At 63.9% G+C, this 57671-nt stretch carries 51 protein-coding genes and 1 riboswitch (2 of these 52 only partly in view); of the genes, 14 read left to right on the top strand and 37 right to left on the bottom strand.

The window, feature by feature from the left end:
• A protein-coding gene (rpiA, locus tag VE26_RS03375; protein ID WP_084619913.1) for a ribose-5-phosphate isomerase RpiA crosses the window boundary here: on the bottom strand, positions 1–331 show its beginning. Its footprint begins 371 nt before the window's first position; only the first 331 of its 702 coding nucleotides appear in the window; the start codon lies at positions 329–331; the stop codon falls past the left edge of the window.
• Positions 332–578: 247 nt separating this feature from the next.
• Here rpiA and VE26_RS03370 point away from each other — a divergent pair, with 247 nt between their 5' ends.
• Positions 579–1166, top strand: a complete 588-nt coding sequence (locus VE26_RS03370) for a L,D-transpeptidase (protein ID WP_046103764.1) — start codon at positions 579–581, stop codon at positions 1164–1166.
• A 93-nt stretch (positions 1167–1259) separates the two neighbouring features.
• Complete coding sequence (gene moaA / locus VE26_RS03365) at positions 1260–2270, top strand: GTP 3',8-cyclase MoaA (RefSeq protein ID WP_046103763.1); 1011 nt, start codon at positions 1260–1262, stop codon at positions 2268–2270.
• Here moaA and VE26_RS03360 read toward each other — a convergent pair.
• Positions 2267–2668, bottom strand: a complete 402-nt coding sequence (locus VE26_RS03360) for a VOC family protein (RefSeq protein ID WP_046103762.1) — start codon at positions 2666–2668, stop codon at positions 2267–2269. The genes moaA and VE26_RS03360 overlap by 4 nt on opposite strands.
• A 1-nt stretch (position 2669) precedes the next feature.
• On the bottom strand, positions 2670–3149 hold the full coding sequence (locus VE26_RS03355) for an Lrp/AsnC family transcriptional regulator (protein ID WP_046104961.1): 480 nt from the start codon (positions 3147–3149) through the stop codon (positions 2670–2672).
• Positions 3150–3431: 282 nt separating this feature from the next.
• On the opposite strand from VE26_RS03355, the gene VE26_RS03350 reads away from it, so the two are divergent.
• Both VE26_RS03350 and VE26_RS03345 read left to right on the top strand, forming a co-directional pair.
• A complete protein-coding gene (locus VE26_RS03350; RefSeq protein ID WP_046103761.1) occupies positions 3432–4958 on the top strand; it encodes a sensor histidine kinase in 1527 nt (508 codons plus the stop codon).
• A 70-nt stretch (positions 4959–5028) separates the two neighbouring features.
• Complete coding sequence (locus VE26_RS03345) at positions 5029–5697, top strand: DUF6683 family protein (protein ID WP_046103760.1); 669 nt, start codon at positions 5029–5031, stop codon at positions 5695–5697.
• On the opposite strand, the gene cobT is transcribed toward VE26_RS03345, so the two are convergent.
• Complete coding sequence (gene cobT, locus VE26_RS03340; protein ID WP_046103759.1) at positions 5698–6720, bottom strand: nicotinate-nucleotide--dimethylbenzimidazole phosphoribosyltransferase; 1023 nt, start codon at positions 6718–6720, stop codon at positions 5698–5700.
• A gap of 65 nt (positions 6721–6785) precedes the next feature.
• Between cobT and VE26_RS03335 the strand changes: the two genes are divergently transcribed.
• Both VE26_RS03335 and VE26_RS03330 read left to right on the top strand, forming a co-directional pair.
• Positions 6786–7640, top strand: coding sequence for an adenosylcobinamide-GDP ribazoletransferase (locus tag VE26_RS03335; protein WP_052715631.1), 855 nt, complete (start codon positions 6786–6788; stop codon positions 7638–7640).
• 72 nt (positions 7641–7712) lie between these two features.
• Positions 7713–8399 (top strand): retropepsin-like aspartic protease family protein, encoded by a 687-nt coding sequence (locus VE26_RS03330; protein ID WP_046103758.1) that lies wholly within the window; start codon positions 7713–7715, stop codon positions 8397–8399.
• A gap of 3 nt (positions 8400–8402) precedes the next feature.
• On the opposite strand, the gene dusA is transcribed toward VE26_RS03330, so the two are convergent.
• The 4 genes from dusA to VE26_RS03310 form a co-directional block, all read right to left on the bottom strand.
• Positions 8403–9392, bottom strand: a complete 990-nt coding sequence (gene dusA / locus VE26_RS03325) for a tRNA dihydrouridine(20/20a) synthase DusA (RefSeq protein WP_084619909.1) — start codon at positions 9390–9392, stop codon at positions 8403–8405.
• A 101-nt stretch (positions 9393–9493) separates the two neighbouring features.
• Positions 9494–10555, bottom strand: a complete 1062-nt coding sequence (locus VE26_RS03320) for a FecCD family ABC transporter permease (RefSeq protein ID WP_052715630.1) — start codon at positions 10553–10555, stop codon at positions 9494–9496.
• Positions 10556–10593: 38 nt separating this feature from the next.
• Positions 10594–11538, bottom strand: coding sequence for an ABC transporter substrate-binding protein (locus VE26_RS03315; RefSeq protein WP_084619907.1), 945 nt, complete (start codon positions 11536–11538; stop codon positions 10594–10596).
• Positions 11539–11549: 11 nt separating this feature from the next.
• On the bottom strand, positions 11550–12356 hold the full coding sequence (locus tag VE26_RS03310) for an ABC transporter ATP-binding protein (protein WP_046103756.1): 807 nt from the start codon (positions 12354–12356) through the stop codon (positions 11550–11552).
• A 108-nt stretch (positions 12357–12464) separates the two neighbouring features.
• A riboswitch (cobalamin riboswitch) is annotated at positions 12465–12678 on the bottom strand.
• 117 nt (positions 12679–12795) lie between these two features.
• Between VE26_RS03310 and VE26_RS03305 the strand changes: the two genes are divergently transcribed.
• The 3 genes from VE26_RS03305 (at position 12796) to VE26_RS03295 (ending at position 16038) form a co-directional block, all read left to right on the top strand.
• Entirely contained in the window at positions 12796–13245 is a 450-nt protein-coding gene (locus VE26_RS03305) for a universal stress protein (RefSeq protein ID WP_046103755.1), read from the top strand.
• Positions 13246–13337: 92 nt separating this feature from the next.
• Positions 13338–14711, top strand: coding sequence for an FGGY-family carbohydrate kinase (locus VE26_RS03300; RefSeq protein ID WP_052715629.1), 1374 nt, complete (start codon positions 13338–13340; stop codon positions 14709–14711).
• 28 nt (positions 14712–14739) lie between these two features.
• Entirely contained in the window at positions 14740–16038 is a 1299-nt protein-coding gene (locus VE26_RS03295) for an NAD(P)/FAD-dependent oxidoreductase (protein ID WP_046103754.1), read from the top strand.
• On the opposite strand, the gene VE26_RS03290 is transcribed toward VE26_RS03295, so the two are convergent.
• Complete coding sequence (locus VE26_RS03290; protein ID WP_046104956.1) at positions 16035–16946, bottom strand: DMT family transporter; 912 nt, start codon at positions 16944–16946, stop codon at positions 16035–16037. The genes VE26_RS03295 and VE26_RS03290 overlap by 4 nt on opposite strands.
• Positions 16947–17133: 187 nt before the next feature.
• Complete coding sequence (locus VE26_RS03285; RefSeq protein ID WP_160297789.1) at positions 17134–19608, bottom strand: beta-mannosidase; 2475 nt, start codon at positions 19606–19608, stop codon at positions 17134–17136.
• 234 nt (positions 19609–19842) lie between these two features.
• On the opposite strand from VE26_RS03285, the gene VE26_RS03280 reads away from it, so the two are divergent.
• On the top strand, positions 19843–21816 hold the full coding sequence (locus VE26_RS03280) for a putative bifunctional diguanylate cyclase/phosphodiesterase (RefSeq protein WP_046103753.1): 1974 nt from the start codon (positions 19843–19845) through the stop codon (positions 21814–21816).
• Positions 21817–21849: 33 nt separating this feature from the next.
• Here the strand turns inward: VE26_RS03280 and VE26_RS03275 are convergent, their stop codons facing one another.
• Both VE26_RS03275 and VE26_RS03270 read right to left on the bottom strand, forming a co-directional pair.
• A complete protein-coding gene (locus tag VE26_RS03275) occupies positions 21850–23706 on the bottom strand; it encodes an ABC transporter ATP-binding protein (protein WP_046103752.1) in 1857 nt (618 codons plus the stop codon).
• 245 nt (positions 23707–23951) lie between these two features.
• Positions 23952–25799, bottom strand: coding sequence for an ABC transporter ATP-binding protein (locus VE26_RS03270; protein WP_046103751.1), 1848 nt, complete (start codon positions 25797–25799; stop codon positions 23952–23954).
• Between the two features lie 425 nt (positions 25800–26224).
• On the opposite strand from VE26_RS03270, the gene pepN reads away from it, so the two are divergent.
• Both pepN and VE26_RS03260 read left to right on the top strand, forming a co-directional pair.
• Entirely contained in the window at positions 26225–28858 is a 2634-nt protein-coding gene (gene pepN / locus VE26_RS03265) for an aminopeptidase N (protein ID WP_046103750.1), read from the top strand.
• A gap of 283 nt (positions 28859–29141) precedes the next feature.
• Complete coding sequence (locus tag VE26_RS03260; RefSeq protein WP_160297788.1) at positions 29142–30359, top strand: sensor histidine kinase; 1218 nt, start codon at positions 29142–29144, stop codon at positions 30357–30359.
• Here VE26_RS03260 and VE26_RS03255 read toward each other — a convergent pair.
• The 8 genes from VE26_RS03255 to ccmI all read right to left on the bottom strand — a co-directional run bounded on the left by VE26_RS03255 (position 30356) and on the right by ccmI (position 41097).
• On the bottom strand, positions 30356–33238 hold the full coding sequence (locus VE26_RS03255; protein WP_046103748.1) for a bifunctional [glutamine synthetase] adenylyltransferase/[glutamine synthetase]-adenylyl-L-tyrosine phosphorylase: 2883 nt from the start codon (positions 33236–33238) through the stop codon (positions 30356–30358). The genes VE26_RS03260 and VE26_RS03255 overlap by 4 nt on opposite strands.
• A 44-nt stretch (positions 33239–33282) precedes the next feature.
• The gene (locus VE26_RS03250) at positions 33283–34692 is read right to left on the bottom strand and encodes a sensor histidine kinase (protein ID WP_046103747.1); all 1410 of its coding nucleotides are present in this window, start codon (positions 34690–34692) and stop codon (positions 33283–33285) included.
• Positions 34693–34695: 3 nt separating this feature from the next.
• Complete coding sequence (locus VE26_RS03245; RefSeq protein ID WP_046103746.1) at positions 34696–35367, bottom strand: response regulator transcription factor; 672 nt, start codon at positions 35365–35367, stop codon at positions 34696–34698.
• A gap of 56 nt (positions 35368–35423) precedes the next feature.
• Complete coding sequence (locus tag VE26_RS03240) at positions 35424–36959, bottom strand: Do family serine endopeptidase (protein WP_046103745.1); 1536 nt, start codon at positions 36957–36959, stop codon at positions 35424–35426.
• A gap of 127 nt (positions 36960–37086) precedes the next feature.
• Positions 37087–37545 (bottom strand): cytochrome c-type biogenesis protein, encoded by a 459-nt coding sequence (locus VE26_RS03235; protein WP_046103744.1) that lies wholly within the window; start codon positions 37543–37545, stop codon positions 37087–37089.
• Positions 37542–39515: a heme lyase CcmF/NrfE family subunit gene (locus VE26_RS03230; protein ID WP_046103743.1), complete on the bottom strand. Its 1974-nt coding sequence runs from the start codon at positions 39513–39515 to the stop codon at positions 37542–37544. The genes VE26_RS03235 and VE26_RS03230 overlap by 4 nt, the downstream gene beginning before the upstream one ends.
• Positions 39512–39955: a cytochrome c maturation protein CcmE gene (gene ccmE / locus VE26_RS03225; RefSeq protein WP_046104954.1), complete on the bottom strand. Its 444-nt coding sequence runs from the start codon at positions 39953–39955 to the stop codon at positions 39512–39514. Before ccmE ends, VE26_RS03230 begins: the two co-directional genes overlap by 4 nt.
• Before the next feature lie 29 nt (positions 39956–39984).
• Positions 39985–41097, bottom strand: coding sequence for a c-type cytochrome biogenesis protein CcmI (gene ccmI / locus VE26_RS03220; RefSeq protein WP_152658696.1), 1113 nt, complete (start codon positions 41095–41097; stop codon positions 39985–39987).
• Positions 41098–41202: 105 nt separating this feature from the next.
• Here ccmI and VE26_RS03215 point away from each other — a divergent pair, with 105 nt between their 5' ends.
• The gene (locus tag VE26_RS03215) at positions 41203–42276 is read left to right on the top strand and encodes an FAD-binding oxidoreductase/lyase (protein ID WP_152658695.1); all 1074 of its coding nucleotides are present in this window, start codon (positions 41203–41205) and stop codon (positions 42274–42276) included.
• Positions 42273–44237, top strand: coding sequence for an FAD-dependent oxidoreductase (locus tag VE26_RS03210; RefSeq protein ID WP_046103740.1), 1965 nt, complete (start codon positions 42273–42275; stop codon positions 44235–44237). The genes VE26_RS03215 and VE26_RS03210 overlap by 4 nt, the downstream gene beginning before the upstream one ends.
• Here the strand turns inward: VE26_RS03210 and VE26_RS03205 are convergent.
• The 17 genes from VE26_RS03205 to VE26_RS03125 form a co-directional block, all read right to left on the bottom strand.
• The gene (locus tag VE26_RS03205) at positions 44234–45451 is read right to left on the bottom strand and encodes a hypothetical protein (protein ID WP_152658694.1); all 1218 of its coding nucleotides are present in this window, start codon (positions 45449–45451) and stop codon (positions 44234–44236) included. The genes VE26_RS03210 and VE26_RS03205 overlap by 4 nt on opposite strands.
• 81 nt (positions 45452–45532) lie before the next feature.
• Positions 45533–46012, bottom strand: coding sequence for an RT0821/Lpp0805 family surface protein (locus tag VE26_RS16960; RefSeq protein ID WP_052715626.1), 480 nt, complete (start codon positions 46010–46012; stop codon positions 45533–45535).
• Between the two features lie 60 nt (positions 46013–46072).
• Positions 46073–47452, bottom strand: a complete 1380-nt coding sequence (locus VE26_RS03195; RefSeq protein WP_046103738.1) for a sensor histidine kinase — start codon at positions 47450–47452, stop codon at positions 46073–46075.
• 35 nt (positions 47453–47487) lie between these two features.
• Positions 47488–48147, bottom strand: a complete 660-nt coding sequence (locus VE26_RS03190; RefSeq protein ID WP_046103737.1) for a response regulator transcription factor — start codon at positions 48145–48147, stop codon at positions 47488–47490.
• Between the two features lie 25 nt (positions 48148–48172).
• The gene (locus VE26_RS03185; protein WP_084619903.1) at positions 48173–48472 is read right to left on the bottom strand and encodes a hypothetical protein; all 300 of its coding nucleotides are present in this window, start codon (positions 48470–48472) and stop codon (positions 48173–48175) included.
• A 126-nt stretch (positions 48473–48598) separates the two neighbouring features.
• Complete coding sequence (locus VE26_RS03180) at positions 48599–49342, bottom strand: glycoside hydrolase family 108 protein (RefSeq protein ID WP_046103736.1); 744 nt, start codon at positions 49340–49342, stop codon at positions 48599–48601.
• Positions 49335–53081, bottom strand: a complete 3747-nt coding sequence (locus VE26_RS03175; protein WP_046103735.1) for a baseplate multidomain protein megatron — start codon at positions 53079–53081, stop codon at positions 49335–49337. Before VE26_RS03175 ends, VE26_RS03180 begins: the two co-directional genes overlap by 8 nt.
• A 27-nt stretch (positions 53082–53108) precedes the next feature.
• A complete protein-coding gene (locus VE26_RS03170; RefSeq protein ID WP_046103734.1) occupies positions 53109–53528 on the bottom strand; it encodes an NlpC/P60 family protein in 420 nt (139 codons plus the stop codon).
• A complete protein-coding gene (locus VE26_RS03165; RefSeq protein WP_046103733.1) occupies positions 53525–54415 on the bottom strand; it encodes a DUF2163 domain-containing protein in 891 nt (296 codons plus the stop codon). Before VE26_RS03165 ends, VE26_RS03170 begins: the two co-directional genes overlap by 4 nt.
• Positions 54412–55032, bottom strand: a complete 621-nt coding sequence (locus VE26_RS03160; RefSeq protein ID WP_046103732.1) for a DUF2460 domain-containing protein — start codon at positions 55030–55032, stop codon at positions 54412–54414. Before VE26_RS03160 ends, VE26_RS03165 begins: the two co-directional genes overlap by 4 nt.
• A gap of 131 nt (positions 55033–55163) precedes the next feature.
• Positions 55164–55712: a phage tail tape measure protein gene (locus tag VE26_RS03155; protein WP_046103731.1), complete on the bottom strand. Its 549-nt coding sequence runs from the start codon at positions 55710–55712 to the stop codon at positions 55164–55166.
• A complete protein-coding gene (locus tag VE26_RS03150; RefSeq protein WP_046103730.1) occupies positions 55702–55893 on the bottom strand; it encodes a rcc01693 family protein in 192 nt (63 codons plus the stop codon). Before VE26_RS03150 ends, VE26_RS03155 begins: the two co-directional genes overlap by 11 nt.
• Positions 55890–56204, bottom strand: a complete 315-nt coding sequence (locus VE26_RS03145) for a gene transfer agent family protein (protein WP_046103729.1) — start codon at positions 56202–56204, stop codon at positions 55890–55892. Before VE26_RS03145 ends, VE26_RS03150 begins: the two co-directional genes overlap by 4 nt.
• A 149-nt stretch (positions 56205–56353) precedes the next feature.
• Positions 56354–56767: a phage major tail protein, TP901-1 family gene (locus VE26_RS03140; RefSeq protein ID WP_046103728.1), complete on the bottom strand. Its 414-nt coding sequence runs from the start codon at positions 56765–56767 to the stop codon at positions 56354–56356.
• Between the two features lie 42 nt (positions 56768–56809).
• The gene (locus tag VE26_RS16955; RefSeq protein ID WP_052715625.1) at positions 56810–57202 is read right to left on the bottom strand and encodes a DUF3168 domain-containing protein; all 393 of its coding nucleotides are present in this window, start codon (positions 57200–57202) and stop codon (positions 56810–56812) included.
• A 3-nt stretch (positions 57203–57205) separates the two neighbouring features.
• Positions 57206–57547: a phage head closure protein gene (locus tag VE26_RS03130; protein WP_052715624.1), complete on the bottom strand. Its 342-nt coding sequence runs from the start codon at positions 57545–57547 to the stop codon at positions 57206–57208.
• Positions 57544–57671, bottom strand: partial view of a head-tail connector protein gene (locus VE26_RS03125; protein WP_046103727.1) — the final stretch only. Its footprint extends 439 nt past the window's final position; the window shows 128 of its 567 coding nt (coding positions 440–567); the start codon falls outside the window, past its right edge; it ends in the stop codon at positions 57544–57546. The genes VE26_RS03130 and VE26_RS03125 overlap by 4 nt, the downstream gene beginning before the upstream one ends.

The following is a 57671-nucleotide window of genomic DNA, read 5'->3' as shown; positions in this document are numbered from 1 at the left end:
CGGCAACGATCTTTTCGCGCAGCAGCGCCCCACCCGCTCCCTTGATGAGGTTGAGCGCAGGATCGATCTCGTCTGCACCATCCACCGTCAAGTCCAGGCGATCGAGGTGGTCAAGATCGGATAGCGGGATATTGAGCCCCCGGGCCTGGGTGGCCGTGACTTCGGAGGTCGGCACACACAGCACGTCCATCCCGGCGGCCACTTTCTCGCCCAGCAGATCGACGAAGTGCCGGGCGGTGGAGCCGGTGCCCAGGCCAAGACGCATGCCCGAGCGCACCTCCGTCAGCGCCATGGCCGCTGCCTTACGCTTCAATGCCTCGATATCGCTCATGGCCGGTCTCCCATTGGGCGGCGATGTGGCAGCGCGTGCCCTACCCTGTCAAGATTGCGCGCGCGGGCCAATCACCACTTGGTGAACGACAACTGTAACCTGCTGGCAACACAATTTCGCGATGATGTGGCATTTGTGGCAGGAGCAAGGCGAAAATCTTCCCGGCCAGAAGCATTCGCAGTAATTAGCGTCCCCATAGCGGACACCCGAATCAAACCCGTCGCGCACCCAGAGGCCAGATCAAAAGATGAGCATTATCAAAGTCATATTGGCGGCAGGCATGTCGATGCTGCTTTCTGCCAGTTTGGTTGCGCCGGCAACCGCCGCGCTTTGGTATAATCCGGACACCAATTCCTTCGAGCAGCGCGAGGCGACAGCCAGTCGCAGCGGCAGCCCGATCAAGAAGCAGATCGTGGCCTATGAGACCAACCAGAAGCCCGGCACGATCGTCATCGAAACGTCCGAACGCCGCCTCTATCTGGTGCTCGAGGACGGCCAGGCGCTGAAATACGGCATTGGCGTGGGCCGCGAGGGCTTCACCTGGGCGGGAAGCAATCGCATCACCCGCAAGGCGGAATGGCCCGGCTGGACGCCGCCGCCGGCCATGCGCAAGCGCGTGCCCGACCTGCCGGCCTTCATGCCCGGTGGCCCGGACAATCCGCTCGGCGCCCGCGCCCTCTATATCGGCTCGACCCTTTATCGCGTGCATGGCACGTCCGAGCCCTGGACCATCGGCCAGGCCGTTTCCTCGGGCTGCATCCGCATGACCAACGAGGACGTCACCGACCTTTACGATCGCGTCCAGGTCGGCGCGCGCATCGTCGTCAATCACTGACCGCGTTCGATGCCTCCATCAAGGCCGTCCTTCGGGGCGGCCTTTTTCGTTTGCCGCCCTTGCATTGCCGCCTGCCGCGTTTAGGTTCAGGCCATGACTGATCCCGTGTCCACACATCCACTGATCGACCGCTTCGGGCGGCGCATTTCCTATCTGCGCATTTCGGTCACGGATCGCTGCGATTTCCGCTGCGTCTATTGCATGGCCGAGGACATGACGTTCCTGCCACGCAAGGACGTGCTGCGCTTCGAGGAAATCGAGGCCATTGCTGACGCCTTTATCGCCCGGGGCACCACCAAGATCCGCCTGACCGGTGGCGAACCGCTGGTGCGGCGGGACATTGCTGACCTCATTGCCAGCCTGGGTAATCGGCTCGGTCACGGTCTCGACGAGCTGACCCTCACCACCAATGGCAGCCAGCTCGCCAAGCATGCAAAGGGCCTTGCCGCTGCGGGCGTACGGCGCATCAACGTCTCCATGGACACGCTCGACCCCGAACGCTTCGCCGCGATCACCCGACGCGGCCGGCTGGAAGATGTGCTGGCCGGCATCGCGGCAGCGCAGGATGCGGGCCTCGCCATCAAGATCAACATGGTGGCCATGCGCGGCGTCAACGAGGATGAAATCGAGCCAATGATGGCCTTTGCGCATGGGCGCGGCATGGGCCTGACGCTGATCGAAGGCATGCCCCTGGGCGAAGTGGGCCTTGACCGCGTCGATACCTATCTGCCCTTGCGGGAACTGCACGAGCAGCTGTCCCGCCGCTATACGCTCACGCGGCTCGACCAGAGGACCGGTGGCCCGGCGCGCTATGTGCATGTCGCCGAAACCGGCGGTGTTCTCGGCTTCATCACCCCGATGAGCCACAATTTCTGCGAAAGCTGCAATCGCGTGCGCCTGACCGCGACCGGCCAGTTGTTCCTGTGCCTGGGCCAGGAAGACCAGGTGGACCTGCGCGCGGCCTGGCGCGAAGGCGGCCCTGAGGCGCTGGATGCAGCGCTCGACCATGCCATGCACATCAAGCCCAAGGGCCACGATTTCGCGCTGGACCGGACCCGCCCCGAGCCAGCCGTCGCGCGGCACATGAGCGTGACGGGCGGCTAGCGGCCGGGCGTGCGCTCCACCAGCTCGACAAGGATGCCATCGGGATCGCGGATAAAGGCGACCCGCTGCACCATTTCGGTATTATGCGCATTGCGCGGCCGCTCGACGATCTCGACGCCCTTGGCGTCCAGCATCTCGACCACGGCGTCGACATTGTCATAGGCTAGCGTCAGGTGGCGCATGCCCGCTTCGCTCATCGGCACATCCCGGAACCGCCCTGCCCCGCCATTGGGCGCGACGATTTCCAGCATGCCGCCGCCGGCATCGAGGAAAGCGACTTCGGCCGTGTCGTTCTTTTTACGCAGCCGCAATTTCAGCCCCAGCAGATCGCAGTAAAAGGCAATGCTGGCATCCATGTCGCCAGTCGTGGTGCCGATATGCTCGAACCCGACCAGCACGTTACTTGTCTTCGTCGCTGATGATCGCGAAGTCCAGCGGCAGCGCCGTCGTGTACTTGATCTGCCCCATGGCGAAGGCCGAGCTGACATCGGTCAGGTTGATCTTGCTGATCAGGCGCTTGTAGAACGTGTCATAAGCCCCGATGTCGGGCACGACCACGCGCATCAGGTAATCGACGTCTCCGCTCATGCGGTAGAATTCCACCACTTCGGGGAATTCATCGACCACGCCAGCGAATTTGCGCATCCAGGCTTCGTTGTGCTCATTGGTCTTGACCGACACGAAGACGGTGACCCCGACATTGACCTTGGCCGGGTCGAGCACCGCCACGCGTCGCTGGATGACGCCGTCTTCTTCCATCTTCTGGATGCGGCGCCAGCAGGGGGTGGTGGAAAGCCCTACCTTGCGGCCGATCTCGGCCACCGGCATGGTCGCGTCTTTTTGCAGAAGCGACAGGATTTTCCGGTCGATCTTGTCCAATGCCATATTACCCTCGGGAAATCAGATTGCGCCTATGCCCTTTCGACCCGGCCCAGGCGTCCAAATGAGTGCCACACCTGCCCTTTTGGCGCAATAAAATTGCGCGGCCGATCCCGAGCGAGATTGGAAGACTTTGTTAACCCAGAGCGGTCCGTCTCGTCGCAGGCGGGCTGAGCATGGGCGGTCTCGATTTCACCGCCTGTTAACCACCCGCCCCTAATCTGCCAGGCCAGTACCGCGAACGCGTTTTGGTTCGCTCAGTTGAGTAACGAGTAAGAGTTCATGCCGTCCCAGTCGATCAGCGAAGCTGATAGTCGCGCGCCTATGGGCGTCGACGGCAAGCGCAACGCCCAGAAGGCGGTCAGCGAAGCGCGCCAGCGCCTTACCTCCAGTTCCGGCACGCGCGCCGATTTCGATTTCGAACTGATGCAGGACTATGCCGCTGCCCGCGTGGGCGCAGCCCTGCCGATGGCAGCCATTGTCAGCATCCTGGCCATCGTTGCCAGCCTGTGGGTGCCTGTCACCATCGCAGCGCTCTGGGCGGGGCTGGTCATCGCCAGCCTGCTGATCGTCGTCCATCTGGCGCGACGCTTCACCCTGGCCGACCCCACCAAGTTCAATGCCGGGCGCTGGACCACATCTTTTGTCGCCGCTGAAACCGTCAGCGGCATCGCCTTGTCGCTGCTGGCCCTGTTCAGTCTCTTTGCCGAGCCGGCGGACCTCGCGCCGGTCATGTTCGCCATGGCCCTGGTGGGCATTGCCAGCAATGCCATCGCCACCCATACCCTGCCGCCCGCCACGCTGGTCAGCACCCTGCCGGTGACGATGAGCGTATCGGCCGCGCTGATCGCGCTGGGCGGCACGCTCAATTACACGCTGGCTGCCGTCACCATCTGCGGCGAGATCTTTTTCCTCTTTCTTGCCCGCCAGCTGCATGGCTCCGAGCTCGAGACCATCACGCACCAGTCCGAAAAGGACACGCTGATCTATGAGCTGGAGGAAGCGCGCAATATGTCCGACGAGGCCCGTCGCCACGCCGAGCAGGCCAATATCGCCAAGAGCCAGTTCCTCGCCACGATGAGCCACGAACTGCGCACTCCGCTCAATGCCATTATCGGCTTTTCCGAAGTGCTGAAATCAGAGCTGCTCGGTGCCCATCAGGTGCCGCAATACAAGGAATATGCCGGCGACATTCATTCCAGCGGCCAGCACCTGCTCAACCTCATCAACGAGCTTCTCGATCTCAGCCGCATCGAGGCGGGCAAGTACGAGTTGAACGAGGAAGCCGTTTCGCTGGTCGACATCGCCGAGGATTGCCGCCGCATGATGGAATTGCGCGCCAAGTCCAAGGGGATCGAGCTGGTCTTCAGCTATGGCGATCACCTGCCCAAGCTGTGGGGCGACGAGCGCGCCATCCGCCAGGTGATGCTGAACCTTCTGTCCAATGCCATCAAGTTCACCCCGCAGCAGGGCAAGGTCACCCTCGTGGTGCAGCGCAGCCGCGATGGCGGCCAGATGATTTCGGTCAAGGACAACGGCCCCGGCATTCCCCAGAACGAGATCGAGACGGTGCTCTCCTCCTTCGGGCAGGGCTCGCTGGCCCAGAAAACGGCCGAACAGGGCGCAGGCCTGGGCCTGCCCATCGTGCAGAAGATCATGGACCTGCATCAGGGCCGGTTCGACCTTTACTCCAAGCTGCGCTTCGGCACCGAGGTCTTTGCCACCTTCCCCCGCGCCCGGGTGATGGATGCGCTGGCGCCGGTCGTCGAAAAACGCAACCGGCTGGAAATCTATTCGGAAGCCGGCTGATCGGCCGCATCACCGTCGCCGTTGCCGGGCCGTCCGCAATTAAGCCCAGATTGACTGGAGGGATGCCGACATGAACACATCTTGCCTGCGTCGCGCTCTTGCCCCTGCCCTCGCCGTCCTCTTGCTCGCCTCCCCGGTCGTCGCCCAGGAGGCGCCCGCGCCGATGAGCGTGGCACCGGTGCCCGAAACCAGCCCTGCGGCCAGCTTCGATACCGGCTATCGCCCCTCCCCCACCGTGGCTTCGCGCGTGCAGCGCGAGTTTCTCGATCAGTTGCGCTGGTCGGCGGGAATTGCGGCGCGCGATTCCCTGGCTGCCGCCTTTGCCGAGCGCTCTCCAGTCGAAATCTGGCAGGAACTGGTGGCCGAACAGGGCTTGTCGCCCAACAATGTCGCCGATGCCCTGACAGCCTATTGGGTGCTCAACTGGATCACCGCCAATGGCGCCTATGCGGCGCAGATCGACAACGCCCCGGTGCAGCGGCAATTGCGCGCCGCCTTCGCCGCAGACAGTAATTTCCGCGGCATGGGCGACCTGCAGCGCCAGCAATTGGCCGAGAACTATATCCTCAACTTCCTGCTCGAGCACGCCGCGCTCAACCAGGCCGTTGCGGCTCGGGACGTCGATGCGCTCAATCGGCTGGCCGCGGCCTCGGTCGCCCGGTTCCAGACCAATATGGGCGTCAATCTCCTCGCCGTCGTGCCCTCGGCAGAAGGCTTTGCGCCCCGCGCCCGGCGCTGATCACTCGGCCTTGCCGCTGACCGCCGCGCTCTCGAAGGTCGCCATGTTGTCGTGCAGGTGCAGCGCCGTCTTGGCCATCACCGCAGCCAGGGCCGCACCAGTGCCTTCACCCAGCCGCATGCCCAGGTCGAGCAGACCAGTCTGGCCCATCCGGGCCAGCACGTCGGCATGGGCGCCTTCAGCCGAAACATGGGCGAAGAGGCAATGGTTGATGGCAGCGGGATTGACCGCATGCGCGATGGCGGCGGCGGCCGTTGCGACATAACCGTCGATGATGACGGGCACTTTCTGGTGCCGGGCTGCAAGGAGTGCGCCGAGCATGGCGGCGATTTCTCGGCCCCCCAGACGCGCCAGGATCGCCAAGGGATGGTCCAGTTCGCCGGCATGGCGCGCCAGGGCCCGATCCACCGCATCGGCCTTGCGCGTCAGTCCGGCATCGTCAATTCCCGTGCCGCGACCGACCCAATCGGCCCCCGTCCCGCCATAAAGGGCGGCATAAAGGGCGGCCGCGATGGTGGTATTGCCGATGCCCATCTCCCCGATGCAGATCAGGTCCGGCTTGCCGGCCACCGCTTCCATGCCATAGGCGATGGTGGCGGCGCACATCTGGTCGTCGAGCGCGGCCTCCTGGGTGATGTCGCCGGTGGGCAATTCGAGCGCCAGTTCGAAGACGCGCAGGTTGATCTCGTGCAAGGCGCAGATCTGCGAGATGGCCGCCCCGCCATTGGTAAAATTGGCCACCATCTGCGCGGTCACCTCACGGGGAAAGGCCGAAACGCCCTGATCGGTCACGCCATGGTTTCCCGCAAAGATCGTCACCATCGGATTGCCCAGGCGGGGCTTGGAACGGTGCTGCCAGCGGGCAAGGAACTCGACCAGTTCTTCCATCCGGCCCAGCGACCCGGCCGGCTTGGTCAATTGGGCGTCCCGCTGCCGCACGGCGGCAACAGCCGCCTCGTCACCATCGGGGACGGCGACAAGCAGTTCGACGAGATCGGCAAAGGCGGGGTTCAGAGCGGGCATGGCAAATCCGGCATGCTATGGTAGGGAAGGCGCGACCTTGTTGCCCATTATGGAGCCAATTGCAATTGACGCGCGACGCGCCCGAGGCAGGCGAACCCGATGGCATCGATCCGGCCGTGCGTGACGATTATCGTCCCGAGCCGCGCGCCGAAGGCAAGGGCCTCGTGGACGACATTGTCATGGCCCTGCGCTTCTTCTCGCGCCTGCCCACCGGCGAGCGTCCACATGAAAAGCCCGATCTTGGGCGCATCGCCATGGCCCTGCCCTTCGCTGCCACTCTGATGAGCCTCGTTCCCCTGGCCCTGCTCATGGGCGGTGCCTGGCTCGGTCTTCCCCCCTATTTTGCTGCAGCTCTCTCCGTCGCCGCCATGGTGATCGTCGGCGGCGGCATGATGGAGGATGCCTTGGCCGATGCGGCGGATGGGCTGTTCGGTGGCTATACGCGGGAGCGGCGGCTCGAAATCCTCAAAGACAGCCGCCACGGCACCTATGGCGTGGCGGCCCTTTGTCTCTTTCTCGTGCTGCGGGTCACGGCGCTCGGCAGCGTCGTCGCAATTAATCCCCTTGCGGCAGCCGCCCTCTGGCTAGCGGCACACCTGGCGGGGCGCTCGGGCGGCCTCTGGCTCGCCGTGGCCTTGCCGGCGGCGCGGGCGGACGGCGCATCGGCCAGTGCCGGGGCGTTGTCGACCAAGCGTTTCGCCATCGGAGCAACTCTGGCCGGTTTGCTGGTTTTCCTGCTCGGCGGCCCGGTCAGCGGCCTTGTGGGCGTTGTCGCGGCCTTGCTTGCCGTGGTGCTGACGGTCCTGGCCTGGACCGGGATATGCCGGCGTCTCTTGGGCGGACAGACCGGCGATCTGATCGGCGCGGGCATGGCTCTGGGAGAAGTTGCCGCGCTTTGCGCCTTGCTCATCCTGGCGTGATCCCTTGAATTTGCCGTATAGCTTTCCTTTATCGAAAGGGATGCCAATTCGGAGCGGAAGGACCGGACCAACATGATCTTCATCGGCCTGGCCCTGCTCATTGCCGTCGGCATTGCCCTGATGATCAGCGCCGATGCGGGGAGCCTTGTGGGCCTCAGCCAGCTGCAGACTGCCCAATTGGTCCCGCTCGTCATCATCCTCATCATCTTCGCCGGTGGTCTTTTCGCCCGGCGTCATCGCGCTTCCGAACTGATCGGCGGGCTGCTGCTCTGGGTCGGCATCTTTGCCGTGGCCATGGTCAGCTACGCCTATCGGGATGAATTGATGGGCGTGGTCGGTCGCGTCGCGGGCGAGATCCAGCCGGGCGTGGCGGTCGTTGATGCCGGTTCGGGCACCGCCACCTTCCGGCGCGGCTTCGGCGGTCATTTCGAAATTCAGGCGACGCTCAACGGCCACACGACGCCCATGATCTTCGATACCGGTGCCAGCGCAGTGGTGCTGACCATCGCGGATGCCGAAGCGGCCGGGATCGACACCGACGCCCTGCGTTATTCCGTGCCCGTCTCCACAGCCAACGGCCGGGGCATGGCTGCCCGCGTCCGCCTCGACACGATCAGCGTCGGTTCTATCGAGCGACGCAACGTGACGGCCTTCGTGACCGAAGCGGGGGCGCTCGAGACCAGCCTTTTGGGCATGACCTTCCTCGAAACGCTCAGCCGCTATTCGGTGACGCAAAACTCGCTCGAGCTCGTGGATTAGGCGCTATTCGGCCGCGAACTGGTGGTTTTCGACCACATCCAGCGCGCGGAAGAACACCTCCGGACCGGCATCGCGCTTGCAGGCATCCACGCTCATGATCTGGCGGAAGAGCCGCGCGCCGGGGCGGCCATTGGCGAGGCCGAGCATGTGTCGGGCAATGTTGTTGAGCCGCACGCCCTGTCCCAATTGGACTTCGGCATAATCGGCCATGGCCGCCATGATTGCCGACAGGTCAGGAATCTCCCGGGCATCGCCGAAGAGGCGCGCATCCACTTCCGCCATCAGCATGGGGTTGTGATAGGCGGCGCGCCCCAGCATCACCCCGTCGACATGCGCCAGGTGCTCTTCGGCCTGCTCAAGCGTTTCGATGCCGCCATTGATCATCACCGGCAAGGGGGCGAGCCGCTGGCGCAGGCGATGGACGCGCGGATAATCGAGCGGCGGGATGGTGCGGTTTTCCTTGGGGCTCAGCCCCTGCAGCCAGGCCTTGCGCGCATGCACGTAGAGCGCAGCGACCCCGGCCTCGACCATGGCGTCGGCGAAGCGGTCGAGGCTTTCCTCAATGTCCTGATCGTCGATGCCGATGCGGCACTTGACAGTCACCGGGCGGTCGGTGGCGCCGCGCATGGCGCGCACGCATTTGGCCACCAGCGCCGGCTCGGCCATGAGGCAGGCGCCGAACCTGCCGGACTGCACGCGGTCCGAAGGGCAACCGACATTGAGGTTGATCTCGTCGTAGCCGAAACCGGTGGCGATGCGGCAGGCTTCAGCCAGTTCGGCCGGGTCCGACCCGCCGATCTGCAGCGCGATGGGATGCTCGACCGGATCGAAGCGCAAGTGCCGCTCGGCATCGCCGTGAACGATGGCGCCGCTATTGACCATTTCGGTGAACAACAGCGAATGGCGCGTCAGCAGGCGATGGAGCACGCGGCAATGCCGGTCGGTCCAGTCCATCATCGGGGCTACGGAAAATCTGCGTGCGCGGTCCAGCAAGGGGGTTCTCGATCAGCCTCTGTCCTGCCCCATATGGGGCCTAGGCGCGCGTTTTGCACCAGCCAGCCGCACGCGACAAGAGCCCCACGCTCAAAGACGCGTCAGCCGACCCGGGCCTTGCGCCGCATCAGGAGGATGAAGAACAGCCCGCCCACCAGTCCGGTGATGATGCCGATGGGCACGTCGAGCGGCGGGATGATGATGCGCGCCACCATGTCGGCCAGGACAATGAAGATGGCGCCGACCAGCGCGGATAGCGGCAGCACCCGCCTATAATCGCCGCCCACCGCCATGCGCACCAGATGGGGGATCATCAGCCCGACAAAGGAGATAATGCCCGAAAAGGCCACCGCCGCCCCGGTCAGCAGCGCACAGATCACGAAAACCACGATGCGGAACCGTTCGGCCGGCAGGCCCAGCGTCGTCGCGGTTTCGTCGCCCAGGGTCATGGCGTTGAAATTGCGTGCATTGGCGAGGAGGAATATCCCGCAGGCGACAAGCGCCAGCAGCGGATAGGGCAGCTGCGCCCATTGCGCCAGGCCCAGCCCGCCCAGCATCCAGAAGATCACCGTATGGCTGGCGCGCGGATCGCCGAGGAAAATGCCGAGGCTCCCCAGCGAGGTGATGACGAAGGAAATGGCGACACCGGTCAGGATCAGCCGGCTGGCATCGGTGGCGCGGGTGAAATTGGCGATGCCCACGACCAATGCCGTGGCCAGGAGCGCGCCGCCAAAGGCAAAGAGCGGCACGGTGATGAGGCCGAGAAACATGCCGGTATGCAGGAGCACGATGATCGCCCCGAAGGCGGCGCCCGAGGAAATGCCGAGCAGGTGCGGGTCGGCCAGCGCGTTGCGCGTCACCGATTGCAGCGCCGCCCCCACCAGCGCCAGGCTTGCCCCGACAATAGCACCCAGCATGACGCGCGGCAGGCGCACCTCCCACACGATATTGTCGCGCCCCGCCGACCAGGTCCGTTCCACGCTGCCGGGAAGCACATGATTGAGGATGACGCTCCAGACGATATCGGGCGCAATGCCCACCGCGCCGACGCTTACCGCCGCTATGGCAATGAGGAACAGCAGGATGGTCAAGCCCATGAGGACCCAGGGCATGGCATGGATCAGGGCGTGGCGCGGACCGTGGACGAGATGCTTGTGGGACATATTGTGTGGGGCCGGATCGAAACCGGCCCCCTCCGGTCTTATTCGCGGAACGCGGCGGCGAGGGTCTTGATGGCGGCGACATTGCGCGGGCCGGGCGTCGCCTCGACATAGGGCAGGACGACGAAGCGGTCGTTCACCACCGCCGGAATATCCTTGAAGGCCGGATTGCTGCGCATGAAGTCGGCCTTCTGCTCGGCAGTGACGCTGCCATAATCGACAATGACGATCACCTCCGGATTGCGCTCGATCACCGGCTCCCAGCCGATCTCGACCCAGCTGGACTCCACGTCGTCCATGATATTGGTGCCGCCTGCCGCCTCGATCAGGGCCGTCGGCATGCCATAGCGGCCGGCGGTGAAGGGCTTGTTCTCACCCGAATCGTAGACGAAGACCGCCACGTCCTCCTCGAGCGCCGGCAGGCTGGCAGTAAAGTCCGCCAGATCGTCCTTGTAGCCATCGACCAGCGCCTGCGCCGTCTCGGCAACGCCGAAGATGCGGCCCAGATTGAGCAGGTCGTTATACATATCGTCGATGGAAGCCTTGGGCTTGTCCATGATGTGAATGCAGCTTTCCGTCAGCTCGTAGACGGCGATGTCGAATTCGCCCAGCGTATCGGGCGTCACTTCCCCGCCCACCCGCATGCCGTAATTCCAGCCGGCGAAGAAGAAGTCGGCATCCGCGCCGAGCAGCACTTCCTTGGTCGGATAATTGCTCGACAATTCGGGCAACTGGCCCACGCCCGCGCGCAGCGTCTCGTCCAGCGTCTTCCAGTCCGAGACACCCGTATAGCCAACCATGTGCCCGGTCAGGCCCAGCGCCAGCATCATCTCGGTAAGATTGACGTCATTGGAGATGGCGCGTTGCGGCGCGGCCTCGAAGGTCACCTCGCGGTCGCAGCTCTGCACGGTCACGGGAAAGTCGGAGGCTGAGGCGGGAAGCACGCAAAGGGCGGTCGAGACCGCAAGGACGGCGAGAAGACGCATGGATATATCCCTCATGGTTTTGGCAGGTTCAGGTGAAAGGAAAAGCGGGGACGCCCGGTGGCCGGGTGGCTGTCGATGGCTGTCTCGACCGCGAAAGTGTGGCGGATGATCTCGGGCGTCAGGGCGTCCAGCGGGGTGCCGAACTGCACGGCCCGACCGTCCTGCAGCACCAGGACCCGATCGGCATGGGCACAGGCCAGCGCCAGGTCATGCAGCGACACGATGACGGTGATGTCGAGGCTCGCCAGCAATTCGAGCACTTCGAGCTGGTGGCGGATATCGAGATGGTTGGTGGGCTCGTCGAGAATGAGCAGGTCAGGCTTTTGCACCAGCGCCCGGGCGATCATCACACGCTGCTTTTCCCCGCCCGAAAGCGAACCGAAATCGCGGGCCGCCAACGCCGCAAGGTTCATCAGCGTCAGCGCATCCTCGACCGGGTCGGAAGGCGCACCGGTCCGTTCGTCGAGATGCGGGGTCATGCCCAGCTCGATGATCTCGGCGACCGAAAGGCCGAAATCGGAAGCCTGCTCCTGCAGCACCGTGGCGACGCGACGCGCCAGCGCCTTGGGCTTGAGTGTCCAGATATCGGCGCCGTCGAGACGGACCGTGCCGGCCGAGGGTCGGTGAAAGCGGTAAAGGCAGCGCAAGAGGCTCGACTTGCCGGCCCCGTTGGGACCGACGATCGCCAGCATCTGGCCGGGCTCCACGCCAAAGCTGACATCCTTTACGATGCCCGGCTTGCCGTGCGGCCCCCAGCTCAGCCCTGCAACGTCGAGACGCGCCGGTTCAGTGCCGACAAGGCGTTGTGCGAGCTCCATCGGAACCTCCGCCAAAAAGGCACGGAGGGGCGATAGGATCGCTCAGGCAAAATGCAATGATATGGTCGTCATGCGCCATCGTCGTTCCCCTCGGCACACCCCGGCCGGGTTTCGTTGATGTCGATGGCAGGTCTCCTGGCTCGCGGGTCATCGCGCTTCCGACCTTCCCAGCCTTTTGGGCCAGTGGTGTTCCGAAAGAGCTCTCCGCTTACAGTTGCGGGGGCAGCCACGGTTTTGGTCCCTGATGGGTACGCCGCACCGTGTTCCCTTTTGATCCCTTCAAGGCCTTTGCCCGTCGGGAACCTTCGACATTCCGATATGGCCGCAGCGTCCTGCTCTTGTCAACGCCCTTCGACACGACACGCGCCTGATCTGGATCAAAGCGCGTGGGCCCGCGTTGCCCTAAGGTCAAAAGCGTCCACAAGAGAAGGGAAGCGACATGTATTCAAGCATCATCTGCGCCGTCGACGGCTCGGAATTGAGCACCAAGGCGCTCACCCACGCCCTCGCCCTTGCGGCCGGGACCAATGCGAAGGTCACCGCCGTCACCATCACCGAACCCTCCGTCATCGTGGCGTCGGGCGCCCAGATGATGATGGTCGACACCTCTTCGGTCATCGACAATCTCGATCAGGCAAAGGCGGAATCGGCGCGCGCCACCCTCACCGCCGCAGAGGCGGTCGCAAGGGACAAGGGAGTCGCGCTGGCAACGCTCCATATCTCCAACAGCACCGCCGCTGACGGCATTCTGCATGCCGCCAAGGAACAGGGCGCCGACCTCATCGTCATGGGCTCGCATGGCCGCCGTGGCCTCGGTCGGCTGCTTCTGGGCAGCCAGGCGTCCGAGGTGCTGTCCCATTCCAGCCTGCCGGTGCTCATCGTCAAATAGACACACTGCCCCGTTTGCCGCACTAACATGTCAGTTCTGGCGCCGATGCCCGAAATCCGCTACATGCCGGATGCACTGCATCGGGGCCAGAAATGTCGTCTTCACCGCCGCGCCACATCGCTGTCATCGATATCGGCAAGACCAATGCCAAGGTTGTCGTGATCGACAGAGCTGACGGCGTGCAGCGGGGCGCGCGCACCACGCCCAACATCGTTCTCGAGGACATTCCCTATCCTCATATGGATGTGGAGCGGCTTTGGGCCTTCATCATCGAGGCGCTTGCCGACCTGGGTCGGACCCATGGCATTGACGGCATCTCCATTACCACGCATGGCGCCTGCGGTGCGCTGGTGAATGACAAGGGCCTCGTCCTGCCCGTCCTCGACTATGAGAGCGATGTGCCCGATGCGGCCCGGGAGGCCTATGAACGGGTGCGGCCGGATTTTTCCGAAACCCTGTCGCCCCGCCTGCCCGGCGGGTTGAACTGGGGTGCGCAGCTGTTCTGGCAGTCACGTGCCTTTCCAGACGCCTTCGGCGAGGCTACGGCCATCCTGCCCTATCCGCAATATTGGGCCTGGCGGCTGACCGGCACCCTAGCCAGCGAAGTGACGTCGCTCGGCTGTCACACCGACCTGTGGGCGCCTGACCGCGGCGATTACTCCAGCATGGTCGATGCGCTGGGCTGGCGCAGCCTCTTCCCGCCGCTGCGGCCTGCGGCCTCGGTGATCGGCACGCTGCTGCCCGAGATCGCGGCTATCACCGGCCTTGCCGCCGATCTGCCTGTTGCCTGCGGCATTCATGATTCGAACGCCTCGCTCGTGCCCCATCTGGGCCGGGACACGGGGCCGCAGACCATTCTCTCTTCCGGCACCTGGACCATCCTGATGACCCTTGGCGGGAAGACATCCGGGCTCGATCCCCGCCGCGACAGTCTCGCCAATGTCGATGCCCATGGCCGTCCCGTGCCCACCGCCCGGTTCATGGGCGGCCGGGAATTCGACCTGCTCGTGCCCCAGATCGTTACACCGACCGAGGCCGAGATTGCTCATGTCATCGACACCGGCATCATGGCCCTGCCCAGCTTCGTGCCGGGGGTCGGCCCTTTCGGCCTCAGGACCGGGGGCTGGACCCAGGCTTCCGGGTCGTTGACGCCGGGCCAGCGCAATGCGGCTGCCTCGCTTTACCTGGCCCTGATGGCGCGCGAAGCGCTCGACTTGTGCGGGCTGGGGCGGTCGATCGTCATCGAAGGGCCGCTGGCGCGCAATCGGCTCTTCGGGCAGGCTCTGGCCCGTCTTGCCGGTGTGCCGGTCCGGCCCTCCGGGGATTCGACCGGAACCAGCCTGGGCGCCAGCCTGTTGTTCGGTGGGGGCCTTTCGGAAGCGTGCGAGGTTCCCGCATGCGAACCGCTGCATTCGGCAGGGTTCGATCTTTATGTCGAGAACTGGCGCCGGCAGCTTTCTTCCTAGCCCGGCGTACCCCCATAAGGAGAGCGTCATGACAGATCCCAGGCACCGCGTCGTGATTGTCGGCGGAGGCTTTGGCGGTCTGGCAGCGGCCAAGGCGCTTGCGGGCGCCGATGTCGACATTCTCCTCATCGACCGGCGCAACCACCACCTGTTCCAGCCCCTGCTCTATCAGGTCGCCACCGCCACTCTCAGCCCCTCGGAGATCGCCTGGCCCATCCGCCACCTGCTGCGGCGGCAGAAGAACGTGCGGGTGGTCATGGCCACCGTGGTCGGCGTCGACACGTCCGCCCGGCAGGTCCTGCTGGAGGATGGCAGCCGCGCGCCCTATGACAGCCTCGTGCTCGCCACCGGCGCCCAGCATGCCTATTTCGGCAATGACCAATGGGAAGATTTTGCGCCCGGCCTCAAGACCATCGAGGACGCCACCGCCATTCGCCGCAAATTGCTGCTGGCGCTGGAAGCCGCCGAGCGGGAAACCGACCCTGCCCGCCGCCGCGCGCTCCTCACCTTTGCCATTATCGGGGCCGGCCCCACTGGGGTCGAAATGGCCGGCGCCATTTTCGAGCTCGGCCGGGCCAGCATTCGCGGCCAGTTCAACACGCTCTCGCCCGACGATCTGCGCGTCGTGCTGATCGAGGGCGGCGATCGGGTTCTGCTCAATTTCGACCCCGAATTGTCCGATTACACGCTGCAGGCGCTGCGCAAGGCCGGGATCGAGGTGGAACTAGGCCAGATGGTCTCCGAGATCGATGCCGACGGCGTTTCCTTTGGCGAAAAGCGCATCGACACCAAGACCATCATCTGGGCGGCAGGCGTCGCCGCATCCCCGGTGGCCGCCTGGCTCGGCATCGAGGGCGACAAGGCCGGCCGCGTCGCTGTCGGTCCCGATCTTTCGGTGCCCGGCATGGCCGATATCTTCGTCATCGGCGATGTCGCCAGCATCACGCGGGACAACGGCAAGCCGGTTCCCGGCGTCGCGCCCGCCGCCAAGCAGGCCGGCGAGCATGTCGCAGCCGTAATCCGCCGACGGGCTTCCGGCGATGCGACGCCCCTGACCTTCCGCTACCGCCATGCCGGAGATCTCGCCACGATCGGCAGGAGTTCGGCCGTCATCGATTTCGGACGCATCAAGCTCAAGGGCTGGCTCGCCTGGTGGATCTGGGGCTTTGCCCATATCTATTTCCTGGTCGAAACCCGTACGCGCATCTTCATCACGCTGAGCTGGCTGTGGATCTATCTCACCGGCCAGCGCAGCGCCCGCCTCATCACCCATGGCATGGCGCCCGAGAAGAAGCCGCTGCGCGAAGTGGACGAGGCGGAGCGCTAGCGCTCGACGTCCACCACGCTGGCCGCCCGCGCCAATTGCCGCTCGCGCAGCCAGATATAGAGACCGCTGGCGATGATGATGGCGGCACCGAGCACGAAGAACCTGTCCGGCGGCTGGCTGAACACCAGCCAGCTCGCCATCGAAAGGTAGAGCAGGCTGAGATAGCTGAACGGCGCCAGCATGGCGGGCGTTGCGAACCGGTGGGCGACCGAATTGAGGTAATGCCCGCACAACCCGGCCCCGCCCATGATGAAGAAAGCCACCCAGGAAATGGGCTGGCTTGGCCAGGTCCAGTCGGCGAAGGCCACGGGCAGCAGCAGGACGATCGGCGTCGCGCCGGCATAGAATTGCTGGGTCAGCGCCGTATCGACGCCCGCGAGCTTGCGCGTCAGGATCGAGAAAAAAGCCAGGAAGATCGCGCAGCCGACGCTGAGGAGCGCCGCGGGCTGGAAGGCCTCCGATCCGGGTCGGACGATGATGAGGATGCCGATGAACCCCACGCCGATGGCGAGCCACCGCCGCCAGCCCACAGCCTCGCCCAAAAGCGGCCCCGACAGCGCACAGACGATCAGCGGCGAGGTGAACTGGATGGCGCTCGTCACCGTCAGCGGCAGGCTGCGCATCGCCAGGAAATTCAGTCCCGTCGTCGCCAGCAGACAGGCCCCGCGTAGGATTTCGAGCTTCCAATTATTGCTGACAAACAGAAGCCGCCCGGTCACGGGCAGGAAAAGCAGCAGCAACAGAACAAGGTGCATGCTGTAGCGGACGAAGACGATCTCGCCCGTGGGCATACCTTCCACCGAAAGCCACTTCGCCGAAATGTCGAGCACCAGCAAGGCCAGTTGCGACAGCAGAACCAGGGCGATGCCCAGATTGGCTCGGCTCTCGATAGGGGCAATTGCGGGCATGAGCTTATCCAGGCCGCGAAGCGGCAACGGGCTCACCGATGGCCGACACGCAGAGACAAGTCAACCTTGTATGGAAGACCGCATGCATGGACCGGACAATCCGGGCCATCGCTCGCTGGCTTCAGCCTTCGCGACGCCGCGACAAGGCCTCGCCGACCGGCTTGGCCTTGTCCTTTGTTGATTTCGCTCAGAACGTCTCGGCCAGGTGCCGGACCCTGAGCGATGGCGCCAGGTCCGCCGAGGTCACGCTTGCGCCATGCCGCGCATGGAAGACCAGCTCGGCCTTGCGGCCCGGCAGCAAAGTCAGCGCATTGTCCGAGAAATAGCCGGGAACATCGACACTGGCCGTGGCGAAGAAGGCCGGCTTGTCGCTTTCAAGGGTCAGAACGGCCTGCCCGTCGCGATCCGACCATCGGGCGGATATGCTGGCCTCGACCAGTTCATAGGCCTTGTAGGGCTTTGGGAAATAGTCGTTCTCACCGAGCGCAAGGCCGTTGTCGTCAGTCCAGCTGAAGAACAGGAATTCCTCTGCGGCCAGATCGGTGATGGAGAGATCGGCCAGTGCCTTGGCGGCATCGGGCCCGACCTCCGTTGTGCCCGAAAACACGATACGACTTTCGCCGCCCACGCGCACTGCCCGGACCTCGAGCGCCACCGAAACCGGATTGCCCGTGTCGTTGATGGCCTTGAGCACGATGGCGCTGTTATCGGCATTGGGCACGGCCACGACATTGACCAGGGTGAAGAAGCGCCGCGCCATGTAGTGCATCAGCTTCCACTGCCCACCATAATCGAGGCTCGACCAGCTCGCCACCGGCCAGATGTCGTTGATCTGCCAATAGAGCGTGCCCATGCAGCGCGGCTTGGTCGAGCGCCAATACTCGATGGCTGTCTTGATGGCGAGACCCTGCTGGATCTGGGAAAGGAACACCATCTGGTCGAAATCGCGCGGGAAGCGGAAATAGCGGTTCATCGTCTCGATGATGCGCGCATTGCCGCCATTGTTGCGCTGATGGTTTTCCATCACCGGCGAAGAGGGATTACGGTCCTTCTCTTCGGCAAAGGTCTCGATGACATTCATCGAGGTGAAGGACTGGAAGCCGAATTCGGAAGCGAAGCGCGGATTGATGCTGCGATAGGCATCGAAGCTCTTGGCCGAGTGCCAGACGTCCCAGTAATGCAGGTCGCCGCGGGTGTCCGAATGCCAGCCGTCGGAAAAGTCGAGATAGCCCAGCGAGGGCGAGGACGGCCAGAACCGGCGCACCGGGTCTTCGTCTTCCACGATCCGGTGCAGCAGGGAATTGAGCCGGTCGTAATTGGCAATGTAGCGGCCCATGTCCGCTTTGGTTTCGGGATACCAGTTGAGCGAGCCAATCACCTCGTTGTCGCCGCACCAGAGCGCGATCGAGGCATGGTGGCTCAGCCGGCGGACCTGCTGGGTAATCTCCGTTTCCACCGAGGCGAGGAACGTGCGGTCCGAAGGATAGCTCATGCACGAGAACATGAAGTCGTGCCAGATGAGGATGCCCAGCTCATCGCACATATCGTAGAACCAGTCGGGCTCGTATTGCCCGCCGCCCCAGATGCGCATCATGTTCATGTTGGCGGCCTTGGCGCTCTCCAGAAGGTCGCGCACCACGTCCGGGGTCGCCCGGCTCGGAATGGCGTCGGCCGGAATCCAGTTGGCGCCCATCATGGTGATGTCGCGCCCATTGATGCGACACTTGAAGGTGTGGTCGATCTCGTCCTTCTCGATCACCCAGGCGAGTTCGCGCAGGCCGATCTGGCGCGTGGTGATCTCCCCTTCGAGATTGGTGGTCAGCGTATAGAGCGGTTGCTCTCCCTGTCCCGATGGCCACCAGATGCGCGGATTGCGGATCGTCACCGTGTGCGTCAGCACATTTTCACCGGGTCGCACCATCACCTTGTCGGCAATCACCTGGCCATCGATAGCGTGTTCAAGTTCCACCGAACCTTCAGCGAAGGCAAAAACCCGAGTCTTTATCGAGAGTTCCACGCTGTCCTTGCCATGCGCCTGGTCCACCTGCACGCTGTCCTGGCGCGCCAGCCGCGCCTTGCGCAGGCTCATGGTCCCATAGACACCGATCGGCATCAGGCAGATGCCCCAGTCCCATCCGGCATGGCAGGCTGCCTTGCGGATGAAGTTCATATGGATGCCCTTGAGGCCGTTGGTCTGGTAATTATAGGTGAAGGGGATCGGGAAGGGATGCGCCTCGGCGCGCGCCTTGGCGACATCGGGGGCAATGTCGAATTCGATGCGCAGCGTATTGTCGCCCTCATGCACCTTGCCGGTCACGTCGAAATCGTTACGCACGAAGGCATTGTCGGTGCGCGCGATTTCCTCGCCATTGAGATAGATGGTGGCGATGCAATCCACCTCGGCCAGCGTCAATGTCAGATAGCCGTCAATGTCGGAAGCCGACGCGGTAAAGCTGCGCTCCACGCCCCAGGCGGTCTCGTTGACCCACATCACCACCTTCTCGTTTTCCCCGTAATAGGGATCGGGGATCAGTCCCGCGTCGAGCAATGCGCCGTGAACGTCGCCGGGCAGCGCAATGGTGGTCGAAATGTCGCGCGCCGGGGCGACCAGGCTGAACCTGCCGTCCAGCGACAGGGCGGAATTGTGTGATGGGATCGACATGATTTCCTCCAGAGCCGGTGTTACCGGCATCGCCATCGATCAAAAGGTCGGGCGAAATCGATTTCGATGTCCCTTCTAGCCTTTGATGCACTGTCTTCCAATGGGGTGAGGCCAGTTTCAACACCCCGGTTTTCCGGTCTGTGCAACGTTTCAATACACCGCGTAAAGTCGAGCCGGTTTTACGATTCTATTAGTGTATTTCCTCGTACGGTTTGCTCCGAGGGAACGAACTGCATGTCTATACTTCGGCGCTTCCGCCACCTGATGAATGAACCGCCGGATGTCCCGGAATTGCGTCTGGCGCAATGGCGGGCGCTCACCCGGCAGGTGCCGCTGCTCTATGCAATGCTGCTGTCCAATACGCTGATCGTGGCCTGGACCCACCTCGATACGGCGCCGATCGAACTAACCGTCTATATTCCGGCCGTCCTGACCGCTCTTTGCCTCGTGCGCATGATCCTGTGGCTGCGCACCCGCAATATCGAGCCGTCCCTCGAAAAGGCCCGGCGTGGCCTGTTGGCCATGGTGTGGGTCGCCGCTGGCCTGGCCATCGGCTTTACGGCCTGGAGCCTCACCCTCTTCCCCTATGGCGACGCCTATCTGCAGTCGCAGATCGCCTTTTACATGGGCATCACCACCATTGGCTGCATGTTCTGCCTGCAGCATGTGCGCGCCGCAGCGCTGGTGGTCGGTCTTTGTGTGCTGGGGCCCTTCACCGTCTTCTTTGCGACCTCCGGCCACGAAACTTTCGTGGCCATCGCCATCAACATGGTCCTGGTCATCGCGGCGCTGCTCATCATCCTGCTCAACAACAATCGCGATTTCGCCGCGCTGGTGACGTCGCGCAATGCCATCGCCCAGCGCCATGTCGAGACCCAGCGCCTGCTGGAAGAAAACTATAGCCTCGCCAATGTCGACGCTCTCACGGGCCTGCCCAATCGGCGCAGCTTCGACAATCACCTCGCAAAGACGCTGGCCGAATCCGCACGAAAGAACGGCATTATTGCCGTGGCCAGGCTCGATCTTGACGGCTTCAAGTCGGTGAACCAGACCTTCGGACAGCTGACCGGTGACCGCGTGCTGATCGAAGCAGCGCGGCGCATCACCGAATTGACGGGGCCCGGCACCTTCGTCGCCCGCCTCGATAGCAACAGTTTCGCCCTGATCCTGCGCAGCAGCGCCGTCGAACAGGAGAGCCTGGCGCGGCTCGGCACAATGCTGTGCTCGGCCATGCGCCAGCCCTTCGAAATGCCAAGCGGGCCCATCCGCCTTTCCGCCTCGGCCGGTTTTGCCGCCTCCATGGTCGGCGATACGGCCCATGCCCTCTACGACCGGGCCGATTACGCGACCTCCTGCGCCAAGCGGGAGACACGCGGCAATGCCATCGTCTTTTCCGATCACCATGCGAGCGAACTCAACAAGGTGCGCCGCATGGAGCACCTGCTGCACACGGCCCGCCTCGAAGACGAGATCTACATTCTCGTCCAGCCGCAATTCGACGTGAGCCTGGGCGCGACCACCGGCTTCGAGGTGCTGGCCCGCTGGCGCAGCCCGGTCCTGGGTGAAGTCTCGCCGGCCGAATTCATCCCCATGGCGGAACGCACGGGGCAGATCAGCAAGATCACCCAGATCGTCCTGCGCCAGGCGCTGGCGCTCAGCGGGTCCCTGCCCCGCAAGCTGCGCCTGTCGGTGAACCTGTCGGCCAACGACATCGGCTCGGCCACCGCCATCGAGCAGATCGTGGCGCTGGTGGGGGCGCAGGGCACGCCTTGTCGCGTCGATTTCGAAATCACCGAAACCGCCGCCATGCGCGATCTCAAGCAGGCCAATACCGCGCTGCTGGCGCTGCTCGGCCTCGGCGCCCGTATCGCGCTCGACGATTTCGGCACTGGTCATTCCAGTCTGACCCATGTGCAGAAGCTGCCGCTCAACCGCATCAAGATCGACCGTTCCTTCGTCATGGAAGTGACGAGCGATCCGGCCAGCCGCGCGATCGTCAAGACCATGATCGATCTGTGCCGCAATCTCGGCATTTCCTGCGTCTTCGAGGGCATCGAGACCGAGGAGCAGCTGGAAGCGCTGGTCTCTCTCGGCGGCCAGGTCATGCAGGGCTACCTCTTCGGCCGCCCCATGCGTCCCGCACAGCTCGAGGATTATCTGGCGCGCGAAGCCAGCCTGCAGCTGTTCGAAAGCCGCGCCGTCAGCTGAACGGGCGGAGCTTTCCAGCCCCGCCCATCCGGTTCAGTGTATGGCCTCGAGATCGAGGAAGCCGCCCGACTGCCGCTCCCAGAGCATGGCATAATGCCCGCCCGAGGCCAGAAGCTGGGCATGGGTGCCCTCCTCCACGATCCGGCCCTTTTCGAGCACAACCAGCCGGTCCATGGCCGCGATGGTCGATAGCCGGTGGGCAATGGCGATCACCGTCTTGCCCTGCATCAGCCGCGTCAGCTGCTCCTGGATCGCCGCCTCGACCTCTGAGTCCAGAGCCGAGGTCGCCTCGTCCAGTACCAGGATCGGGGCGTTCTTGAGCAGCACCCGGGCGATGGCGACGCGCTGCCGCTGCCCGCCGCTGAGCTTTACCCCGCGCTCGCCCACATGGGCGTCGTAGCCCTTGCGGCCCTGCGGGTCCGACAGCCCCATGATCACGTCATGCACATTGGCTTGCTCGGCCGCGCGGAACATCTCCTCGTCGGTCGCATCGTGGCGGCCATATTTGAGATTTTCCCGCACCGAGCGATGCAGCAGCGAGGTATCCTGGCTCACGAGGCCGATCGCTGCCCGCAGGCTTTCCTGCGTCACGCCCCGCACGTCGTGCCCGTCGATGCGGATGGCGCCGTCCTGCACGTCGAACATGCGCAAGGCGAGGTTCACCAGCGTCGACTTGCCCGAACCCGAGCGCCCGACGAGCCCGATCTTCTCGCCGCCCCGGACGGTGAGCGAGAAATCGTCGATCACCGATCCCTGCTTGCCGCGCCAATAGTTGAAGCTGACCCTGTCATAAGCCAGCTCCCCGGCCGTCACCGCCAGCGGCCTGGCCTCGGGCGCGTCCAGCATGGTCAGCGGCTGGGCGATGGTGTCCATCGAATCCTTGGTCGTGCCGACCTGGCGGAAGATGTTGGAGCCGATCTCGAGGATCCAGCCGCTCATGTTCATGATCTGCAGCGCGAAGGGGATCGCCGTCGCCACCGCGGCGGCGCTGAGCATGCCCTGGTTCCAGCCGGTCAGCGCCAGCCACGTCACCGAGACGACCAGCCCCGCATTGAGCAGGAACAGGATGGACCACATATAGGTGAAGACCCGCATGAGCTTCCGGAACTCGATGACGTGGTCCATCACGCTATCGGACACATATTTGTCCTCATGCCCGCCCGTAGCGAAGGTCTTGAGCGTCTGGATATTGGTGTAGCTGTCCACGATCCGGCCGGTCATGACCGACTTGGCTTCCGAGAGCGTCTCGGAATAGCGGGCGATCAGCGGCATGGTGATGGTGAAGAGGATGGCATAGAGCAAAAGCCATACCCCGATCGGCACCAGCAGAACCGGGTCGAGCTGGGCCAGCACCACGATGGCGACCACCACGAAGACCAGAGCATACCAGGCAGCATCGATGGTGAGGTTCACCCCGATCTCGACGGCTTCGCCGGCCTGAATGATCTTGTTGGCAATGCGCCCGGCAAAATCGTTCTGGAAGAAGGTCCAGCTCTGCCGGATGACGTGCCAATGGCTCTGCCAGCGGATCAGGTCCACGAGATTGGGCACGATGCCATGGTTGCGGATCAAGGTGTCGAGCAGGAATGCGGTGGGCCGCACCAGCACCACGACGAACACCATCCAGAGCAGGGTCTGGCCATGCTGGTCGAAGATTTCGCCTGGATTGGTTGTGGCCAGCATGCCGACCACGAGGCCGACAAAGACAGGCATGAGCGCATCGGCGACGGAGCCGATCGAGACCAGGATGAAGCGCAGGATGAACGCGCCCCGGAACTGGCCGACGAAGTAGAGGACGAATGCCTTGAGGCCCATCGGCGGCTGGCGGTCCTTGGCCAGGGCGATGGGGGAGTAGAGATTGTCGAAATAATTGACGACGCGGTTGAACATGTTCAGTGCTCGTATTCTGAGCCGCGCCTGACGCTGTTAGTGGGTTTCGGTCAGGTTCGGTGACGGTCTGTGGGTCTGGGTTGCAGGGAGGCGCGCTGATCGGGATTGCCTCTGTCCATGAACTTGATGATGTCACCCATCCGGGGTCTCCTTTTGCTTGTGTCTTTGCTTCTCCCCTTGAGGAAGAAGCTGCCCCGAAGGGCGGTTGAGGGATCGTCTGCCTTTTAGCCGACGACGTGGAACACCTATTCGGCCGCCTCTTCCTGGTCGGCATCGATGAAGCCGCCACTCTGGCGCTGCCAGAGCTGGCTGTAGATGCCGCCGGTTTCGAGCAGCTGGGCATGGCTGCCCTGCTCCACCACGCGGCCTTTGTCGAGCACGACAAGCCGATCCATCATGGCGATGGTGGACAGGCGATGGGCGATGGCGATCACCGTCTTGCCGTCCATCAGCATCTGCAGCTGGCTCTGGATGGCGGCCTCGACTTCCGAATCCAGCGCCGAGGTCGCTTCGTCCAGCACCAGGATCGGCGCATTCTTGAGCAGCACCCGGGCAATGGCAATGCGCTGGCGCTGACCACCGGACAGCTTCACCCCGCGCTCGCCCACATGGGCATCGAAACCCTTTCGGCCCTGCAGGTCGGACAGCGTTTTGATGAAGTCCGACGCCTCGGCCTTATCCGCTGCGGCCAGCATCATTTCCTCGGTCGCATCGGGGCGGCCATAGATGATGTTGTCGCGCACCGAGCGGTGCAGCAAGGAGGTATCCTGCGTCACCACGCCGATATTGGCACGCAGGCTGTCCTGCGTGACATGAGCAATGTCGTGTCCATCGAGCAGGATGCGGCCGTCGGCGCGATCGTAGAAACGCAGCAGCAGGTTGACCAGGGTGGACTTGCCTGCGCCCGAGCGCCCTACGAGACCGATCTTCTCGCCCGGCTCGATATGCAGGTTGAGATTATCGATCACCCCGCCCTTCTTACCGTAATGAAACGAGACATTCTCGAACTTGATGTCGCCCTTGATCGGCGGGAGCGCCTTGGCCTGGGGAGCGTCCGAGACGACACGCGTCACCGAGAGCGAGGAGATACCGTCGCGCACTGTACCGATGTTTTCGAACAGCGAGGACATTTCCCACATCACCCACTGGCTCATGCCCTGGAAGCGCATGACAAGGCCCAGCGACACCGCGAGCGAGCCGGGCGTCATCACGCCCTGCATCCAAAGCCAGATACCCGTGCCGCCCACGGCTGCCAGCAGCAGCGAATTGGACCACAGCACCAGCGTATTGAGCACGGTGAACAGGCGCATCTGCCGATAGGCGGTGTCGAGGAACTCGTCCATCGCCTCCTTGGCGTAGGTTTCCTCCCGGTTGGAATGGCTGAACAGCTTCACCGTGGCGATATTGGTGTAGCTGTCGACGATGCGGCCGGTCATCATCGAGCGCGCATCGGCCTGTTCCTGGGAAATCTTGCCCATGCGCGGGATGAAGTAGAACATCATCGACACATAGGCGACCAGCCAGAGCAGGAACGGAATGGCCAGGCGCCAGTCTGCCGAAGCCGCCAGGATCACCGCACCGGTGAAATAGACGACCACATAGACCAGCATGTCGAGCAGCTTCATCACCACTTCGCGCACGGCGAGCGAGGTTTGCATCAGCTTGGCGCCAATGCGCCCGGCAAACTCGTCCTGGAAGAAGCTCATCGACTGACGGATCAGATAGCGATGGCTCATCCAGCGAATGCGCTGGGGGAAATTGCCCAGCAGCGTCTGGTGCATGGTCAGCGTCGAGACCAGCGCAATGGCGGGCAGGAACACCACGATCATCGCGCCCATCAGCGCCAGCTTCCAGCCGTCGGTCTCGAGGAAGGTATCGGGATTGGCCCCGGCGAGCCAGTTCACCACATCGCCGATGAAACCGAAGATGACGATTTCGCCGATCGCGACCGCGGCCGCCGAGGCGGCCATCAGGGCCAGCCAGCGCTTGGCGCCCTTGCTGTAATGCAGGCAGAAGGCCAAGAGGCCCTTGGGGGGCTCGACCGGTTCGTCCTTTGGATAAGGGTTCAGCCGTGTTTCAAACCAACGTAGCATTTCAAATCACTCGTCTGGCAACGGGTCGCGTATCAGGGCCGGAAACAGCCGACCCGGCCGCGGCCGCGATCAGGCAGGATGGCCGACGGACAAGCCCGTGCGGAAATTTTGGAACCGACGCCCGTGCAGTCCGATTGGAGCAGGAGCGTCGTACATGAAGCGGCATGGTGCCCCCTCCCCAATGCCGTCGCAATTGACGGCGATGAGTCACACATGCAGCCTGAAGCCGCACAGGTTACACAAGAACGACGAATCGAGTGTCACCCGACAGACACAGCCGATGACCTTTATTCCGTCGCTGCAGAGCCCACCGCCCTGCCGCCCGGTGCCGGACGTCGGCGCTTTTGCGAAATTGATCTTGTGCACTAGACTTCGGCCAGCCACACCGCTCAGGCCGACCACAACCCGAACAATCGGACCGTTTCATGCGTACTGATACCGAACAGACCATCTACCTCAAGGATTACGCCCCCACGCCCTACAGGATCGTGTCGGTGGAGCTGGATTTCCGCATTCTCGAGGACAGCACGCGTGTTCGGGCCCAGTTGACGATCGAACCGCGCGAGGGCACTGCGCCCGGCACGGCCCTCGTTCTGGATGGCGACGACCTCAAGCTCGATGGTATCGCCATCGACGGCGCCCCGCTCATGCTATCCGCCTACCTGGCCGACGCCACCAGCCTCACCCTGATCGAGCCGCCCCATCGGCGCTTTGTGCTCGATACCGAGGTGACGCTGGACCCGGCTGCAAACACCAAGCTGATGGGGCTCTACCGCTCCAGCGGCACGTGGTGCACGCAGTGCGAGCCCGAGGGCTTCCGCCGCATCACCTATTATCTCGACCGGCCCGACGTGCTGGCGCCCTTTACCGTCCGCATGACAGCCCCGCTCGCCATTGCGCCGGTTTTGCTGGCCAACGGCAATCCCATCGATCGCGGCGATGCCGGGGATGGCATGCATTACGCGGTCTGGCACGACCCCTTCCCCAAGCCGGCCTATCTCTTCGCCCTGGTCGCAGGTGATCTGGGCTCGACTACCGACAGCTTCACCACGACGAGCGGCCGCAAGATCGACCTTGCGATCTATTGCACCCATGGCAAGGAAGGCGAATGCCACCATGCCATGGACAGCCTCAAGCGCTCCATGGCCTGGGACGAGCGCCGCTTCGGCCGGGAATATGACCTCGACATCTTCAACATCGTCGCCGTGTCCGACTTCAACTTCGGTGCGATGGAGAACAAGGGCCTCAACATCTTCAACGACAAGCTGGTCTTCGCCCAGCCCGAAACGGCCACCGATGCGAACTACCATTCCATCGAGCGCGTCATCGCGCACGAATATTTCCACAACTGGACCGGCAACCGCATCACCTGCCGCGACTGGTTCCAGCTCTGCCTCAAGGAGGGCCTGACCGTTTATCGCGATCAGGAATTCTCCTCGGACGAACACAGCCGGCCCGTGCAGCGCATTCACGACGTCCAGAACCTGCGCACCAACCAGTTCCCCGAGGATGGCGGGCCGCTGGCGCATCCGCCGCGTCCCGACCATTACCGGGAGATCAACAACTTCTATACGACGACCGTCTATGAAAAGGGCGCCGAGATCGTGCGCATGCTGGCCACCCTTTTGGGTGAGGCCGATTTCCGCAAGGGCATGGACCTCTATTTCGAGCGCCATGACGGCGAGGCCACCACGATCGAAGCCTTCGTCAAGGTGTTCGAGGATGCCACCGGCACCGACCTTGGCCAGTTCATCACCTGGTACCTTCAGGCCGGCACGCCGCAGGTCACCGCCTCCGACCGCTATGACGCGGACAGCCAGACCTACACGCTGACGCTGACCCAGAAGGTCGACCCCACCCCCGGCCAGCCGGACAAGCAGCCGCTGCTGATCCCGGTCCGCTTCGGTCTCCTGGGGCCCAATGGCAGCGAGACGAGCTGGACCGCCATTTCCGGCGCCACCGTTCGCGACGATCTCATCCTTCTTGATCGCGACAGCGTCACCCTCACCTTTTCCGGTATCGCCAACCGCCCGGTTCCGTCGCTGTTCCGCGGCTTCTCCGCCCCGGTCAAGCTGGCCTCCGGCCTGTCGCAGGACGATCTTCTGTTTCTGGCGCGCCATGACAGCGATCCGTTCAACCGCTGGGATGCCCTGCAAACCGTTTCCACCCATCTCATCGCCGAGGCCTCTGCAGGCCGACGCTGGTCCGCAGGAGATACCGATGCGCTGCGGAGCGCCGTCGTCGACACACTCGAAAACAGCGATCTCGATCCCGCCTTCAAGGCGCAGGCCATCGCCATTCCAGGCGTCAGCGCCATCGGTCGCCATATCGGCAAGGATGTCGATCCCGACGCCATCGCCAAGGCGCGGCTCGATCTCCTGAGCGAGCTTGCCGGCCCCATCGCCGAAAAGCTCGCCGCGCTTTACACAGCTCTGGCCATCGCCGAACCCTATTCTCCCGATGCGGCCCAGGCTGGCCGCCGCGCCCTGCGCAATGGCCTCATGCACCTTCTGGTCGCCGGAGCCGGTCGTGGCGATGTCGCGGCTGCGCAATACGAGAGCGCTACCAACATGACCGATCGCTATGCCGCCATGGCGATTTCGGCCCATTACTGGACCGAGCAGGCTCCGGCACTGCTCGGAGACTTCCGCACCCGGTTCGCCGGCGACCCGCTGGTATTCGATAAATGGCTCATGGCCTCCGCTCAGGCACCGGATGACGGCGCCATCGAGCGTATGCGCGCCATTCTCGCAGCGCCGGATTTCCCCCGCACCAATCCAAACCGGCTGCGTTCGCTCTTGGGCAGCTTCGTGATGAGCGGCTCCCCGCAATTCACCCGAGCCGACGGTGCCGGCTTCCGCTTCGTGGCCGAGGCGGTCGCCGAGATCGATAAGGTCAACCCGCAGGTGGCCTCGCGCATCCTGACCGGTTTCCGCATCCTGCCCATGCTCGAAGCGGGTCGTCGGGAGGCAGGCCGGTCAGCGCTCGAAGCGCTGAAATCCCAGCATAGCCTCAGCCGCAATGTCGGGGAAATCCTCGACCGCATCCTCGCCGTCTGACGGCTTAGCGCCAGATTGGCCTTAGGCCGGCAAGGGACGATGTCAGCGTCAACAGGGTGCTGACATCAATGCCTCAAAAGTGGATTTTGGCGTGGCCGGATTGCGGCGAAACTTTGGAAGAATTTTTCTTCGCCGCTAAGTGATTCAGCTGACTCCGCTTTTTCCGCCGAGGCCATTTTGGGGTCGTTCGGCGGTCTGGACAAAGCCCCCCAACCTGATTCATAGCTTATTAAGGGCAAGATTGGGTTTGGGGGCTAAACCCCTTTCAAGAATGGAGAATTTCATGCGGACGTCGGAGGTTTCCGACGCCGGCGCACTTGGATTCCGCGCCGGCAAGGACCAAGCAGCAAAGCGCTTTCCCCAGATCAGTCTGGTCGTTGCCGCCACTGCCTTCCTCTCCGCCGCCCTCTTCGTGACCTATGACATCTCCCAGACCCTGGCTCCGCCGTCATTCGTGACCGCAACCGGGACCCATCCCATTGAATTTTCAGACAGTTTCATTGCCATTTCCCGTGCCGCCATGTTCGGCGAGGACCGCCCGGCTCTCGCGACACCCCAAGTAGCCGAGGAAAACACCCTTGCCGGCCTCGCCGGTCGCGGCATGATCGCTTTCACCCTTGCCGGCTTCATCACTTTGACCGCCTCGCGGCGTCGCGATGGCCAGGATCCCGATCAAGCCAGGCGCGAAGTCGAGCGCCAGCGCACCGAGGCCGCGCTGGCCACCATCCGCGAGGAACAGCGCAAGCTGGCCCGCCAGTATCACGAAGAAAAGCTGAAGGCCGAAGCCGCCAACCGAGCGAAGACGAATTTCCTCGCCCATGTCAGCCATGATATCCGCACCCCGCTCAACCACATCATCGGCTTCGCCGAACTGATGGAACACGAAACCTATGGGCAATTGGGCGACGAACGCTACCGAGACTATGTCCAGTCCATAAAGACGTCCGGTCAGCACCTGCTGCATTCCTTCGCCACTATCCTCGACCTCGTCGAGCTAGAGGGCGGCCAGAAAGCGCTTCGGCAGGACATCGTGCTGGTGGACGAAGTGATCGACAGCGTCGTGCGTCGTTTTCAGAACCAGATCACCCGCGCCGGCTTGCGGTTCAAGATCGGCGCCCCGACAGGCGCGGTGTTGCGTGGCGATCGGCTCGGCCTCGTGCGCATGGTGGGCAACATGGTCGACAACGCCATCCGCTTCACCCATACCGGCGGCACGATTGCCCTGACCACCTATGCCGCCGAGGATGGCGTCGTCATCGAGATCAGCGATACCGGTATCGGCATGAGCGAGGAACGCCTTGCCAGCCTCAGCCAGCCGTTTGCGCTGGGCGACGCCACCTTTACGCGAGACGGCCACGGCCCGGGCCTGGGCATCTCCATCGCCCGGGCGATCGCCGAGCAGAGCGGCGGACATTTGGTGATCGATTCCGCCCCGTCCCTTGGCACGACAGTGGCAATCTCGTTGCCGACCGAGCCGGCCGCCGCAGAACTCGCCGCCTAGCCCAGAGCTGACGCGGTCTCATACCACGCCGACGCTGCTTCTGCGACTTCGCCCCGCATCTGCTCGACGTCTAGAGCCAGACGCTCGAAATCGGGGTAGTGGGCCAGCTGTGCCAGAAGATCTCGAAACGCGGGGGGCCAGGCGTCATCCTTGAACGGGCTTAACAGGGCAGAACTCATCACCTGCAAAATTGTGGCGTAGACATCATGGATTTGCGCCAAACGCTGACCTTGGGTCACAAGTCCGATTTCGCCCAAGCGCGCCAGAACCTTATGGGTGCCAGCCTGGGGCAGAGCAATCCTCTCGCCCGCCACCAGCTGTGCCGATTGCGCGATGAATTCGAGGTCCACCAACCCACCAGAGGCCAGCTTGAGATCGAAGGGATGGCGCGGCTTGCGCTCACGAGCCATCAACGCGCGCATGGCCACTACATCCTCTACTGTCTTTTTGGCATCGCGTTTCCGCTGCATGATCTGAGCGATCTCTGCGTCCACCTTGGCAGCAAGTCCGCCCGTGGCGGCGACGACACGGGCCCTGCTGAGGGCGAGATGCTCCCAAGTCCAGGCATTGTCCTTGTGGTAGGCGCGAAAGCCCGAAAGGCTCGTCGCCAGCGGACCGGCATTGCCCGAGGGTCGCAGTCGCATATCGGCATCGTAGAGCACGCCCTCAGCCGTCGGCGCAGAAATGGCCGCGACCAAGCGCTGTGTCAGCCGGGCGAAATAATGAGGGGTCGAGAGGCTGCGCTCGCCGTCAGATTCGGTGTCTGGGGCCTCATAGAGCAGGATGAAATCGAGATCCGAGGTAAAGGTCATCTCGCCACTGGCCATCTTGCCGAAGGCGAGGAGTGCCACTTCGGCTCCGTCTATGCGTCCGTGGCGCTGGGCGAATTCGTCCTGAACTTTGTCAAACAGACGATGCAACAAGGTTTCCGCCAGCGCGGTGAACTGCTCTCCCGCAGCTTGGGCGCTGACCGTGCCGGATAAAAGTCCGGCAGCAATCAGGAATTTTTGTTCCTGGCCGATAATGCGGGCCCGGTCGATCAATTCCTCATAGGAACGGGCATCGGACAGAAATGCGTCCACCTTGGCGACGAGGATATCGCGGTGTGTCACGTCGTCCGCGAAAGCGGGATCAATCAGGCCATCAACCACGTGAGCCCGATGGATCACAGCCTCTGCCATGCGCGGCGCTGAGGCCATGAATTGCACCAGGAGCCGACGTAATTGCTCATGGTTGCGTAACAAGGCAAAGAGTTGCACGCCTGCGGGCAGGCGAGAGAGAAAATCGTCCATCCGCGCCAAGGCCGCGTCGGCATTGCCGGTGAGCGACAGAGTCTTGAGCAAGGCTGGAAGAAGTTCGGTCAAATGCGCCCTAGCAGCGGACGTTCGTGTGGCGGCATAGCTACCATAATGCCATTTGCGCACGATCTCGATCGCCCGATGGGCATCGGAAAAGCCCATCACGGTCAGCGTTTCCAGCGTACCCGGGTCGTCGTCGCTGCCGGTAAAGACCAGATTGCCTTCTCCCGAGCCAAGCGTTTCGCCCTCGGTGAACAATTCAGCGTAATAGCGAGCGACCAGCTCGAGAGCGTTCCGATAATCCTGTTCGAAACGAAGGCAATCTGCCTCGCCCATCAGCCGACCGATGACCGACACCCCTTCTGGCGTGTCAGGCATGATGTGGGTCTGCTCGTCGCGCAGCATCTGCAGCCGGTTTTCCACCGCGCGCAGATACCAATAGGTGCCGGTCAGCTCCTCGCAAGCCAAGGGGGTAATCCAGCTGGCCTCCGCCAAGGCTGCAAGGGCTTCTGCCGTCGGCCGGACGCGGAGCGCCTTGTCCCGGCCGCCGGCGATCAATTGCTGGGTCTGAGCGAAGAACTCGATTTCACGAATGCCGCCGCGACCCAGCTTGACGTTGTGGCCCTCGACGCGGATGTCGCCCACCTTCTTTGAGACATTGATCTGTCGCTTCATCGCCTGGATGTCGGCAATGGTCGCGAAGTCGAGATGCTTGCGCCAGACATAGGGCGCTAGTTCCTTGATGAAGGCATTGCCGACCTGCCTGTCGCCGGCACAGGGGCGCGCCTTTATCCAGGCGGCCCGTTCCCAATTCTGTCCGCGCACCTCGTAATAGGCAATGGCGGCATCGACGGACAAAGCGACGGGGGTGGAACCCGGATCGGGCCGCAGCCGAAGATCGGTGCGGAAGACATAGCCGCCAAGCTGCTGATCCTCCATCAGCGCCACCAGCTTCTGCACCATGCGCGAATAGATCTTGGTGGCTTCGGAAGGGTCCGTAAGGACAGGCTTCTGCGGATCGAAAAAGGCGACGATGTCGATGTCGGAGGAATAATTGAGCTCACGGCCGCCATGCTTGCCCAATGCGAAGAGGGCAAGGCCCGAATGAGCCGCCCTCGCCTGTTCCGCTGGAATGGCCAGCTGGCCCTTCTCGGCGGCCTGACGCATCAGCAGATCAAGACAGGCCTCAAGGGCGGCATCGGCAAGATCGGACAGGGCCTCGGTCGCACGAGCTGTCGTCCAGACGCCGCCAGTTTCCGCCAAAGCCGCGAGAAGCGCCGTGCGTCCCTTGGCAAGGCGCAGGACCCGGGCAACATCATTTTCATCGTCTTCACGCCCGGAAGTCGTCACCTCGGCCAGGACTTCGGCAAAGACGCCGTCAATGTCGCCTTCAAGGAGATCGGCGAGCCATTCCGCATGCTCCCTGGCCAGGCCGAGCAAATAGGGCGCCGATTCCAGCAGGGTGCCCAGAAGTGCCGAGGCTTGGCGAAAAGCCGACGCCGCATCTTCGGACACTTCGTGCAGCAGGCGATCGAATTGCGGGTGGGAAATCGGCGGCAAGGGCGCGAGAAGGGTGCTCATGTCAGAGGGATAGCTTGCACTCGGCCAACCGACAAGGCAGCGCGTCAGCCTGAGGGCAGTTCGAGGACCGCTCTTACGCCCGGCTCATTATCTTCTATGCGGAACTGCCCCCCATGGAGCCGCGCCACGGCGTTGACCAATGCCAGGCCAAGACCCGAGCCGGGTTCGGAGCGGCTTTGCTCAAGGCGGACAAACCGCTCCAGCACGCGCTTGCGATCGGCTTCAGGAATACCGGGACCATTATCGGCGACAACGATCTGTACAGTGTCGGCGCTGCGCTTCAAGCCGACACTGATCCGGCCGCGCGCACCATCATCAGGGCGAGCGTATTTGATGGCGTTTTCCAGAAGGTTCACCATGGCCTGCCCGATGAGCTCACGGTTGGCCTTGAGGGTCACGTCCATCTCGATCTCGGCGGTGACGTCGATCTCGGCATCTTCGGCAACGGGGCCGTAAAGCTCAGCCACATCGGCGACGATGTCGCTGATATTGATGTCAGACAAAGCCCCGGAGGGGGCTCCAGCCTCTACCCGGGCAATCATCAGCAAAGCATTGAAGGTACGGATCAATCTGTCGCTTTCGTCGATCACGACCTCCAGCGCCTCCTGGCGGGCCTCGTCGCTGGCAGTGTCGCGTAGCGCCGCCTCGGCCTTGCTGCGCAGTCGAGTCAACGGCGTCTTGAGGTCGTGCGCGACATTGTCGGTCACCTCCTTGAGTCCCTGCAGCAACTGCTCGATACGGTCCAGCATGGCGTTGAGGTTGGTAGCCAGCCCGTCGAACTCATCGTTGCGTCGCGTGACAGGAACACGCTCGGAAAGGTTGCCCGACATGATCTTGGTGGAGGTATCGCGGATCGTATCGATCCGTCGCAGCACCCGGCGCGCGGTAATGCCGCCGGCAATTGTAGAAAACAGAATGATGCCGGCAACTCCGAGCAGAAAACTTTGCAGGATGATGGCGGAATAACCTCGGCGTTCGACAACGTCGCGGCCGACAACCAGACGCATGCCATTGCTGAGCTCAACGGATCGGACCACAGCCACGCCAGAGCGGCGCGGAGCATCAGGCCCGGAAGCGTCATCGCCCCAGGGATTGGGCCTTTCGTAATCGAAACTGTAGATCCCTGGCTCGATAAGAACCTCAGGGGGGACATCGCTGACATTGCCCAGCAGCATCAGGCCGGAGGCATCGCCGAGAAAATAAAGACCAGGACCGGGTTGTGTTGACAGCCGGTTGACCGAAAAAGCAAGCGCTCGAATGCCCTGCATGGCCTCGATCCGTTGGAACAGGCGCACTTCACGATCAATGTCGTCGGTCTGCTGACGCTGGATCTGAATGCTCGACTGCCAGCCGATGAAGGCCATCAGCAAGATTGCGAACACGCTGAAGATGGCAATGAAGGTGGCTGTCAGGCGAACGGTGGATGTGCGCCAGACCTGGGCAAAGCGGCTCACGGCCTATTCCCTGATCATATATCCAGCCCCGCGGACGGTATGCAGCAGGGGAATGGCGTGGCCCTTGTCGATCTTCGAGCGTAACCGGGACATGTGCACGTCGATGACGTTGGTCTGGGGATCGAAGTGATAATCCCAGACATTTTCCAGCAGCATGGTGCGGGTGACGACCTTGCCGGCATGCTTCATCAGATATTCTAGCAGGCGAAATTCGCGCGGCTGCAGCAATATCGCTTCGCCGTCGCGTTCGACCTTGCGGCTGAGCCGGTCCAGCGTGAGGCCCGCCACCGAATAGCTGGTCGCTGCTTCCGCCGGGCTTGACCGCCGCGCGAGAACCTCGATACGCGCCAGCAATTCCGTAAAGGCGTAGGGCTTGGTGAGATAATCGTCCCCGCCTGCCCGGAGGCCGGTCACGCGATCATCGACTTCGCCAAGGGCGGACAGGATCAGCACCGGTGTCTTGTCGTCTTCGGCGCGCAGGCTTTCGACGATAGAGAGGCCATCCCTGCGGGGCAGCATGCGATCGACCACAAGCACATCGTAATCCATGCCGGAGGCCATGGCGTAACCGGTTTCACCGTCGGCGGCATGGTGGGTGACATGCCCGGCCTCATCCAGCGCCTGGACAAGATAGCTTGCCGCCTCCCGATCATCCTCGATCAGCAAAATCTTCAAGACCCGACGCTCCTTTCGAAGCGGCCCCGGAGCGAAAACTCCGGGGCCGATCCAGTTTACTCGGTGATCGGCAGGCCGATGAAGCGGGCTTCACCGTCGCGGGACACCTTGACCAGGGCCGTATTGAGGCCCTTTTCATTGACGCCGGCAATGGCCTGATCGAAATCGCCGGCAGTCTGGACTACCTTGTTGTCGACTTCGAGCACCACGTCGCCGGTGGCGATGCCGCGCTGGCCAGCCACACTGTCCTGCTCGACGTTCTGGACCAGAAGACCGCCCGAGCCATCGCCATTGGGCACAAGCGTCATGCCGAGGCTCGTCGTGGCCTCAGGCAGGGCCTGGGGCGGGGTCGGAGCGGTCTGGTCGGGCTGGGCCTGTGCGGTCTCGTCCAGCTGGACCAGCTGTACCGAGACAGTGGTTTCAGCGCCGTCGCGCCAGATGGTCAGCTCGACGGTGGAGTCGGGCGCCTTGCCGGCGATGGTGCGGCTCAGGTCGAGAGCATCATCGATCTGGTCGCCATCGACCTTGAGAATGATGTCACCCGAGCGGACACCGGCAGCGCCGGCGGGGCCATCTTCAGTCGGTTCGCGAACGATAGCGCCACGAGCATTGGGCAGACCCACGCCGTCGGCGATGTCGCGGCTGACGTCCTGGATGGAGACGCCAAGATAGCCGCGGGTCACCGAGCCATCCTCGATCAGCTGGGTCACGATCTGCTGGACAGTCCGTGCCGGGATGGCAAAGGCGATGCCGACATTGCCGCCGTTGGGCGAATAGATGGCGGTATTGACGCCCACCACTTCACCATTGCTGTTGAAGGCCGGACCGCCGGAATTGCCGGTGTTGACGGCAGCGTCGATCTGCAGGAAGTCGCCATAGCTGGAACCGCCGATATTGCGGCCCGAACCGGAGATGACGCCGACCGTGACGGTGCCGCCAAGGCCGAACGGGTTACCCACGGCTACCACCCAGTCGCCCACGCGGCTGGCTTCTTCTTCAAAGGTCACGAAAGGCAGATCGTCACCCTCGATCTTGAGCACGGCGAGGTCGGTGCGCTCGTCGGTGCCGATGATTTCAGCGACCTGCTCGCGACCGTCATCGAATACGACGGTGACTTTGGTGGCGTCCTCAACGACGTGGTTATTGGTGACCACATAGCCATCTTCGGAGATGATGAAGCCCGACCCGGCTGCCATGAACTGGCGCGGGCGCGGCTCACCGCCATCAGGGCGACCCTGGCCGCCGGGACCACCGAACTGGTCAAAGAAGTCGCGGAATGGGTGATCCTCGGGCAGATCGGGGAAATTAAACTCGAAATTGAAGTCGCGGCCGCCGCGCTGGACAGTACGGCCAGGTGCTTCAGCTTCGACGCGGATGGATACGACCGCGGGCTTGACCGCCTCGACCAGGTCAGCGAATCCCTGCTGCACCGAGGTCTGGGGCACGACGATCTGCGCGGCGTTCTGAACCTGCGCGTTGGCGGCTTGGCCGGTCATCACGAAAGCGGTGGACACACCGCCCACGCCGACCAGAAGCGCCAGCGCCGAGGCGCCGAGCCAACGACTTGTACGCGAGAGTAGAGTCGAACGCATGGGAACCAGTCTCCTTCGAATAAGCTCTCAACAGCTTGTGCCGTACATATGGAACGACGCGCCTTTCTGTGAAGTTGCGCCGACATTAAGCTTTGGCAATGTTGCAGGCGAGATTGCGACCGGTTTGTTACCGATCGGTGTCGGCAAGCTCATCGAGCGCCGCCTGCTCCTCCGCGGAGAGACTGGAGGAAGCAGCCGGCGTCTTCCGGCGACCGGCCAGCCACAGGCCGAAAAGTCCTGCCGCCAGCAGGCCCGGCGCGGCGATCCACAGCAGGATCGTGTGTGGACCCATGCGGGGGTTGAGCAGCACATACTCGCCATAACGGTCGACGATATACTGCTCGACCTCATCGTTGCTGTCGCCGGCAATCAGGCGCTCCCGGACCAGTAGGCGCAGGTCCCGCGCCAGATCGGCATCGCTGTCGTCGATCGACTGGTTCTGGCAGACAAGGCACCGCAAGCCGGCCGATAATTCGCGCGCCCGCGCCTCGAGTGCGGGATCGGGTAGGATTTCATCCGGGCCGACGGCGCCGACGGGGCCGGGCAAGAGCAAAAGGAAGCACAGGACGAGGGTGCGCCAATTCATTCAGCGGCCTCCGGCGTCACCCGTCTGGCGCGTTGCGGAGCCCCGATCCGCAGCCGCCGATCGGTCAGCGACAAGACGCCGGCGCCGGACATGACGAGACAGCCAATCCAGATCAAGAGAATATAGGGCTTGTGCCAGACGCGAATGACATGTGTGTCGTCGAGCGGCTCGCCGAGCTGAAGATAGAGCTGGGAAAGGCCATAGGTCTGGATCGCCGCCTCCGTCGTCGGCGTTCCACTCGCCACGTAGATCCGCCGCTCCGCGTCCAGCCTTGCCGTCTGCCCGCCCGGCGCCGTAACGGTGAAGATGCCGGTATCAGCCATGTAATTCGGCCCTGGGATTTCCTCGAAACTGTCGAAAGCGATCTGATACCCCGCCAGCTCGGCCGTTTCGCCTGGGTTGAGCGTGGTCACGAGCTCAGTTTCCCAAGCCGTTACCGAGACGATGCCCAGAACCGTCAGCCCGAGCCCAAGATGGCCTATGGCCGTGGACCAGATGCTCTTGGGCAAGCCGACGAGACGTCGCAGGCTGTCGCCCAGCGGGATGCGGCCCAGCCGAGAGCGTTCGATCAGCTCCGCCACCGATCCCAGGCTGACCCAGAAGCCGAGCAAGAGGCCGAGCGGCACGAGAGAAATGGACACCCCGCCCAGGGCAGAAATCAAAACCGTCAGAAACACTGCAAGGCCGGCCATGCCCAGAAGGCGCTGGCCGGCGGCGACGAGATCGGCGCGCTTCCATGCCAGAAGCGGACCGAAAGGCAAAACCAGCAGCAAGGGCGCCATCAGCGCGCCGAAGGTGAAGTCGAAGAACGGCGCGCCCACGGAAATGGTCGTGCCGGTCAGGGCATCGAGCAGAAGTGGATAGAGCGTGCCCACGAGAACAGCGCCGATGGCCGTGGCCAGGAACAGATTGTTGAGGATCAGCGCGCCTTCCCGGCTGATCGGCGCGAACAGGCCGCCCTGACGCAAAGCCGGGGCCCGCATGGCGAACAGCAGGAACGCGCCGCCAATCAGCACGCCGAGGATCGAGAGGATCACCAGACCCCGCGTTGGGTCGCTGGCGAAGGTATGCACCGATGTCAGGATGCCGGAACGAACTAGGAAGGTGCCCAGAAGCGAGAGCGAAAAGGTGATGATCGCCAGGAACACTGTCCAGATCTTGAGCGCATTCCGCTTTTCCATCACCAGGGCCGAATGCAGCAGGGCGGTGCCGGCAAGCCAGGGCATGAAGCTGGCATTTTCCACCGGGTCCCAGAACCACCAGCCGCCCCAGCCGAGTTCGTAATAGGCCCAGTAGGAGCCCATGGCGATGCCCAGCGTCAGAAAGACCCAGCTCAGCATGGTCCAGGGCCGGACCCAGCGAGCCCAGGCCTGGTCGATGCGTCCCGAAATCAGCGCCGCCACGGCAAATGAAAAGCAGATCGAGAAGCCGACATAGCCGGCATAGAGCAGCGGCGGGTGAATGGCGAGGCCGATATCCTGCAGGATCGGATTGAGGTCCGCGCCCTCGAGCGGGGGCGCGGCTAGCCGCTCGAAAGGATTTGAAGTCACCAGCGTGAAGCCGGCAAAGGCTGCAGTCAACAGGCCCTGGGCCCCCAGAACCAGATTGGCAAGGTCGGCTGGCAGCGATCGCCCGAAGGCGGCGACCATGGCCCCGAACAGCACAAGGATGAGAATCCACAGCAGCATCGAGCCTTCATGGTTCCCCCAGACCCCGGAGATCTTGAAGATCAGCGGCTTGAGCGAGTGGGAATGATTGGCCACCAGCGCGACGCTGAAATCGGAGACGATGAAGGCATTGGTGATGGCCGCGAAGGCCAGCGCCACCAGGACGAACTGCAGGATAGCCGCCTGCCCCAGCATCATGGCGAGCCGCTCCCCGCGACGCCAGAGCAATAGCCCCCCAAGCGCAGAAACCAAGGCAATGGCAAAAGCCAGGATCAGAGCGAAATGGCCAAGCTCGATGCTCACTGCCCGGCACCCTCCGGACGCCATTCGCCTTGGGCCTTGAGGGCGTCCACCACTTCGCGCGGAATATAGTTTTCGTCGTGCTTGGCCAGCACGTTGCTGGCCATGAACTGTCCATCGTCGTTCATGCTGCCTTCGGCCACCACGCCCTGCCCTTCGCGAAACAGGTCAGGCAGGATGCCCCGGTAGACGGCGACGATTTCCTGCCCGCCATCGGTGATGGTGAAGGTGTTGTCCTGCCCGGCGCGGGTCCAGCTTGCTTCCTTGACCAGGCCACCCAGGCGGATCGGCTGGCCGGCCGCCACCTCCCGCGCCACCACGTCACTGGGAGAGTAGAAGAACAGGATCTGGTCGCGAAGCGCGAACAGCACGAGCCCGGTGGCGATCATAACGACGACCGCCAGTCCGGCAATGATGGTGAGGCGCTTCTGCTTGCGGGTCATGCCTTTGCGGCGGGCGGCGGCCTGAACGGTCACTGCGTTCCTCCATTCAAGGTCAGGCCCGCGCTCAGCGCGAGCGTATCGAGTTCACCACGATCGAACGCGGCGGGATAGGCCGCAATTGCGGCGTCATAGGCCGATTGCGCTTCTTCGAGATCGCCCAGCACGATGTAGGACTGGACCAATTGCGTCCATTCCTCGACGCTTCCGCCCTCTGCCGCAAGGCGCCCAGCGAGACCACCCACCATGGACTGGATCATTTCGGCCTGCTGGCCCGCAAGATTGTCGGTGCCACCGGCCTCGGCAACAGCCAGCCCCTCGCGCGCCGCCGCCAGCCATGGCTCATCTCCGCCGGCCAGCCCTATGGCCTCTCGCCAATACGTGCCGGCCGTTTCGTAATCGCCGGTGCGCATGGCTTCGGCAGCGAGATAGAGCCGCGCTCGCACATTGGCAGGATCGGTCGCTGCAACATTCCGCAGGAGATCGAGCGCCTCGTCGGAGCCGCTGCCGCCAGCATCCAGGAGAAGGGCCTCAGCCAGATCGGTTTCGACCTCAGCGCTGGGCGCCGAAAGCGCCAGCACCTGCCGGTAGGCGTTGACGGCATCGCCATAGCGACCCGTTTCCACGTAAGCCGGGGCGATGACCGTCCAGCCACGAACATCGTCCGGGGTCTCGGCAAGCCGGGCTTCGATCTGGGCGATGGCATCGCCCAGGCTGATGCTTTGTGCGACGATTTCGGGCCGTTCCGCGAGCGGCTGCGCAGGCATGTCAGGACTACCCAGGATCGCATAAAAGCCGAACGCGATGGCGGCAACGCCGGCCAGGCCCGCCAGTTGCAGCCCACGGCCGAGATCCCGACCCTGTGCGCCGGCCATTCTGCCTTTGGACCGCAGCATTTCCCTTGCCAGCTCAGCCTTGGCGGCCAACGCCTGGTCAGCCTCAAGCTTGCCACTTGCAAGGTCGGCATCGATCCCGGCAAGGAGCAAGCGGAAATGGCTGTTGGCATCTTCTGTTTGCGGCTCGGTCGCGTTGACCCCGCGCCCGGCTGCCGCGTAAAACAACACGGCGCAGGCAATTACAGTGATGGCTATGGCGATCGACCAGAAAATCATCGGCCCCAGATGCTCGTGTGCTTCGCGCGACAAGGCAGGGTTCTCTATAAGCCGAATGCGGCGAAAAACCACCAAAACAGAGCGTGAAACCTCGGACGCATTGCCACAGGGACCGCTCGCCGCAGGCCGATGCGCCGCATGAACAATCCGATCGCCGACTTTGCCGTCATCGGTTCCAACTCCCTCGCACGGCTGGTGGCGGGACTACTTGCAGGAACGCATAAGCGGCGGGTCCTCTTTATCGGAGCAAGCCAGGCCAGCTACCGGCTCGAGCGCTCGATGGACCTTTCCGCAGCGCCGATCACGCGGCCGGAAACCTGGTCGCTGTTGAGCGAGGGCACCGCTGAAACACTTCGCCTTCTTGCACGCATCGTGGGGCGAGGCGCCTTTCGCCGCATCGATCCGATTCTGACCGCCAGCACCCCCAGAGCCGAGGAGGCGTTGTCTCATATCCGGCACATGGCCATGGAATTTGGCATCGCCACCGAGCCGACTGCGCCTGCGCGACTTCCCTCCAACCATGTGGGCGTGGCCTTTCGAGATGCCGTCTGCCTCCAAAGTAGCTGGATCGAACCAGGCCTCGACGCGTGGAACGACAAGGTTGGCGTCGAGCGCATTGCAGCAGAGAGCGTTTTCGTCGATGAGGATGGCTCCGTGCGCGTCATCGTTCGTGGCGAGGAGCGCATGGCCCGGCAGGCCGTTCTGGCCGACGACCAATCCATCATCGCACACTTGCCGCCGGGGCAATGGCCGGCGCTGCTTCAGCGACGCCCTGCCGTGGCACTGATGACTGCGCCCCTTAGGCCCTTGCCCACCCCAGTTCTTCTGGACATCGGCCTTGGCCTTTATGTTCATCAGCAAACTGAAGGCGGCATTGCGCTTCACGGGCCGGGCGATTTCAGCAAAGCCAGGCGGCAGCTGGAGGCCATACTTGGTGGTACCCTCGCCAGCCGGGTGGGGCAGTCCATGTTCCAGCAATTGGCCACGAGCGACGGCGCACCAACCTTTGGACGGGTCGCGAAAGCCGGTGCGGACGTTATTGCCAATACGGGTTCGATCGGCGCTTTCCTCGCGCCGGCCCTGGCCCGCTGGCTGGCCGGTGAAGCAAAGACGCATGAGGCGGAATGGTTTGGCAGAAGGCTGATCACACGTGATGTCTCGACCAATCTCGTCAGCGAATTCGCATCCGCCCCCGGGATCTCCGCGTCATGAAGGACAGGGTCAATCGCCTGCCCGCCGAGCAGGCCGGAGCATTCGCCGGCGCTGCCATCGATCGTTCGCAGCCTATTGCTTTCCGCCTCGATGGCCGACGGATCTCAGGCTTTGTCGGGGATACTGTCCTGAGTGCAGTCCTGGCCTCCGGCGTCGATACATTGGGTGAGGGAGACTGGCCGGTCGGCCTTACGACCCGGACCGCCCCTGCAATCCAGCCCGCTGGGGCGGCATCACAACCGCTCGACTATCTGCCGATGGATCGCACTCCCGCAGTTGACGGCGCTGACTTCGTGACGCTTGGCGCGGCGCGTCGATATCCCTTTTCCCGGTTTCTTCCTGCTGGCCGGTCGCTTGGCGTCGATGTGACGCTTTCGCGCGACGCCAACCGGCCTTGGCTCGGCGCCGAAGCGGTCGCGGCAGAGCCGGTCGATCTTATCGTGGTGGGCGGCGGCGTTTCCGGCATGGAGGCCGCGCTTGTGGCAGCGAAGTCCGGGCTTTCCGTACTCTTGGTCGAAAGGTCTCGGCAATTGGGCGGCCATTCAGGCCTTTTCGGCCGACAGGATGACGAGCACTCGCCGCAAGCCGACATCGACCGACTGCGCACTGCCATTTCTGCCAGCGACGGAATCGCGGTCATGGTGGGCAGCGAAGCTTTCGCGGTCCACTCAGGCCTTGTGCGTGTCCACAGGGCCGAGCTGCCCCGTGGGAGCGTGATCGATGTACGGGCCCGTCATATCGTGCTTGCCACCGGCTCGCGCGAATTGCTGCCTGTCTTCGACGGCAATCGGCTTCCGGGGGTCATGGGCACGCTCGATGCCCATGGTCTGGCCTCCCACTACGGGATCTGGTGCGGCCGTTCGGCGCTTTTTGCCACCACCAGCAGCGCAGCCTACCGCCTAGCCATGCAGGCAAGCGATGCGGGTATCGCAATTCCTCGCATCCTCGAAGCGAGAGCGACAGCCAGCTCGCGCTTTATCGCCTTCAGCCGCGCCTATGGCATGATCCAGATGCCGGCCACTTCGGTAGAGATGGTCAGCCCGTCAAGGCGAGGCAGGAACCTTGTCGTCACGCCGACAGGTCCGAACACCGATCCGCTCTCGGCGGACGCGCTTATTGTCTGCGGCGGCTGGCAGCCGGACCTGTCCCTTTGGCACATGGCTGGCGGCTCCAGCCTCTGGCAGTCATTGCGCCATCGTCTTGAACCCGTCGGAAACATCGACGGCATTGCCCTGGCCGGCAGCGCTGCCGGCTACTTTACCCGCCGCGGCTGTATCGAAAGCGGCCGCGACGCCGTCGACCACCTGCTTGGCCGGACGCGCAAGCCGGTGACCGATCCCGTGATCGATGTTCTCCACGAAAGCGCCGATGGCCCTCTGCCGGTCAGTCCGCATCATGACGGCGCTCCAGCCTATCTCGACGCCGAGCGTCTGATGGCGCGACCGCGTCCTGCGCGTCGTCACCTGGCGAACCTTTTCGGCCACAAGCGCAGATCAGGCACCCCCTCCCTTGCCGATGCGGCACAAGCATTGGACATCACCGATGTGGTGGCCGGCATAGCGCTCGGCCTCGTGCCGGAAGATGCTGCGGGCATCGTGGCACAGGAACGGGTTGCCCTGGTGTCGCTGGGTGGAGGGACCGCCGAACGCAAATCGACCAATGGGGACGTGCCGCCAGCCGACGAGGTTCCAACCTACCTTTCGGGCCGCTATGGCGGTGATGCGACCCTCATGCGGATTATTCCCTCGGAAACCCGGCGGCTCAGCACAGGCGCCCTCATCTACCGCAATTCCGATATGGTCGGTCCGACCCATTCGGTTGGCGTGGTGCTGCGCGCCTTGGGTGACCATGCAATTGCGCTGGTGCAATCGGATCTGGCTTTGCCCGAGCTTGCTGTAACCGTGCGGGATCAGGGGCGCGCCATCTCAGCGAAAACAGCCGATCTTGGGGACAGCCGCTAGTTGCGTCGTTCGGCGGCGAGACGCGCGCGTTTCAGCGTCTCGGCGTATTCGCTGTTGAAGCGCACTTCGGCCATTTTGATCGCTGCGTCGAGCCGCTGGCCGGTCAACGGGTCGCCAGGCAGCTGCCGCGCCAGATCGAGATTACGCTGGATGTGCATTTCCAGAGCCTGCCCTGCCTGGCTCCACACCTGGTCGAGAACGGCATTGAGCGCGAGGGAATCGCGGCAATCCCTGACGGCCGAGAGAAGGTACATCCCGTTCATCGCCGCTAGCATGCGGTCATTGTCGATGCGGTCTCCGCCTTCACGAGGGCGCCGCATGGCCTGGTTGAGATCGGTGACGACTTCCTTGAGCCGGGGCTCGACCCGGTCCGAGACCAGCTTGGTAATGCTTGCCAAAATTTGGGTGGCGCGGCTGCCGCGCTCGAACTCGACATATCCGGTGAGCGCGCGCACGAGCCGGTGAAAGCGGTCGAGGCTGCGACACGCCATGTCGATATCTGCAAAGGGCCCGGCCAGTTGCAAATTGTGCAGCTGGTTTTGCGCATGGGCGAGATAGGCATCGATGAGGGGCGCAAAGCCGGCGCGAGAAATGGCGCCCTCACGGGCATTGCCAGTGAGCTTTATAACTGACGAAATCAGTCTGGTCGGATTGGCGACCTGGCCCGCAGCCGCATGGAACAGCAGGGCTGCCATCTGGGCGTCATTGAGCGGCATGGACTGCAGCGCGACGCCAAGGGCGCCGTCCTCGGCAATGGAATTGACTGCCTTGCCGAAGCTCTGGGCCTTAAGCAAAAGCGACCGCGCCCGCAGGCCGGCCAGCACGACCGTCAGCTCGTCGCGAGCATTGTCGCGGCCGAACTGCGCCCGAAAGCGCCGCATGGCGTCATGGTCGCGGTCCACCGCGTCGACCGCCTTTTTGGCCCGCAGCAGAATTTCGGGCATGGCAGGCTCGAGCTCGGCGGCCCTGAGGCTGCCCGAATTGAGGCCATCCTGGGAAATGAGGTCGGGACAGAGATCGCGCGTCACCCAGGTCCAGGCGGCGTTGGCACCCTCGCGCACCACTGATCCTGCAAAGGCGAAATGGATCGGCTCGTCGACAAGGATCGGGTCGATCATCCCGCAAAAAGGCTTGCCGGCGGCCAGTACAGAGCGCGCCGATGCCCTGACGGCAGGGGGTGCAGCGGCAGCGATAATGGGGGCGGGCTGGCTCATCAGGGCTCAGTATAGGGTCGACGTCACCATCGACCCTACAGCTGTGCGGTAAACAATCCTTTTCGGATCGCGCTCTTAAGGTCAGGCTGCGCCCTGCACCACGTTCCAGTTGCCGTTCTGCTCGCGGCAGGCCGTGCCCTTGCGGACGTAGTCGGTGCCGCCAAGCTTGACGGTGTGGGTGAAGTCCCGACAATCGAGATTGTTCACGCGGACATAGGGGCCCACGGCGACCGAGCCGGTGGTGCCGGCATCGCCTGCCCATTGGCGCGGGGCGCCGGGACGGCCGAACTGGAGGGCGTAGAACTGCGCGCTATTGGCCTCGTTGGAATCCTTGGCCGTCATGCGGGTCAGCGCGGCCGGATCGACGAAGCCATTGGCGATGCTGGTGGTCAGACGGGCGGTCTGAACGGTCTGAGCCGTGCTGGGCATCATCGGCTGGGCGATGACCGGCTGCGCCTGGACGGGAGCCTGTGCCACATTCGTCGTCGTCGTACCGGTGCTGGAGCAGCCGGCAAGCGCCAGGGCAAGGATCGGAAGAGCAAGGAGCGTCGAACGGTTCATCTGTTTGGCCTTGTTTTGCGGTCGAAACGGTAAGTGTTGTCGTATTGCGGCGAAAGTGCGTCAGAGCGTCGGGGGGCGCGCCGGACTGCCCAGTCTGGCCGTCGGCAGGCGCAGCTCCACCAGCAGGCCGCCCAATTGCGACCGCTTCAATTCCAGACTTCCGCCATAGACATCAACCAGTTCCTTGACGATATCCAGACCAAGGCCCGTTCCAGGCGTTTTCTCGTCCAACCTGACGCCGCGGCGCAACACTTTGCGGGCATCGTCTTCCGAAAGCCCTGGCCCGTTGTCCTCGATGCGAACCAGTAACTGGTTGCCCCTGCCCCCCGTTTCGGCGGCAAGGGTCACGCCCACCTGGCCTTTCGACCACTTGCAGGCATTGTCGAGCAGATTGCCGGCAATTTCTTCGAGGTCCGCCTCGTCGCCCCGGAACCAAGGCAGGGACGCTTCGGGTCGGTGAAAGTCGAGAGTGACGTCAGGGTGGATCTTGCCCATGACCCGCACCAGCCGCTGCATGATCTTGTCGGCGTCGGCCTTCTTTCCCACGACCGAGGTTCGCGCCGCCAGCCGCGCCCGCTCCAGATAGGCCGATACCATGCTGCTCATCTTTTCGGTCTCGGTCGAGACCACGTCGGCCAGCCCGCCCTGGCTCGCCTTTGATTCGTTGCGCAGCACGGCCAGTGGGGTCTTAAGCCCATGGGCAAGATTGCCCACCTGATTGCGTGCCCGCTCGATAATCTGGGCATTGGAGCGGAGCAGCTCGTTGACCTCCTCCGCCAGCGGAGCAATCTCGGTCGGATAACTCCCAGAGACCTCTGCGCTGTCGCCCTCCCGCACCGCCTCCACGGCTGCGCTCAGCCGCGCGATGGGTCGCATGGCGATGCGTGCGACGATGGCGCTCATCACGGCCAGCATGATGCCCACGGCGCCGAGTACGATAAAGGCCTGGCCGCGGAAATCATCGACCAGCTTGAGGATTTCGGTGAGATTGCCCGCCACCGTGATGCGGTAGCTATCGTCGCCCAGGGTGACGACGCGCTCGACCATGCGCAATTGGGTGCCGAAGGGATCATTGATGATCTCGGTGCTGCGGCCCATCGCGTCGGCAGCAGCGCCCACCGCCTGCAGGTCGATGCCCACCACGGAGGTGGAGAGGTTGACGAGCCGCCCCGATCCGTCGCGAATGATCCAGTACCACCCCGAGCGTGGCCGCTCGAACCGCGGATCGGCCAGCGCAATCTCCGGACTTTGTGGATCGCGTTTTTCCAGCAGGGCGCCGGTCAGGCTTTCGACGTGGAAGTCCAGTGTCTGGGTCAGGGTGGTGTCGAGCGCGCGCGAATATAGGTCGGTCAGCAGCACGCCGGTCGTCACCAGCGCCAGGATGAGCCAGCCGGCAGACAGCCAGAACAGCGATGCGGCGATGGACCCCTTACGCAACATGGGCGCGCCCCCCGGGCACCGGCACCATCAGATGCTCAATCCCCGACGATCTGATAGCCCAGCCCCCGAACGGTCTGGATGCAATCTTCCGGCAGCTTCTTACGCAGCCTTCCGACGAACACTTCGATAGTGTTGCTGTCGCGGTCGAAATCCTGATCGTAGAGATGCTCGGTCAGTTCGGTGCGCGAGATCACCTTGCCCTTGTGATGCATCATATAGCTGAGCAGGCGCAATTCATGGCTCGTGAGCTTGACGGCCTGGCCGTCCACCGTCACGCGGCCGGAGCGTGCATCGAGGCGCACCGGACCACAGACGATCTCGTTGCTCGCATGGCCGGCGGCACGACGCACGAGCGCGCGAACGCGGGCGAGCACTTCCTCCATGTGGAAAGGCTTGGCGACATAATCGTCCGCACCGGCATCGATGCCCTGGACCTTGTCGCTCCAGCGATCACGGGCCGTCAGCAGCAGCACCGGCGTGGTGCGCCCGGCGCGACGCCACTCCTCGAGCACGGATAGGCCATCCATCTGCGGTAGGCCAATATCGAGAATAACCGCGTCATAGGGTTCAGTGTCGCCGAGGAAGTGTCCCTCCTCCCCGTCGAAGGCCACATCGACGGCGTAACCGGCTTCAGTCAGCGCATCCTTGAGCTGACGGTTGAGATTGACATCGTCTTCAACGACCAGAATTCGCATTGCCCTGCCCCCGCCGGCCTTTTTTCTATTGTGCGTTCAGTGTGAGGTTCTGCGCCTGACCGTCCGGCGCCAGCACGCCGATCACATAAACCAGCGCCCCACCCTGGTCGCAAACCTGCACGTTTAGAATTTCCGCGCTGGGATCGACGCCCGCAGAGGCCAACACAGCATCGAGGGACATGATCTGCCCCGAGGCCACCGCTTCCTGAATCTGGCGCTTGTCGAGACAGGCTTGCGCCTGCGCCGAACCGGTGCCCGTGAGAGCGATAGCCAGGGCCAGGGCCAGCGCGATGGAAGCAGAAGGTTTGGGAGCGTTCGTTTTCATGGGCCGATGAATAGCGCCTGCTAGCTGAATGGGACATGAATGAGGCAGCGCAAAACTTTTGGCTGGGCCTGCGGGTTCCATGCCGATGACGGGCATATCCTGCACGGAACCCATACGCCGCGCAAATCAGGCCTTGGCGATTTCGGCCTTCAGCCCTCGACGCAGGAAGACGATGGCCAAGGCTTCGAGCACCATGTTGCCGCTCGACGTGCCCTCGAGCGCAGGGATTTCAATGCCCAGGATCTGGGCGATGCCCGCCAGCAGCATCAGCGCTGCGACGATATAGGTCTTGTAGCCGGACAGGATATCCATCGGCGTGTCTCCTTTTGGACGTGCGGAAGATTTGGGTGCAAGCGCCAGGGCTGCGGCGCGGATGGCTGCGACGCGGCTGCTCCAGCCGCGCCCGAACGTGGCATAGATCGCGAGGCGCCGAAGAAAGCCCAACCGGGCGTCGCAGAGGCCATTTATGGTTCGCGCCACGTCTGCCCGAGACGCAGCGCCGAGGGTGAGGGGGCCGACGACCCCATCCACGACCACTCCCAGCACCGCCTGCAAGGCGCGGATCGCTCGATTGTGCCCGGAATTGACCGCATAATCGAACAGCGCAAGGTCAAGGCCGATTGGCAGGTCCCCGGCCCGGCACGGCTCCCAGTATTGCGCCCGATAAATGCGCGCCGCTTCTGCCCGGGTCAGTGCCTTGACCGCTTCCTTGGGCAGGTTCCACCACGGCGAAACGTTGCGCCAGCGCGCCAATGTTTTGCGGGTTATACCCATGTTGGTGGCCCCGCCCGGATCGGCCGGATGGTCCACATAGCCCCCCTCGTGGCGCAGCACATGATCCAGGCAAGGGGTGAAGCGATCGTCAGTCATGAAATGATCTCCATGCCGCATGGCCGGGCCCCAGGACCGGGCTGACCTGCGCGACTGAAAAGGTGAAAGGGCCTGCCGGCGCGCCAAAGTCCGTCAGTTGCTCCGCATGGCTATAGGCGGCGGCAATCGACGATGTTTCGATGGTGCGCACCGGCATGCCCGCGTTGTGGATGCCCACTCTCCATTGTTCCGGCACATGCTCGAGTGGCGGCTCGGCCAGCCCCCAACCGTCGCCGTCTGCACGGCTGCGTCGTGTCCAGCTGAACACGATCGTTCCGTCGTCCCTGCGCGCCGCGCGCAGGTGCACCGGTGCCAGCGGCAGGGCCGGCCCAGCCTCGGGGGTGAGCAGAACAGCTTGTCCCCCGGCGTCCCGGATACCGGCATAGACCCTGAGCATGCGGGTTTCGCCGATCCTGTGCGCATCGATGGGCACCATCGCACTGTGCCCGTCGAGCACCACCACGCGGCGACCCGCTGATGTCCCCAGGATCTGCATATCGGTCCCCTCCAGCCCACGCAGCAGCCGGGTCAGCCGATATTGCCTTGGCGCGACCAGTTCGGCCTGCGCGAAGCCGATGACCTCCCAGCCGCCGCCGTCGTTCTCGACGGCGATGCGGTTGGCGCCGCCCAGCGTGGCAAGCTCGGTGCTGTCTGACACATGCCCGGCAGCCAGTTCGATCAACAGCGTATTGCCGCGATCCCACACCGATGGGGGCCCTGGCGGCAATGCCGAGAGCGTCGCACCCATCACCAGCGGCTGCGTCAGGTCCGCCAGCCCGGCACCCCTGTGCTCATCGTTGACGCGTACGCTGCTGGGCCAAGGCTTGGCATAGGCCCCGACGAGCAACCGTGTTCGGCCCGCATCCTCGGGCAGCGGTGGCAGATGCATGGTCACGATGACCGGTCTGACCTCGGGCAACGGCGCGCCAAATCCGCCATGTGGGCGGTCGACATTGCTCGCCACCGCGTCGCGACGCGGCACGCTCACGGCCGTGATCCGCCGCACGGCACCATCGCGTATTTCAGAAATTTCGAAGGGACCTTCCACCACGCCTTCGAGCGCGATCCGGTCGCCCGGCTGGAGGTGAACAGAGCTGGGCGGCAGCGCGAAATCGATCCGGTCGGCATCCTTGGCGCGACGGTCCAGCAGGCGTTCGGCCGCCCGCCGGGCAGAGGCGCCGTCGAGCACGACTGGCAGGCTCTCCGACACCAGCATGCCGTCTCCCGGGCGCAGGGCTGTGGCATTGGCGGAAAGGTAATCGCGTTCGCGGTCCAGATGCCCCAGCGCCAGTCGGCCGGGCTGTTCTATGGCGTTACCCCGGCGCCGGGAGGTGATCGGGGCATCAATGGCCGCAAGGACATCGGGTGCGATCGCTTCCACTGGGCCGCCTCCGGCGACGACGCAATGTAACTGTCCATCGCGGGCCACCAGATTTTGCCCGGTCAGTTCGAGAATCGGCTCGATGGCCTGCCGCGCGGTGCCCGGCCCATGGATGACGAAGCCACTTACGAGCGGCGCGTTGGGTGTCGCCTTCACCGAGACACCATGATCGAAAGCGATGGCTTCTACCAGTTCGTCGCTGGCAAGCGCGCCAAGCCGGCCGGTCAGCCAATGGCCGGTGCGGTGATTGGGCCCATCCGACCAGACCTGGTCCAGGGCTGGAAACGCCGGATAGGGCCGGGCATCCCAGGTCCAGCAATAGATCCGAGCCGGATCGACCATGCCGGCCGGATTATGCGTCGAATCGGACCAGTGGCGGTGATGGGCCCGCAGCAATTGCCGCTGGATCAGCGCATCGGGCAGTCCGCTCGAAAAGTGCGGCCGTCCGTCCTCGGCGCTTTTGTCATCGCCGAAGATATTGGGCTGGTTTGCGCCCTTGTCGACCGCGCCACAGCCCAGTTCGGTGAGCCAGATCGGCTTGGATCTTGGCACCCATGCCGTCGGCGTCGCCTTGCGGATGCCACCGGGCCGGTCATGGTGCGCCTGGCTCCAGAACGCGTGCAGGTCCTTGTAGCGCCAGATCCAGCTTTCCCCATGGGCGCCGTCGGTGATGGGGTGGCGCCGTTGCGCCCGGCGCTCGCCTTCGCTCTCATAGAACCAGTCGAACCCCTCCCCGCCCACTATATTGCCTTGCAGGTAATCGAGGTCATAAGCGGTTGGCGCTGCGTTTGCGTCGGCATGGTCTTCGCCATCGCGCCAGTCGCTCAAGGGCATGTAATTGTCGATGCCGATCGCGTCGATATGGGGCGAGGACCAGAGCGGGTCGAGATGAAAGATCTTGGCGCCGTCCTGCTGGTAGCCGGAATATTCGCTCCAGTCGGCCGCGTAGGTGAGTTGGGTTTGCGTGCCGACAATGCCACGCACCTCCGCGGCCAGCGCGACCAGGGCGGCCACGAACGGAAAACTGTCGGATGGGCCGCGCACCTGCGTCAGGCCCCGCATTTCCGAGCCAATCAGCAGCGCGTCGACGCCACCAGCCGTCATTGCGAGATGGGCATAGTGGAGCACCATGGCCCGGTAGCCCGGTACGAAAGCCGCCACCTGCAGGGCGGCAGCTGCGGTCCCGTCGGGAGAGCCGGGCTGACCGGGCGCGGGATGGCAGGTGATGCGCCCCCGCCAGGGATAGGCCCCCTGCTCTCCTGCGCCATAGGGGTCCGGCAGTCCATTGGCCTGGGGCACATCCATCAGCATGAGCGGATAGAGCGTCACCTTGAGACCCCGTGCCTTGAGATCGGCGATGGCGGCCAGCACCGCCCCGTCCGAAGGCGTCCCACCATAGGCAGGTCCACCGCCATGGCTCGACACCACCGGCACGTCGCTGCGCAGGCGATCGCCGACCTGCCAGGTCGTGCCTTCGATGGTTCGCGCCGCGCCTTCGACGCGGGGGCCGATATCGCAGGACGCACAGCGCAGGTCCGAGCCGAACCAGCTGACCACCAGCGCCACGTGCTCAAGATTGGGACAGAGCGCCACCAGCTCGTCGATGGACCAGGTCCAGTCGCTGACACCGGCCAGCAGGTGTGCGTTTTCGCTGATGCCCTCGCCCGGCCCCGTCATCCGGACGCGGGGCACCGGGTCATAGCCGAATTCGGTGGCCCCGGGGATGACGGTGACGGCACGAATGGCCGGTTCAAGTTCTCCCACCACGCGGCACACCTCAACCGACAATTGCGGAATGCGATTGCCGAAGCGGCTCAGCGGCAGATTCTCCACCACGAGATAGCAGAGGCCACGATAGGCCGGCGCATTGCCGCCCCCCTGGATGGCCTCAATCAGGCTATCGGGCATTTGCTGCTCGTCGCCCTGATAGAAGCGCAGTGTGAGCCCGGCTGTATCGAGCAATTGGCCATCGGCCCAGATTCGCCCCATGCGCGCAACAGGCCCTTCGCAGAGGCCCAGCGCAAAACTGGCGAGGATTTCTTCACTGGTTTCACCGGGCTGGGACATGCCCTTGGCGCCCGCCGTTTCCGACACGTGCCGCAGCAATTCGCGCCCCCAGATGATATTGCCCGATAGACGACCCCAGCCATAAAGCCGCGGTATGGGCGCACCCTCGCTCGACCCGCTCAGCCGCACATCGAACAGCGGCGCCTCGGCGGAGGTTCGGTCGCCGAACAGGGCATTGTCGACCGCGCTGCCCGCCAGCGCGCCCAGCGCCCGGCCGATGGTCGCGCCGATCGGGCCGCCCAGCACGCCGCCGACAAACTGTCCGGCAACTGAAAGCGCCAGAGTGGCCATGGAATTATCCTTGAGTGTGTGATGTCACTAATCGGGAAAGCGGTAGCGCCCGCTCATCCGCTTTGCCCAGCCGGTCGTCAGATTGGCCTCGACCACGCCCAGATGTTCCTGCGCATGGATGAACCGTTCGGGGCCGAGCAGGATGCCGCAATGCCGCGCCCGGGCCTGACCGCCGAGCCGGAACAGAACCACTTGCCCGGCGGTGGGCGGACCGGTCTCGGCACGCAGGAAGGTAGCCGCCGCGCGCTCCAGCGCCCCGTCATGTTCGGGATCGCGCCAATCGGCTCGATAGGCCGGCACGGCCACGGGCTCGCTTCCATAGAGCATGCGCCAGACACCGCGCAGCAGGCCCAGGCAATCGCAGCCCGCCCCGAGCGTGGAGGCGCGATGCCGATAGGGCGTTCCCAGCCAAAGTCGGGCCGCGCTGACCACCTCTTGCCCGCTCATGGCACAATCGCCCTGCCATCGAGCGCGTCGCCGCGCCGTGGGTGACGCAGCACATAATCGCTGCCCGGAACATGGGGAAAGCCACGATAGTTCGCGGCGTTGCCGAAGCGCGCCTTGCAGGTGGCGAACCTGCGGTCGCATCCGACGCTGGCCACTAGCATATCGCCTTCTGAAACCCATTCGCCGACGCGGGTCGAAAAGCCCAGCACGTCGCCTTCGGGCACCCGGCGATGCGTGAGGATTGCGTCGGACAGCTGCGCCCGCTTGCCGTTCGACCAGCGGGCCATGCCAAAGGCGAACCAGCCCGGCTCTGTCGCCTCAAGTCCCGAGACGAGGATTTCGAAGTCATCGAGGATCGCGGTGACGCTTGCCTCCCGCCGATGAGCGGGCAGGTCGAGATCGACACCGCACCGCGCGTCTCCCACCGCCGCATCGCAGAGCCCCTGATAGAGCCTGCCGCGCGTCACGTTGAGCGCCTGCTGCGGCGAGCGCAGTTCGGCGCGAAACAGACCATCCTCGCGCACGATCTCCCCGATCGTATCGACCCGCAGCAAGAGGCACTGGTCCGGCTCGGCCCAGTTCACCAGCCAGCTTTCCACCTTTGCGCCGTCATAGTGCCCAAGCAGAATATCGTCTTCGGCCAGCGCGGCACTGTCGAGGATGCCCAGCACCTCGCCGGTTTCCACCTGCGCTCCAAGCCGGGCGGGAACTTCCCCGCCATCCAGCCCGAAACTGGGCCGGCACGGCGTCCCCGCCACCATGAGCGTCCGGTCATGGTCGGTAAAGCCGAGCACGACGCCGTCCCTGCGCACGAGCCGCCAGCACTGCGCCGTGGTCGTCTCGCTTTCGTCCAGGTGCGCCGCGAAGGCGGGAGGCACGCTCTTCATGGCAGGATCTCCACAAGTGGGATCGAGGGAATTTCGGCGCCGTCAAAGCCGTTGAGTTCGATATCGAGCCGGTCGCTGTCGAAGCGCACTGGCACGTCGAACAGAAATCCCGCCGTTACGCTTGCTCCGGCTGCTGGCGGCACGGCAAAGCTCACGATCCCGGTCGTCGCATCCACGCTCCAGCCGGTGACCTGCTCGACGCCGCCCAGTGCGATCCGCACGCTGCCCGCCACCGGCTTGGTGATGGCCCGCTGATAGGGATCGAAGGTGGCCCCGTAACGCTTGAGCAGCTGGAATTGCGTGCGCAAGCCGTTGCCAATTCCCAGGGCCTGGTCCTGCGGATGGGGAATTGCTCCGCCCGAGGAATGGTCGAGCCCGTCGCGCCAGAGAAAGCCATGCAGCCGGCCGCGCCGTTCCTCAAAGAAGGCGAGCACCACCTGCATGTCGGCTCGCGACTTGACCCCATAGCCGGCATTGTACCGCCGCCGCGAATGCGCCCAGCGGCCATTGCGCTTCTCGCCGCCGCCGGCCAGCGTCACGATCTCGGTCTTGCGTTCCGGTCCCCCCCGCGCCCCCAGCGCAATGTCGAGCGGAAAGCGGATATGATGAAAAGCCATTTCTTGTTCCCTGGCACCGCACTCAACCAACCCTTGAAAGAGTGATGAGCAGGCCGGCACTTTGCTAAACCAATGCAGCAAACTCGGTCTGTCCCTCCCCTTTTCAGGGGGAGGCTAGGAGGGGGTGCCCTTCAGCTCCCCCGCCTGCCCCTTCTGACCGCCCGCAACAGCATGGCGCTCACCTCCGCCTCGCTGGCCGCAAAACTGCGCGCGTCGCTGGCGGTCACATTGAAGGTCACATTCACATTGCCCCCCGCCCCGCTTACACCCAGCCGCCCATCTGCGCCGCGCTGCAAGGGCATGATCGCCTCCGGCCCTGCTTCACCCGCCAGCCCCATGCCCTGGCCAAGCGGGAAATAGGTCGGCGCGGCGATCACCCCGCCCTTGGCGAAAGGCTTGATCCCGCCCAACGCTGGATTGGTGGCGGTAAAGAGGTTCTCGACGAGGCCGCCGACCAGATTGCCCAGCGGCTTGAACGCAGCCTTGAGCGCTATGTCGGCAAAGGCGCGGGCAATGTCCCCCAGGACCGAACGGAACGACTTTCCGTCCAGGACCGCGCCGCGAAAGGCCCGGCTGACAGAGCCCGCCACGCCATCGGCCAGATCGCCGATGCGGCGCAATTCGACCGACACCTCGCTCAATTCGCCGCGAAAATCCTCGCCAAACAGGTCAGCGGTCATCAGGAAAGGTCTCCATCAATGTGTGCAGTCCCTGCCGGTCGAGTGGAGCGGTCCTCTCGCCCATGACCGCGCCCCAGGCCGAAGCCAGTTCGCGCGGCGTCATCTTCCAGAACGCGTCGGGAGACAGGCGCAGCACGCCCAGTCCGAACCGCATCGCATCCTTCCAGGGAAAGGGGTTCATTCTGCGCCTCCGAACGTTGCCTTGAGCAGGCGGACCGCGATCTCGGCCGCGCCGCGCAAGCCGCCCTCGACGCTCATGCGTGCCAGGTCGTCGTCGGAGAGGTCATTGCCGCCGCCCCGCAGGCCGGCCCCGAGAATGGCGGTCAGGTCGCGCGCCGATACCCGGCCTTCCCCGAACCGCTCGGCCAGCCCTGCCAGATCTCCCGCACCCAGCCTCGACTCCAGCTCGGCCAGAGCTCCCAGCGTCAGGCAAAGCGTTCTCGTCTCGCCACCGATCTCGGCAGCGATTTCACCACGATGGATATTGGTCATGATCGTCTCTCGTTGAACAAAGGTCCCCTCACCCGCCGGCTCCGCCGTCGACTTTTCCTCCAGAGGGAGAGGTGAGGGACCCAGCCGCGCAGCGGCACCCCTGATTCTGGGGGCAGAGGTCTGCCGAGGCCGGGTAAGGGGGCCTTGGCCTAAGCCGCCGCAAACGTCACTTCACCGGCGCTTTCCAATGCCAGGTCAAATGTCACTTCCCCGGCGTGATCGGCCGAGAATTCCAGCGCCACGATCTGAAACAGGCCCTGCACCACGCCGAAATGCGGCAGGATCAGCTGCCAGTTGCGGATCGTGCCGGCAAAGAACAGCGAGCGGATAAGGGCGTCCGAGGCCTGGTCCTTGAACACGCCCGAACCGGCCAGCGAGGCGCGCTTGACCCCGCCACCGGCCAGCAATTCCCGCCAGCGCCCGGCGCTTTCCTGGTCGGTGGTGTCGACGCTGGCTGCGTTGAAATTGAGACTGCGGGTGCGCAGGCCGGCCACCGTCAGAAAACTTCCCGACCCGTTCTGGTCGAGCTTTAAAAGCATGTCCTTGCCACTCTGGGCTGCCATCTATGTCTCCTTTCGAAAATTGGGGGGCCTTCGACCAGCGTCTCACTCGCTCAGGAACCTGAGCAGCACCGCCGCGCGCGCCTGCCCGGTCGTATTGTCGATCACCGTCTCGGTGCGCACATGCTCGGCATGCGTCACTACAAGCCCGGCAGGCGTCACGCCCAATCCGGTGCCGATGACGCATTCGGCAATATCCAGCGCAGCCTTGCGGCTGGGCTGATCGCTCCAGCAATGCAGCAGCACCCGGTGTTCCTGGCCAGGCGTGTCGTCACCATCCCGCTGCCGCACATCGTGTCGGTCGATCACCACGTAAGGCGCCGGCCGGCTGCGTGGCGGAGCATCGAACACGCCGCCATTGCCGATAAGCGCCACGAGCGCACCATCTCCGTTCAGCGCCGTCACCAGCGCCGCCTGCAGAACCGCAATGGGATGCATAATCTACCCCGTAAAGCTGGTTTCGCTGCACGCGCAGCTGAGATAGGCCCGCCGCCCGTTGAGGTCGGCCGCGCTCACCACCTCGAGATTGCGCCCGCGATAGACGATGCGGTCGCCCGGCGAGACATCGTCGCGAAAGCGCAGCACTACGCTGTGCGAAATCGCCACCGCCCGCCCGTCGGCATTCAGGCCCTGGCGACCGTTGAGGCTCCTCACGCGCGCCCAGAGCGCTGTCACCGGTACGAACACGCGGTCATGTCCGCCGCCCCCATCGCTGAGGCTTTCCCGTCGCCTGAGCTGTACCCGATCGGTCAGCGTACCCACTGCCGGAATGCGCTCGCTCATAGGCGCGCCCTCTTGTATCGGGCCACCATCCGGTCGAAACCGCTTGGCACGACGGCGCCCGAACCGGCGATCAGCACCGCGTCGCGATGCTCATGCCAGTGCGCGACGAGGCCCAGAAGCGCCT

The organism is Devosia chinhatensis, assembly GCF_000969445.1.
GTDB lineage: Bacteria > Pseudomonadota > Alphaproteobacteria > Rhizobiales > Devosiaceae > Devosia > Devosia chinhatensis.
This window is presented reverse-complemented; position numbering and strand designations above follow the sequence as displayed.

Bases quoted from the DNA above. Each gene is read 5' to 3' on its own strand.
- VE26_RS03370 (WP_046103764.1), top strand. From the start codon at position 579: ATGAGCATTATCAAAGTCATATTGGCGGCAGGCATGTCGATGCTGCTT.
- moaA (WP_046103763.1), top strand. From the start codon at position 1,260: ATGACTGATCCCGTGTCCACACATCCACTGATCGACCGCTTCGGGCGG.
- VE26_RS03350 (WP_046103761.1), top strand. From the start codon at position 3,432: ATGCCGTCCCAGTCGATCAGCGAAGCTGATAGTCGCGCGCCTATGGGC.
- VE26_RS03345 (WP_046103760.1), top strand. From the start codon at position 5,029: ATGAACACATCTTGCCTGCGTCGCGCTCTTGCCCCTGCCCTCGCCGTC.
- cobT (WP_046103759.1), bottom strand. From the start codon at position 6,720: ATGCCCGCTCTGAACCCCGCCTTTGCCGATCTCGTCGAACTGCTTGTC.
- VE26_RS03330 (WP_046103758.1), top strand. From the start codon at position 7,713: ATGATCTTCATCGGCCTGGCCCTGCTCATTGCCGTCGGCATTGCCCTG.
- VE26_RS03320 (WP_052715630.1), bottom strand. From the start codon at position 10,555: ATGTCCCACAAGCATCTCGTCCACGGTCCGCGCCACGCCCTGATCCAT.
- VE26_RS03315 (WP_084619907.1), bottom strand. From the start codon at position 11,538: ATGCGTCTTCTCGCCGTCCTTGCGGTCTCGACCGCCCTTTGCGTGCTT.
- VE26_RS03310 (WP_046103756.1), bottom strand. From the start codon at position 12,356: ATGGAGCTCGCACAACGCCTTGTCGGCACTGAACCGGCGCGTCTCGAC.
- VE26_RS03305 (WP_046103755.1), top strand. From the start codon at position 12,796: ATGTATTCAAGCATCATCTGCGCCGTCGACGGCTCGGAATTGAGCACC.
- VE26_RS03300 (WP_052715629.1), top strand. From the start codon at position 13,338: ATGTCGTCTTCACCGCCGCGCCACATCGCTGTCATCGATATCGGCAAG.
- VE26_RS03295 (WP_046103754.1), top strand. From the start codon at position 14,740: ATGACAGATCCCAGGCACCGCGTCGTGATTGTCGGCGGAGGCTTTGGC.
- VE26_RS03290 (WP_046104956.1), bottom strand. From the start codon at position 16,946: ATGCCCGCAATTGCCCCTATCGAGAGCCGAGCCAATCTGGGCATCGCC.
- VE26_RS03285 (WP_160297789.1), bottom strand. From the start codon at position 19,608: ATGTCGATCCCATCACACAATTCCGCCCTGTCGCTGGACGGCAGGTTC.
- VE26_RS03280 (WP_046103753.1), top strand. From the start codon at position 19,843: ATGTCTATACTTCGGCGCTTCCGCCACCTGATGAATGAACCGCCGGAT.
- VE26_RS03275 (WP_046103752.1), bottom strand. From the start codon at position 23,706: ATGTTCAACCGCGTCGTCAATTATTTCGACAATCTCTACTCCCCCATC.
- VE26_RS03270 (WP_046103751.1), bottom strand. From the start codon at position 25,799: ATGCTACGTTGGTTTGAAACACGGCTGAACCCTTATCCAAAGGACGAA.
- pepN (WP_046103750.1), top strand. From the start codon at position 26,225: ATGCGTACTGATACCGAACAGACCATCTACCTCAAGGATTACGCCCCC.
- VE26_RS03260 (WP_160297788.1), top strand. From the start codon at position 29,142: ATGCGGACGTCGGAGGTTTCCGACGCCGGCGCACTTGGATTCCGCGCC.
- VE26_RS03255 (WP_046103748.1), bottom strand. From the start codon at position 33,238: ATGAGCACCCTTCTCGCGCCCTTGCCGCCGATTTCCCACCCGCAATTC.
- VE26_RS03240 (WP_046103745.1), bottom strand. From the start codon at position 36,959: ATGCGTTCGACTCTACTCTCGCGTACAAGTCGTTGGCTCGGCGCCTCG.
- VE26_RS03235 (WP_046103744.1), bottom strand. From the start codon at position 37,545: ATGAATTGGCGCACCCTCGTCCTGTGCTTCCTTTTGCTCTTGCCCGGC.
- ccmE (WP_046104954.1), bottom strand. From the start codon at position 39,955: ATGACCCGCAAGCAGAAGCGCCTCACCATCATTGCCGGACTGGCGGTC.
- VE26_RS03215 (WP_152658695.1), top strand. From the start codon at position 41,203: ATGAACAATCCGATCGCCGACTTTGCCGTCATCGGTTCCAACTCCCTC.
- VE26_RS03210 (WP_046103740.1), top strand. From the start codon at position 42,273: ATGAAGGACAGGGTCAATCGCCTGCCCGCCGAGCAGGCCGGAGCATTC.
- VE26_RS03205 (WP_152658694.1), bottom strand. From the start codon at position 45,451: ATGAGCCAGCCCGCCCCCATTATCGCTGCCGCTGCACCCCCTGCCGTC.
- VE26_RS16960 (WP_052715626.1), bottom strand. From the start codon at position 46,012: ATGAACCGTTCGACGCTCCTTGCTCTTCCGATCCTTGCCCTGGCGCTT.
- VE26_RS03195 (WP_046103738.1), bottom strand. From the start codon at position 47,452: ATGTTGCGTAAGGGGTCCATCGCCGCATCGCTGTTCTGGCTGTCTGCC.
- VE26_RS03190 (WP_046103737.1), bottom strand. From the start codon at position 48,147: ATGCGAATTCTGGTCGTTGAAGACGATGTCAATCTCAACCGTCAGCTC.
- VE26_RS03185 (WP_084619903.1), bottom strand. From the start codon at position 48,472: ATGAAAACGAACGCTCCCAAACCTTCTGCTTCCATCGCGCTGGCCCTG.
- VE26_RS03180 (WP_046103736.1), bottom strand. From the start codon at position 49,342: ATGACTGACGATCGCTTCACCCCTTGCCTGGATCATGTGCTGCGCCAC.
- VE26_RS03175 (WP_046103735.1), bottom strand. From the start codon at position 53,081: ATGGCCACTCTGGCGCTTTCAGTTGCCGGACAGTTTGTCGGCGGCGTG.
- VE26_RS03170 (WP_046103734.1), bottom strand. From the start codon at position 53,528: ATGAGCGGGCAAGAGGTGGTCAGCGCGGCCCGACTTTGGCTGGGAACG.
- VE26_RS03165 (WP_046103733.1), bottom strand. From the start codon at position 54,415: ATGAAGAGCGTGCCTCCCGCCTTCGCGGCGCACCTGGACGAAAGCGAG.
- VE26_RS03160 (WP_046103732.1), bottom strand. From the start codon at position 55,032: ATGGCTTTTCATCATATCCGCTTTCCGCTCGACATTGCGCTGGGGGCG.
- VE26_RS03155 (WP_046103731.1), bottom strand. From the start codon at position 55,712: ATGACCGCTGACCTGTTTGGCGAGGATTTTCGCGGCGAATTGAGCGAG.
- VE26_RS03150 (WP_046103730.1), bottom strand. From the start codon at position 55,893: ATGAACCCCTTTCCCTGGAAGGATGCGATGCGGTTCGGACTGGGCGTG.
- VE26_RS03145 (WP_046103729.1), bottom strand. From the start codon at position 56,204: ATGACCAATATCCATCGTGGTGAAATCGCTGCCGAGATCGGTGGCGAG.
- VE26_RS03140 (WP_046103728.1), bottom strand. From the start codon at position 56,767: ATGGCAGCCCAGAGTGGCAAGGACATGCTTTTAAAGCTCGACCAGAAC.
- VE26_RS16955 (WP_052715625.1), bottom strand. From the start codon at position 57,202: ATGCATCCCATTGCGGTTCTGCAGGCGGCGCTGGTGACGGCGCTGAAC.
- VE26_RS03130 (WP_052715624.1), bottom strand. From the start codon at position 57,547: ATGAGCGAGCGCATTCCGGCAGTGGGTACGCTGACCGATCGGGTACAG.